The organism is Rhodococcus sp. SJ-3 (assembly GCF_051918125.1).
Taxonomy (GTDB): Bacteria; Actinomycetota; Actinomycetes; order Mycobacteriales; family Mycobacteriaceae; genus Rhodococcus.
This window is the reverse complement of the sequence record NZ_CM123306.1, coordinates 2747441-2804509: the sequence shown is the minus strand read 5'-3', so window position 1 is coordinate 2804509 and position 57069 is coordinate 2747441. Positions and strand designations below refer to the sequence as shown.

General features: G+C 64.9%; 57 protein-coding genes, 1 tRNA gene and 1 other RNA gene (1 of these 59 running past the window's edge). 27 read left to right on the top strand and 32 right to left on the bottom strand.

Translation table 11 applies throughout. The annotated features are described in order from the left end of the window. The 9 genes from ACTDXD_RS12930 to ACTDXD_RS12890 form a co-directional block, all read right to left on the bottom strand. Positions 1-343, bottom strand: partial view of an MCE family protein gene (locus ACTDXD_RS12930; RefSeq protein ID WP_440127386.1) — the 5' portion only. Its footprint begins 773 nt before the window's first position; only the first 343 of its 1116 coding nucleotides appear in the window; the start codon lies at positions 341-343; its stop codon lies beyond the left edge, outside the window. Then, positions 340-1377 carry an MCE family protein gene (locus tag ACTDXD_RS12925; protein WP_440127385.1) on the bottom strand — a complete coding sequence of 346 codons (1038 nt, stop codon included), beginning with the start codon at positions 1375-1377 and terminating at the stop codon, positions 340-342. Before ACTDXD_RS12925 ends, ACTDXD_RS12930 begins: the two co-directional genes overlap by 4 nt. After that, entirely contained in the window at positions 1374-2396 is a 1023-nt protein-coding gene (locus tag ACTDXD_RS12920; RefSeq protein ID WP_440127384.1) for an MlaD family protein, read from the bottom strand. The genes ACTDXD_RS12925 and ACTDXD_RS12920 overlap by 4 nt, the downstream gene beginning before the upstream one ends. Continuing rightward, complete coding sequence (locus tag ACTDXD_RS12915; protein ID WP_440127383.1) at positions 2393-3595, bottom strand: MCE family protein; 1203 nt, start codon at positions 3593-3595, stop codon at positions 2393-2395. The genes ACTDXD_RS12920 and ACTDXD_RS12915 overlap by 4 nt, the downstream gene beginning before the upstream one ends. Positions 3596-3681: 86 nt before the next feature. Further along, positions 3682-4545, bottom strand: a complete 864-nt coding sequence (locus ACTDXD_RS12910) for an MlaE family ABC transporter permease (RefSeq protein WP_440127382.1) — start codon at positions 4543-4545, stop codon at positions 3682-3684. After that, complete coding sequence (locus ACTDXD_RS12905; RefSeq protein ID WP_440127381.1) at positions 4545-5354, bottom strand: MlaE family ABC transporter permease; 810 nt, start codon at positions 5352-5354, stop codon at positions 4545-4547. Before ACTDXD_RS12905 ends, ACTDXD_RS12910 begins: the two co-directional genes overlap by 1 nt. Positions 5355-5465: 111 nt before the next feature. Beyond that, positions 5466-7046 (bottom strand): fatty-acid--CoA ligase FadD5, encoded by a 1581-nt coding sequence (gene fadD5 / locus ACTDXD_RS12900; protein ID WP_440127380.1) that lies wholly within the window; start codon positions 7044-7046, stop codon positions 5466-5468. 280 nt (positions 7047-7326) lie between these two features. Beyond that, positions 7327-8118: an enoyl-CoA hydratase gene (locus tag ACTDXD_RS12895; RefSeq protein WP_440127379.1), complete on the bottom strand. Its 792-nt coding sequence runs from the start codon at positions 8116-8118 to the stop codon at positions 7327-7329. Further along, a complete protein-coding gene (locus ACTDXD_RS12890) occupies positions 8115-9104 on the bottom strand; it encodes an NAD(P)H-dependent flavin oxidoreductase (protein WP_440127378.1) in 990 nt (329 codons plus the stop codon). Before ACTDXD_RS12890 ends, ACTDXD_RS12895 begins: the two co-directional genes overlap by 4 nt. Before the next feature lie 245 nt (positions 9105-9349). Between ACTDXD_RS12890 and ACTDXD_RS12885 the strand changes: the two genes are divergently transcribed. From ACTDXD_RS12885 to ACTDXD_RS12875, 3 genes are read left to right on the top strand one after another with little or no spacing between them, the layout of a single operon-like run. Next, positions 9350-10618 carry a TetR/AcrR family transcriptional regulator gene (locus tag ACTDXD_RS12885; protein ID WP_440127377.1) on the top strand — a complete coding sequence of 423 codons (1269 nt, stop codon included), beginning with the start codon at positions 9350-9352 and terminating at the stop codon, positions 10616-10618. After that, positions 10615-11724 carry an NAD(P)-dependent alcohol dehydrogenase gene (locus tag ACTDXD_RS12880; protein ID WP_440127376.1) on the top strand — a complete coding sequence of 370 codons (1110 nt, stop codon included), beginning with the start codon at positions 10615-10617 and terminating at the stop codon, positions 11722-11724. Before ACTDXD_RS12885 ends, ACTDXD_RS12880 begins: the two co-directional genes overlap by 4 nt. A gap of 11 nt (positions 11725-11735) precedes the next feature. Continuing rightward, positions 11736-12212: a DUF4334 domain-containing protein gene (locus ACTDXD_RS12875; protein ID WP_440127375.1), complete on the top strand. Its 477-nt coding sequence runs from the start codon at positions 11736-11738 to the stop codon at positions 12210-12212. Positions 12213-12287: 75 nt separating this feature from the next. Here ACTDXD_RS12875 and ACTDXD_RS12870 read toward each other — a convergent pair whose 3' ends face one another. Beyond that, a complete protein-coding gene (locus ACTDXD_RS12870) occupies positions 12288-13157 on the bottom strand; it encodes an oxygenase MpaB family protein (protein WP_440127374.1) in 870 nt (289 codons plus the stop codon). A gap of 88 nt (positions 13158-13245) precedes the next feature. Continuing rightward, on the bottom strand, positions 13246-13938 hold the full coding sequence (locus ACTDXD_RS12865) for a GntR family transcriptional regulator (RefSeq protein ID WP_440127636.1): 693 nt from the start codon (positions 13936-13938) through the stop codon (positions 13246-13248). A gap of 202 nt (positions 13939-14140) precedes the next feature. On the opposite strand from ACTDXD_RS12865, the gene ACTDXD_RS12860 reads away from it, so the two are divergent. Together ACTDXD_RS12860 and ACTDXD_RS12855 are read left to right on the top strand one after the other, a co-directional pair. Beyond that, the gene (locus ACTDXD_RS12860; RefSeq protein ID WP_440127373.1) at positions 14141-15652 is read left to right on the top strand and encodes an aldehyde dehydrogenase family protein; all 1512 of its coding nucleotides are present in this window, start codon (positions 14141-14143) and stop codon (positions 15650-15652) included. Between the two features lie 6 nt (positions 15653-15658). After that, positions 15659-16621, top strand: a complete 963-nt coding sequence (locus tag ACTDXD_RS12855; RefSeq protein ID WP_440127372.1) for an oxygenase MpaB family protein — start codon at positions 15659-15661, stop codon at positions 16619-16621. A 43-nt stretch (positions 16622-16664) separates the two neighbouring features. Here ACTDXD_RS12855 and ACTDXD_RS12850 read toward each other — a convergent pair whose 3' ends face one another. The 5 genes from ACTDXD_RS12850 to ACTDXD_RS12830 all read right to left on the bottom strand — a co-directional run bounded on the left by ACTDXD_RS12850 (position 16665) and on the right by ACTDXD_RS12830 (position 20365). After that, positions 16665-18140, bottom strand: a complete 1476-nt coding sequence (locus ACTDXD_RS12850) for an MFS transporter (RefSeq protein ID WP_440127371.1) — start codon at positions 18138-18140, stop codon at positions 16665-16667. A gap of 83 nt (positions 18141-18223) precedes the next feature. Continuing rightward, positions 18224-18820: a TetR/AcrR family transcriptional regulator gene (locus ACTDXD_RS12845; protein WP_440127370.1), complete on the bottom strand. Its 597-nt coding sequence runs from the start codon at positions 18818-18820 to the stop codon at positions 18224-18226. Continuing rightward, complete coding sequence (recR, locus tag ACTDXD_RS12840; protein ID WP_440127369.1) at positions 18817-19425, bottom strand: recombination mediator RecR; 609 nt, start codon at positions 19423-19425, stop codon at positions 18817-18819. Before recR ends, ACTDXD_RS12845 begins: the two co-directional genes overlap by 4 nt. Positions 19426-19433: 8 nt before the next feature. Beyond that, complete coding sequence (locus ACTDXD_RS12835; RefSeq protein ID WP_440127635.1) at positions 19434-19757, bottom strand: YbaB/EbfC family nucleoid-associated protein; 324 nt, start codon at positions 19755-19757, stop codon at positions 19434-19436. Between the two features lie 173 nt (positions 19758-19930). Beyond that, a complete protein-coding gene (locus ACTDXD_RS12830) occupies positions 19931-20365 on the bottom strand; it encodes an SRPBCC family protein (RefSeq protein WP_440127368.1) in 435 nt (144 codons plus the stop codon). A 144-nt stretch (positions 20366-20509) separates the two neighbouring features. Here ACTDXD_RS12830 and ACTDXD_RS12825 point away from each other — a divergent pair, with 144 nt between their 5' ends. Beyond that, positions 20510-21940, top strand: coding sequence for an FAD-binding oxidoreductase (locus ACTDXD_RS12825; protein WP_440127367.1), 1431 nt, complete (start codon positions 20510-20512; stop codon positions 21938-21940). After that, positions 21937-23244, top strand: coding sequence for a class I SAM-dependent methyltransferase (locus ACTDXD_RS12820; protein WP_440127366.1), 1308 nt, complete (start codon positions 21937-21939; stop codon positions 23242-23244). Before ACTDXD_RS12825 ends, ACTDXD_RS12820 begins: the two co-directional genes overlap by 4 nt. A gap of 81 nt (positions 23245-23325) precedes the next feature. Here the strand turns inward: ACTDXD_RS12820 and ACTDXD_RS12815 are convergent, their stop codons facing one another. The 4 genes from ACTDXD_RS12815 to ACTDXD_RS12800 form a co-directional block, all read right to left on the bottom strand. Further along, positions 23326-25461, bottom strand: coding sequence for a 3-hydroxyacyl-CoA dehydrogenase NAD-binding domain-containing protein (locus ACTDXD_RS12815; protein ID WP_206040548.1), 2136 nt, complete (start codon positions 25459-25461; stop codon positions 23326-23328). Between the two features lie 34 nt (positions 25462-25495). Then, a complete protein-coding gene (locus tag ACTDXD_RS12810; protein WP_440127365.1) occupies positions 25496-26710 on the bottom strand; it encodes an acetyl-CoA C-acetyltransferase in 1215 nt (404 codons plus the stop codon). 290 nt (positions 26711-27000) lie between these two features. Beyond that, a complete protein-coding gene (locus ACTDXD_RS12805) occupies positions 27001-27261 on the bottom strand; it encodes a hypothetical protein (RefSeq protein WP_440127364.1) in 261 nt (86 codons plus the stop codon). An 84-nt stretch (positions 27262-27345) separates the two neighbouring features. Further along, positions 27346-27630: a hypothetical protein gene (locus ACTDXD_RS12800; protein ID WP_440127363.1), complete on the bottom strand. Its 285-nt coding sequence runs from the start codon at positions 27628-27630 to the stop codon at positions 27346-27348. Positions 27631-27670: 40 nt separating this feature from the next. Between ACTDXD_RS12800 and ACTDXD_RS12795 the strand changes: the two genes are divergently transcribed. The 4 genes from ACTDXD_RS12795 to ACTDXD_RS12780 are packed head-to-tail and all read left to right on the top strand — an operon-like array spanning position 27671 to position 31531. Beyond that, positions 27671-28066: a hypothetical protein gene (locus ACTDXD_RS12795; RefSeq protein WP_440127362.1), complete on the top strand. Its 396-nt coding sequence runs from the start codon at positions 27671-27673 to the stop codon at positions 28064-28066. Between the two features lie 6 nt (positions 28067-28072). Next, complete coding sequence (locus ACTDXD_RS12790) at positions 28073-28381, top strand: nucleotide exchange factor GrpE (RefSeq protein WP_440127361.1); 309 nt, start codon at positions 28073-28075, stop codon at positions 28379-28381. Between the two features lie 19 nt (positions 28382-28400). Further along, positions 28401-30191, top strand: coding sequence for an Hsp70 family protein (locus ACTDXD_RS12785; protein ID WP_440127360.1), 1791 nt, complete (start codon positions 28401-28403; stop codon positions 30189-30191). A gap of 50 nt (positions 30192-30241) precedes the next feature. Continuing rightward, positions 30242-31531 carry a DUF7373 family lipoprotein gene (locus ACTDXD_RS12780; RefSeq protein ID WP_440127359.1) on the top strand — a complete coding sequence of 430 codons (1290 nt, stop codon included), beginning with the start codon at positions 30242-30244 and terminating at the stop codon, positions 31529-31531. Between the two features lie 26 nt (positions 31532-31557). Here the strand turns inward: ACTDXD_RS12780 and ACTDXD_RS12775 are convergent, their stop codons facing one another. Beyond that, positions 31558-32544, bottom strand: coding sequence for an intradiol ring-cleavage dioxygenase (locus ACTDXD_RS12775; protein ID WP_440127358.1), 987 nt, complete (start codon positions 32542-32544; stop codon positions 31558-31560). A 201-nt stretch (positions 32545-32745) separates the two neighbouring features. Between ACTDXD_RS12775 and ACTDXD_RS12770 the strand changes: the two genes are divergently transcribed. Then, positions 32746-33576, top strand: coding sequence for a mycofactocin-coupled SDR family oxidoreductase (locus tag ACTDXD_RS12770; RefSeq protein WP_440127357.1), 831 nt, complete (start codon positions 32746-32748; stop codon positions 33574-33576). Positions 33577-33594: 18 nt separating this feature from the next. Here the strand turns inward: ACTDXD_RS12770 and ACTDXD_RS12765 are convergent, their stop codons facing one another. Then, the gene (locus ACTDXD_RS12765; protein ID WP_440127356.1) at positions 33595-34026 is read right to left on the bottom strand and encodes a PaaI family thioesterase; all 432 of its coding nucleotides are present in this window, start codon (positions 34024-34026) and stop codon (positions 33595-33597) included. Between the two features lie 91 nt (positions 34027-34117). Here ACTDXD_RS12765 and ACTDXD_RS12760 point away from each other — a divergent pair, with 91 nt between their 5' ends. Then, on the top strand, positions 34118-34582 hold the full coding sequence (locus ACTDXD_RS12760; RefSeq protein WP_440127355.1) for a winged helix-turn-helix transcriptional regulator: 465 nt from the start codon (positions 34118-34120) through the stop codon (positions 34580-34582). A gap of 7 nt (positions 34583-34589) precedes the next feature. Here ACTDXD_RS12760 and ACTDXD_RS12755 read toward each other — a convergent pair whose 3' ends face one another. Continuing rightward, positions 34590-36728 carry a DNA polymerase III subunit gamma and tau gene (locus ACTDXD_RS12755; protein WP_440127354.1) on the bottom strand — a complete coding sequence of 713 codons (2139 nt, stop codon included), beginning with the start codon at positions 36726-36728 and terminating at the stop codon, positions 34590-34592. Between the two features lie 108 nt (positions 36729-36836). Between ACTDXD_RS12755 and ACTDXD_RS12750 the strand changes: the two genes are divergently transcribed. Then, the gene (locus tag ACTDXD_RS12750) at positions 36837-37514 is read left to right on the top strand and encodes a PadR family transcriptional regulator (protein ID WP_440127353.1); all 678 of its coding nucleotides are present in this window, start codon (positions 36837-36839) and stop codon (positions 37512-37514) included. A 97-nt stretch (positions 37515-37611) separates the two neighbouring features. Here ACTDXD_RS12750 and ACTDXD_RS12745 read toward each other — a convergent pair whose 3' ends face one another. The 5 genes from ACTDXD_RS12745 to ffs all read right to left on the bottom strand — a co-directional run bounded on the left by ACTDXD_RS12745 (position 37612) and on the right by ffs (position 42037). Further along, entirely contained in the window at positions 37612-38373 is a 762-nt protein-coding gene (locus tag ACTDXD_RS12745; protein ID WP_440127352.1) for a serine protease, read from the bottom strand. After that, positions 38370-38951, bottom strand: coding sequence for an HhH-GPD-type base excision DNA repair protein (locus tag ACTDXD_RS12740; RefSeq protein ID WP_440127351.1), 582 nt, complete (start codon positions 38949-38951; stop codon positions 38370-38372). Before ACTDXD_RS12740 ends, ACTDXD_RS12745 begins: the two co-directional genes overlap by 4 nt. 21 nt (positions 38952-38972) lie before the next feature. Continuing rightward, positions 38973-40316: a hypothetical protein gene (locus ACTDXD_RS12735; protein WP_440127350.1), complete on the bottom strand. Its 1344-nt coding sequence runs from the start codon at positions 40314-40316 to the stop codon at positions 38973-38975. Positions 40317-40605: 289 nt separating this feature from the next. Then, positions 40606-41895, bottom strand: a complete 1290-nt coding sequence (locus ACTDXD_RS12730; protein WP_440127349.1) for an aminotransferase class I/II-fold pyridoxal phosphate-dependent enzyme — start codon at positions 41893-41895, stop codon at positions 40606-40608. Between the two features lie 47 nt (positions 41896-41942). Further along, an RNA gene (gene ffs / locus ACTDXD_RS12725) (signal recognition particle sRNA small type) lies at positions 41943-42037 on the bottom strand. 116 nt (positions 42038-42153) lie between these two features. Between ffs and ACTDXD_RS12720 the strand changes: the two genes are divergently transcribed. Both ACTDXD_RS12720 and ACTDXD_RS12715 read left to right on the top strand, forming a co-directional pair. Continuing rightward, positions 42154-42241: transfer RNA gene (locus ACTDXD_RS12720), tRNA-Ser, on the top strand. Positions 42242-42440: 199 nt separating this feature from the next. After that, on the top strand, positions 42441-42695 hold the full coding sequence (locus ACTDXD_RS12715) for a hypothetical protein (RefSeq protein WP_440127348.1): 255 nt from the start codon (positions 42441-42443) through the stop codon (positions 42693-42695). A gap of 65 nt (positions 42696-42760) precedes the next feature. On the opposite strand, the gene ACTDXD_RS12710 is transcribed toward ACTDXD_RS12715, so the two are convergent. Then, positions 42761-43855 (bottom strand): GmrSD restriction endonuclease domain-containing protein, encoded by a 1095-nt coding sequence (locus ACTDXD_RS12710; RefSeq protein ID WP_440127347.1) that lies wholly within the window; start codon positions 43853-43855, stop codon positions 42761-42763. Between the two features lie 123 nt (positions 43856-43978). Here ACTDXD_RS12710 and ACTDXD_RS12705 point away from each other — a divergent pair, with 123 nt between their 5' ends. The 6 genes from ACTDXD_RS12705 (at position 43979) to ACTDXD_RS12680 (ending at position 49399) form a co-directional block, all read left to right on the top strand. Beyond that, positions 43979-44629 (top strand): YoaK family protein, encoded by a 651-nt coding sequence (locus tag ACTDXD_RS12705; RefSeq protein WP_440127346.1) that lies wholly within the window; start codon positions 43979-43981, stop codon positions 44627-44629. Positions 44630-45035: 406 nt separating this feature from the next. Beyond that, positions 45036-45599 (top strand): alternate-type signal peptide domain-containing protein, encoded by a 564-nt coding sequence (locus ACTDXD_RS12700; RefSeq protein WP_440127345.1) that lies wholly within the window; start codon positions 45036-45038, stop codon positions 45597-45599. A gap of 4 nt (positions 45600-45603) precedes the next feature. Then, on the top strand, positions 45604-46149 hold the full coding sequence (locus ACTDXD_RS12695; protein ID WP_440127344.1) for a hypothetical protein: 546 nt from the start codon (positions 45604-45606) through the stop codon (positions 46147-46149). Further along, positions 46146-46751: a signal peptidase I gene (locus tag ACTDXD_RS12690; RefSeq protein WP_440127343.1), complete on the top strand. Its 606-nt coding sequence runs from the start codon at positions 46146-46148 to the stop codon at positions 46749-46751. The genes ACTDXD_RS12695 and ACTDXD_RS12690 overlap by 4 nt, the downstream gene beginning before the upstream one ends. Beyond that, the gene (locus tag ACTDXD_RS12685; RefSeq protein ID WP_440127342.1) at positions 46735-47373 is read left to right on the top strand and encodes a SipW-dependent-type signal peptide-containing protein; all 639 of its coding nucleotides are present in this window, start codon (positions 46735-46737) and stop codon (positions 47371-47373) included. Before ACTDXD_RS12690 ends, ACTDXD_RS12685 begins: the two co-directional genes overlap by 17 nt. A gap of 7 nt (positions 47374-47380) precedes the next feature. Then, complete coding sequence (locus tag ACTDXD_RS12680; RefSeq protein ID WP_440127341.1) at positions 47381-49399, top strand: signal peptidase I; 2019 nt, start codon at positions 47381-47383, stop codon at positions 49397-49399. A gap of 83 nt (positions 49400-49482) precedes the next feature. On the opposite strand, the gene ACTDXD_RS12675 is transcribed toward ACTDXD_RS12680, so the two are convergent. After that, a complete protein-coding gene (locus ACTDXD_RS12675) occupies positions 49483-49983 on the bottom strand; it encodes a nuclear transport factor 2 family protein (RefSeq protein ID WP_440127340.1) in 501 nt (166 codons plus the stop codon). 110 nt (positions 49984-50093) lie between these two features. Here ACTDXD_RS12675 and ACTDXD_RS12670 point away from each other — a divergent pair, with 110 nt between their 5' ends. The 5 genes from ACTDXD_RS12670 to ACTDXD_RS12650 all read left to right on the top strand — a co-directional run bounded on the left by ACTDXD_RS12670 (position 50094) and on the right by ACTDXD_RS12650 (position 54420). Then, entirely contained in the window at positions 50094-50672 is a 579-nt protein-coding gene (locus tag ACTDXD_RS12670) for a TetR/AcrR family transcriptional regulator (protein WP_440127339.1), read from the top strand. Between the two features lie 28 nt (positions 50673-50700). Beyond that, positions 50701-51612, top strand: a complete 912-nt coding sequence (gene gluQRS / locus ACTDXD_RS12665) for a tRNA glutamyl-Q(34) synthetase GluQRS (protein WP_440127338.1) — start codon at positions 50701-50703, stop codon at positions 51610-51612. A gap of 95 nt (positions 51613-51707) precedes the next feature. Next, entirely contained in the window at positions 51708-52631 is a 924-nt protein-coding gene (locus ACTDXD_RS12660; RefSeq protein WP_440127337.1) for a hypothetical protein, read from the top strand. A gap of 111 nt (positions 52632-52742) precedes the next feature. Beyond that, positions 52743-53576: an RDD family protein gene (locus tag ACTDXD_RS12655; protein ID WP_440127336.1), complete on the top strand. Its 834-nt coding sequence runs from the start codon at positions 52743-52745 to the stop codon at positions 53574-53576. A gap of 100 nt (positions 53577-53676) precedes the next feature. Continuing rightward, positions 53677-54420, top strand: coding sequence for a queuosine precursor transporter (locus tag ACTDXD_RS12650; RefSeq protein WP_440127335.1), 744 nt, complete (start codon positions 53677-53679; stop codon positions 54418-54420). Here ACTDXD_RS12650 and tgt read toward each other — a convergent pair. Both tgt and ACTDXD_RS12640 read right to left on the bottom strand, forming a co-directional pair. Beyond that, positions 54396-55670: a tRNA guanosine(34) transglycosylase Tgt gene (gene tgt, locus ACTDXD_RS12645; RefSeq protein WP_440127334.1), complete on the bottom strand. Its 1275-nt coding sequence runs from the start codon at positions 55668-55670 to the stop codon at positions 54396-54398. The two genes, ACTDXD_RS12650 and tgt, sit on opposite strands and share 25 nt — an antisense overlap. An 88-nt stretch (positions 55671-55758) precedes the next feature. Continuing rightward, positions 55759-56952 carry an MFS transporter gene (locus tag ACTDXD_RS12640; RefSeq protein ID WP_440127333.1) on the bottom strand — a complete coding sequence of 398 codons (1194 nt, stop codon included), beginning with the start codon at positions 56950-56952 and terminating at the stop codon, positions 55759-55761. Positions 56953-57069 lie beyond the last annotated feature (117 nt).

The window sequence follows — 57069 nt, the reverse complement described above, 5'->3', positions numbered from 1 at the left end:
CTCCGCCGCGGTAGGCAGGCGCGAGCTCGACGAACCGGTCGCTGATGACCGACGGGTTCATCACGAACGCCGTGACATTCTCGGGCAAAGCGATATCCGACGGCACAGACATCGTCACCTCGACGTATGTCCCGGCGGGACGGACTTCTTCGACGGTGCCGACGGGCAGGCCCAGTACCGCGACATTGCTCCCGGGGTAGATTCCACTCACGGTGGCGAACTGCGCGGTGACGGTGCGGGTTCGGTCCGGACCCACCACGTACCAGACACCGGCGGCGCACAACGCCAGCACCGCAACGATCGCGACGCCGCGAATCAGCCATGTCTTCGCAGTCGGATTCACTTGCAGCCCTCCATCACTGCGATGGAGCACAGGAAATTGTCGGGGATGGGACCAGCAGGTGCATGCACGTCGACCCACGTCCCGTTACCCGACGCGTTGGTGGCAGCGCGTAGAGCGGACGGGAATTCGAGGAGGATGCGGTCGATGTTGTCGGCGTTCGCCGCAAGCGTGTCGGTCACCGAACGCATGTTCACGACGAGGGCGTTCAGGTCGTCGGAGTTGTCGGTCAGGAACGTCTCGGCCGACTCCGTGAGCGTTCGAAGATCCTCGACCAACTGGAAGAGCGCGTCCTTCCTCGCGGTGAGAATGTTCACCACCGCAGTAGAGTTCTCGACGAGCGCGGCGACATCTTCGCTCTGATCGGTGACGATCGAAGTGAGAGATTTCGAGGCCTGGAGCAGGGAAGTGATGCGAGCGTCGTTGCGCACCAGCATCTGCGAGGTCGCTTCCACCCCCGCGAGTGCGGAGGAGATCTGCTCCGAATCGGATGGCATGGTGTCGGCGAGGGTCTGCATCATCGCCTCGAGTCCTTCGACGTCGAGGCCGTCGGCCACGTGCTCGGCATCGGTGGCGAGTTCGTCGAGACTGTACGGAACACCGGTGCGGGCCAGGGGAATCAGACCGTCATCGAGCTCACCTGCTCCAGCAGGCTGCACCGAGAGATAGACCTTCCCTAGAACGGTCTGGAGCTTGACCTCGGCGCTCGTCCGGTCGCCGAGCATCTGCGACCGGTCGAGGCGGAAACCGACGATCAAACGATCACCGGACAACTCCATCGACTCCACCCGTCCGGCCGGAACACCCGCCACATACACAGGATCGTTCGGCTCGAGTCCTGCAGCATTCGCGAGTTCGGCCGTGTACGAGTCCGTGCGCAACCAGTACACCACCGTCGGGGCCGCCAATGCCACCAGCATGAGCACCGCTACCAGCGCCATACCTGCGATCCCCAGCACGATCGGGTTCGCATTCCGATCGTGTCTACCGGAGAAGATCGCAGCGAAGGTGTCGCGAAGTGTGCGCCCGAGACTCATCGGCACACCTCCGAGTAGGTCGACCCGAAGATGTTGGTCTCGAAGTCGTTCGATTCGATCGTGAAATTGCACATGTAGAGGTTTAGCCAGCCGCCGTAGTCGCCGATCCTGTTGATCTTGTGCCCGAGCTCGGGCAGCAACGCCATCGAGCGGTTGAACTCGTCTGTCTGCGGAACCCAGGCATCGGTCATGACTCGTAGGTCGGTGACGGTGGTATCGAGCGGTGCCACCGCACCGGCCATCAACACCGCGGTGGACCGCACCGCAGTGGACCCGCGATCGATGAGTGTGGCGAGCTGATCGGTGTCGCCCGCGAGCGCCTGCCCCACCACATCCATACCCGAGATGAGTTGTGATATTTCGTCGCTTCGCCGGTCGACGACGGTGACGAGTTGTTCGAGGTTCACGATGACGTCGCTCAACACCTGTTCCTGCTCGACGATGTCGGTGCTGACGGAAGCCACGTGCAGAAGCAATGATTCGAGGGTCGCGCCCTGCCCTTGGAAGGCGTCGACGACCGAGGCGGCAAGGGAATTCATCTGCGCCTGGTCGATCGCTTCGAAGAGCGGCTTGAATCCGTTGAGCAGCGCGGTGAGGTCGACGGGAGGGGTGGTCTGCTCGATCGGGATCGTCGAGCCGGGTTCGAGCACCTGACCGGTCGTGTCGCCGGGCAGGCTCAGGGCGACGTACTTGACACCGATCATGTCGCCGTAGTTGATGTCGGCGAGCACGTCGGTAGTGAGCTCGTGTCCGGCCTCGATCTCGAAGTCGATTGCAGCACGGGATGTACCGTCGTCCTGCGGTTCGAATCTCACATCGGACACCTGGCCGATGCGTACACCGGCGAGGGTGACGTCGCTGCCCGGGGTGAGACCTTCGACATCGGTGAATTCCGCGGAGTAGTCGGTGGTGGACCCGACGATGGGGCGTTCCAGGGTGTTGCCGACGAGGACCGCTGCGAGGACCCCTGCCAGGCAGAACCCGGCGAGCTGGATCCCCGGTCCGATATTCGCTCTCACGGGATACTCACCGCCGCTCCTCGTACCAACGGGCCGAGCAGGACCGAAGCCGCGGTGGATGGATCACGCAGCAGCGCTGCAGGATCGGCCGGGTCGACGCCGGCAGAGATCTGTTCGAGGAACCCGATCGGCGCGCTCTCTGCAGCGCCCGACACGACCTGTCTGCGGCTCGTTGCGGAAGTCTGCACCGGGTCGCCGCAGTTCGAGCCCTCCATGCCGGGGTATCGCGGGCAATCCGCACTGGTGTACGGCATGGGATCAGCGAAGTCGGCGATCGCGGTGATGTTGAATCGGCCTGTCGAGAATACTCGTGCGCCCGCTTCACCGAAGATGCCCACGTTCTTCAACGTCGCGTCGAGCCCCTCCGTGTTGCCGGCGAAGGCCCCGACGACCGGCGCTCCGTTACGCACGACTGCGATCATGTTGTCGGTGTTCGCGGAGAGCAGGTCGGCTCCCTGCGTTCCGAGCGCGGCGCCGCCGGACAGGAGACGGGCAATTCCGTCCTCGTGTTCGAGCGCGATCCGCGACAGTTCGGAGGCGTTCTGCATCACGGTGATGACGTCGTCGGTGGCGGCAGACATCGACTCTGCCACGTCCGCCATCTGCGGCGCCGCCGCGATACCGGCGTCGACGAGCGGACCGAGGTCCTCCGTGAGCGCGGCCATCCGATCGATCGTGGCGCCCAGCGCTTCTCCACGACCCTCCAGAGCCTGGCTCACAGCATCGAGTGCGGTGGACAACTGCTCGGGACGCAGCTGTTCGAGCATATCGGCGGCACGATAGTAGAGATCGGCGAGCTGCACGGCCTCATCCGACGTGTCGAAGGCGACCTCGGCGCCGTCCGAGAGTCGCGGGCCGATCTCCGGATTCTCCGGCGGGACGAGCTCGATGAACACGTCGCCGAAGAGCGTGCGCGGCACGATCCGCGCTACCACGGACGCGGGAATCTCGGTGATCCCGTCCTCGCCCAGTTGCATGGTGAGGCGAGAGCTTGCGACACCTGCGTCGATACCGATGACGGAACCGACATGCACTCCCTGGTACTGCACCCCCGCGGCACCATGGATCAGGCCGGCTTCGGCCGGGACTGTCGCGTTTACCTGCGGATCACGCGAGAGAGCACCTGAGCCCGACGCCACGAGCAGTCCGCCGATCACGATCAGGACGACGGACGCGATCGCACCGATGACGGCGAGCATGCCCCTGCTCGGCCCTCCCGTCCGGTTCCTGCGTTGCCTTGCAACTTTGCCCCCGGTTCTCGACCGTTCGATGGTGGCATTGCTCGTCACGACAGCCCGACCCCCGGAATCGTCGGGACCAAACCCCACAATGCGAAGGTGAGAACCACATCGGTGACGCCGATTGCGAGGATGCTCGTGCGCAATGCCCGTCCGGCAGCACGGCCGACGCCTTCGGGTCCGCCGGACGCGTAGAATCCGTACGAGCAGTGGACGATCGCGACGATCATCGCGAACACCACGGCCTTGGTGAGTGAGTACCACAGGTCGGACGGGGACAATGCGAGATGGAAGTAGTAATCGTAGGTTCCCGCCGAGTTCCCCTGGAAGTTCACGACGACGAGTCGGGTCGCGACGTACGATCCGAGCAGGCCCACCATGTAGATCGGGATGACACATACCGCAGCCGCGATGAGACGTGTGCTCGCGAGGAAGGGGACCGATCGCACGGCCATCGCGTCGAGTGCGTCGATTTCGTCGGAGATCCGCATCGCCCCGAGCTGCGCGGTGAACCCGGTACCGACCTTGGCGGCCAACGCGATCGACGCGACGACCGGAGCGAGTTCGCGGGTGTTGGCGATCGCGGAGAGCATCCCCGACAGCGACGTCATACCGATGAGTTCGAGCCCTCGCTGGGTTTCGACACCCACCATCATGGCGGCAACCGCGGACATCGCGAGCACGATGCCTATCGTGCCGCCACCGGCGAGCAGCGACGCGTAACCGAAGCTGACTTCCCCGATGTGACGCAGGACGTGTGAGAAATACCGGTGCAGCGCCGTGGGAATACCCGCGACAGCACGGAAAGCGAAGACGACGTGTCGGCCGACTTCTGCACATCCGTCGACCACGGCGGCGAACGGACGCGCTGCCGCCGACCGCGCTCGCGCCGCGGTGGAATACGAGATCATCAGTACGTACCCACTGCCGGTACCATCACCGTGTACATCTGGGACAGAACGGTATTGACGACGAACACCATGATGAAGGCGAGCACCACGCCTTCATTGACCGCATCGGCAACACCACTCGGACCACCTTTGGCATGAAGTCCCTTGAACGACGCGATCAGAGCAGATGTGACACCGAAACAGGCCGATTTGACCATGGCCATGACGAAGTCCGACAGGCGTCCGTACTCGGACAGGGTACGGAGGAACGCTCCACCGGACCCGTCGTTGAGATAGATCTCGTACAGGTAGCAGGCGCCGATACCGACGACGGTGACGAGCGCGCACAGGACAATCGACACGAGCACCGATGCGATGAGGCGGGGGACCACGAGACGGTCGATCACGTTGAGGCCCAGGACCTCCATCGCATCGATCTCCTCGCGAATGGTGCGCGAGCCGAGGTCGGCACAGATTGCCGAACCACCGACCCCTGCGAGCATCAGCGCGCACACCAGCGCCGCTGCCTGCCCCACGACGACGAACGATACGATCGCCCCCGAATAGGCGCCGGCGCCGAGTTGCCCGGCGAGGGATCCCACCGACACGGCGATGAGCACGCCGATCGGCAGCATGAGCAGAAGTGAAGGCCCGCTACATACCCTCGCGATGAACAGTGCCTGCGTAAACGTCTCCCCCAGAGACAGTTTCCGCTGGATGACCACACGGAACGCCGCGACGAGCGTCTCGAGCGAAAAGCCGACCAACGCACCGATCTGGATAGCAAGATCGTGCGCCGGACCTTTCGCCTTCGGAAGCTCGAATGCCACGTTCCCCACCCCCTCGGTGTCTACTGTTCGCGTGCCGGGCATCGACGGCCGGCGCCTGGTACATCCCCGCTACAGTCCGTCCCGCAGCAATACGAAACGGACTTCAGGGGTTCAGCCCTGCGTGACAGCGGAGAGTCCGCCGCGCAGTTCGCCCTTGACGACCTTGCCACTCGCGTTGCGCGGCAGGGCGTCCACGATCACGATGTCCTTCGGATGCTTGTAACGCGCGAGGTGCTCGTCGAAGTACGGCTGCAACTCTTCGAGGGTGAGGTCGTCGTTGCCGAGCTTCGGCGCAATGACCGCGACGGGTACTTCACCCCACTTCGCGTCGGGACGACCGATGACAGCGGCCTCGAGAATTGCGGGATGTCCGAACAGGACGTTCTCGACCTCTGCGCAGTAGATGTTCTCACCACCGGAGATGATCATGTCCTTCTTGCGGTCCACGACGTAGACGAAGCCTTCGTCGTCGATGCGCACGAGGTCTCCGGAGTGGAACCATCCGCCGTGGAATGCCTCCGACGTGGCCGCCGGGTTGTTCCAGTAGTCGCGCATCATGGTGGGCCCGCGGTAGACGATCTCACCGACCTCGCCGGGAGCGACATCGTTCATTTCGGTGTCGACCACTCGTGCCTGGATGGTCGGGATGACGCGTCCGACAGAGCCGAGCTTGCGGATCGCATCCGCGCCGTCGAGCACGCACGTGATCGGCGACATCTCGGTCTGGCCGAACACCGCGACATTGAACGCATCCGGGAAGGTCTCGGCCATGGCGCGCAGGATGGTGTCCGAGCTCGGCGCAGCACCCCAGGAAATGTTGCGCAGGGCGAGCTTACGCGGGTTCGCTTGCTGCGCAGCACACACGGCCTGCCACTGCACCGGTACGAGGAACAAGCTGGTGACCTGCTCGGCCTCGAGAACGTCGAGCAGCGCACCCGGATCGAATGCGCCGACCGGGTGGATCACGGTGGCGGTGCCGAGCATCAGGCTCGGTGCGATCGATCCGAGCGCAGCGATGTGGAACATCGGCGAGGCACAGAATCCGATGCCGGTCTCGTCGAACTGCTGGAAAGCCCTGATACAGGTGAGCGCTTGGGCTTCCATGTTGGAGTGGGTGAGCACTGCCCCCTTCGGGCGACCCGTGGTGCCCGAGGTGTACATGATCAGCGCCGGAGTGTCGTTCGGGATATCGACCTGCGGGTGCGGATCGCCCTCTTCGGCCACGAGGGCGTCGTACGATACTGCGTCGCCCTCGGGCTCCGCACCGATCGTGATCGCCAGGTCGATGCCTTCGGACTGCGCGCGGGCGGCGGCAGCGAGCGGCACGAGCGGGCCCTCGGCAACAATCGCCTTCGCGCCCGAATCGGCCACCAGGAACGCAACCTCGGATGCGGTGAGACGGAAGTTCACCGGCACGGCGATCGCTCCGATTGCGTTGGCCGCGAGCACGATCTCGATGTACTCGGGCCGGTTGAGCATCAGGACGATGATGCGATCGCCGAAGCCGATGCCGCGGCGCGACAGCGCATCCGCAAGCTTCTCGACGCGCTCGTCCAGCTGCGACCAGGTGATCGACTCGCCGAGGAACCGGAACGCGGTGCGATCGGGTGTCATCAGGGCGTGACGCGCGACCTGGTTGTTCCAGTTGTTGCTGCGGTAGCGGTGAGCATCCGAGACAGAAGGGGAAACCATCGACGGTCCTCTCGAGACAGGAAAGCTTCAGGACGAAGGGGCGCGGCAAATGCCGGGATCCGGTGTGATGCACCCTACATGCAAATTCCGATTGTGACTAGATCTTTGTTAACGAAGATTCTCACCGCTCTCGATGGGAAATCTCATCAAGGAACATGTGGCGCACGCTTCGGCGAAATCCCTGCGAAATAGTCTATGAACAGTGCTTTAGAAGAGCCAGAGGGCGGATGGCGGGTCCGTGCCCGCAACCTGCCCCGAGCTCCACATGTGCATGCGGGCTCTAACCGAACTCGGGCCGGCGCTTCTGCAGCACGGCCATCGCACCCTCGGCGAAATCTGCGGATGCGAGCAGTTCGACCTGGCCGGCCTTCTCGAGCGCCAGCGCATCATCGAGAGCCGGAAGAGTCGCATTGTTGAGTGCCTGCTTGGTGAGCGCGAGAGCGCGGCGAGGACCACTCGCAGTGCGGGTCGCCACTGCATCGACATGCGCGGCGAGTTCGACGTCCGGCAGGGTGCGGGCCACAAGACCGAAGCGGGCGGCGTCGGCCGCCGACACACGTTCGCCGAGCAGCGCCATCTCGGCCGCCCGGGCCCGGCCGATGGCCGCGGGGATCAGCATGCTCGATCCGCCATCGGGCATCAGTCCGATGTTGACGAAAGCCAGAAGAAAGTAAGCACTTTCGGCTGCGTAGGTGAGATCGGCCGCCACCGCGATCGACACACCGACACCGGCGGCAGGCCCGTTGACCGCCGCAACGACGGGCACGGGCGATTCGACGATCGCGCGAATCAACGAGTTCGCGGTGTCCATGACGACGTTCGGGTCGGCTGGGTTCGCCCCCGCAGCGGCAAGGTCGGCCCCGGTGCAGAACGCGGTGCCCTCACCCGTGAGAACGATGGTCCGCACGCGCTCGTCCGCTCCGGCCGCTGCCACCGCGTCACGCAGTGCGCCCATCGTCCCGAGATCGAGCGCGTTCATCCGTTTCGGGCGGTTTATCGTGATCCGGAGAATCCCGCCCTCCAGTTGTGAACGGAAACCTTCCACGGCGATGCCCTCTGCTGTCCAGATCATGCTCGCACCCCTGCCTCGGCCGCAACGATGCCGTTCAGACGCCCGGTGATGAGCGCCTCGGCCTCGGAGACCATCCTCTCGACGAGCGCGCCTACCGTCGGAATGTCGTCGATCAGCCCCTGGCTCTGACCCGACGTCCAGATACCGGCATCGACATCACCCTCTTCGAAGACGGTGCGACCACGAGCTCCGGCGACGAGGTGCGCGATGTCGGCGAACTCTGCGCCGCGGGACTCGATCTCGACTACCTCCTTGCTGACCGCGTTCGCCGCGACACGTGCCGTGTTGCGGAGCGTACGGAAGATCAGCTTGGTATCGAGCTCGGTGTTCGCCACGATCTGTTCTTTGACCTGCTGCGCCACCGGGGACTCGACCGTGCACATGAAGCGGGTGCCCATGTTCACGCCGTCGGCGCCGAGGGCGAGCGCGGCGACGAGGCCTCGCGAGTCGGCGATGCCGCCCGACGCGATCACCGGAATCCTGAGTCGCCGGGTTGCGGCGGGGATGAGAACCAGACCGGGGACATCGTCCTCACCGGGGTGCCCGGCGCATTCGAAGCCGTCGATGCTCACAGCATCGACGCCGACACGCTCCGCTTTGAGGGCGTGCCGAACGCTCGTGCACTTGTGGATGACCTTGATCCCCGCATCCTTGAAGAACGGCAGGTGATCGACCGGGTTGGAGCCCGCGGTCTCGACGATCTTGACGCCCGACTCGATGATCGCGGCGCGGTACTCGTCGTACGGCGGCGGTGTGATCGACGGCAGGATGGTGAGGTTGACTCCGAACGGTTTGTCGGTCATCTCCCGACACCGTGCGATCTCGCGAACCAGGTCTTCCGGTGTGGGTTGCGTGAGCGCTGTGATGAATCCCAGCGCACCGGCGTCGGCCACGGCTGCGACCAGCTCGGCACGGCCGACCCACATCATGCCGCCCTGAACGATGGGGTGCTCGACCCCGAACGCCTCGGTGAATCGGGTCCTCAAGAGTCCTCCTCGAATCGGCGCGGGACGCGCCACTACGCCCCCACGTACCCGCTCTTCCAGAGTGAATCGGAAGAATCGGTATTAACTTTGGAGGTCACCATTGTGTTTGTCAATACACTTTGTTCTGGGGTTTTGGTATGAAATCGGTGGTCGAAGTGCATTCCGATTTTCGGGTCTCAGCTGTTACCTTTAGGATGACTCTCCGCGATCGGTCGCGGGTCCGACACAATCGACGAGGAGTTCAGGTGGCCGAACACGCGCAGGTCGGGGCGCGCGCACGATCAATCGCCGATAGCAAGACCACTGGGGTACGCCGACGCCCCAAGAACCGCAAGGCGCAGATTGCCGCCGTCGCGGCCGAGGCCTTCAGCGAGCGCGGCTATCACGGCGTGAGCATCGACGAGATCGCCAAGACAGTCGGTATCTCGGGGCCTGCCCTCTACCGCCATTTCCCGAACAAGTACGCGCTGTTCCGGCACGCGGTCAATGAGCTGGCCGACTCTCTCGGAGCTGCTGTCGACGAGTTCGACTCCGGCGACGACACCGATCCGAGCGACACCCTCGACCGTCTGCTCACTGCGACGATCCGCACCACCATCACCAATCGTCGAACCGGTGGGCTCTACCGCTGGGAACGTCGTTACCTGTCCAAGGACGACCGTCTGCAGGTTCGCAGCAAGATGGTCGCGATCAATCGACGCCTCGCCCATCTCACGGCGCAGATTCGCCCCGACCTCACCGCCTCCGACGACGTCGTGCTCAGCACTGCACTATTGAGCACGATCGGCTCGATCACCACCCACCGCGCACCGCTGTCGAACCGTCGGCTCCAGCAGCTCCTGCTCGACGCGTGCCACTCGATTCTGGCGACACCTCTCGCTCCCGCCGATCCCGATTCCGGAGAGCCGCAAACCAAGTCCGGTCTCGCTACGTCCAACAAGCGCGAAGTGCTGCTGCACGAGGCGATTCTACTGTTCGATGCACGGGGCTATCACGATGTGAGCATCGAGGAGATCGGTGCCGCGGCCGGAATCAACGCTTCCGGTGTGTACCGGCACTTCCCGAGTAAGGCCGATCTGCTCGCCGCAGCTTTCCACCGTGCGGGCGACCGCGTTGCGATGTCCGTCGAATCGGCACTGACCGAATCGTCGACCGCCGACCAGGCACTCGAGCATCTGGTGGACGTATTCGTTCGGCTGGCGTTCGATCACAGTGAGCTGATGTCTGTCTATTTCGCCGAGATCGGCAACCTCCCCAAGGCCTACCGCAGCGACCTCCGCAATATCCAGCGCCTGAACATCGAGGAGTGGGCGCGCATCGTCGCCGAGTTGCGCGCCGATCTCTCGGCCGTCGAATGCCGTTTCCTCGTCCACGCTGCGCTCATCCTGTCCCTCGACGTCGGACAGGTGATGCGCTTCCGGAGTACGGAATCCCACCGGAGACGAGTGCAGCAGCTGATGCTGGCGGTGCTCGTGGGCAACCGCGGCGATTCCGGTGAGGTGCTGCACCCATGAGCCGTATCGCGCGTGCTGCCGTGTTGCGCGAACACAGCGCTTCCATGCAAATCGAATCCGTTGTGGTCCCAGAACTTCGGGCCGACGAGATCCTTGTGAGGATCCGCGGTGTCGGAATCTGTCACACCGACCTCACCGCGGCGTCCGGCGGAGTTCCGATCCCGCTTCCCGCGGTACTTGGCCATGAGGGGTCGGGGGTGGTCGCGGAGGTCGGTGCCAACGTCGTCGGCCTGCGCGTGGGCGATTCAGTGGTCATCGGCTTCGATTCCTGCCGGAGCTGCCGCAACTGCCGTCGTGGCCGTCCCGCCTACTGCGCACGGTTTGCTCCGCTGAACTATTCGGGTACACGACCCGACGGCACGTCCGTATTTCACGACGGCTCGGGCAAACCGGTTCACGGCAACTGGTTCGGTCAGTCGTCGTTCTCGTCGCTCGTGGTCGCGACCGACCGTAACGTCGTTCGTCTCCCTCGAGGTGTGCCCGTCGAACTCGCAGGCCCTCTCGGGTGCGGACTCGCCACAGGAGCCGGCACCGTTCTTCGCGTCCTGCAGCCCGAATCGGGTTCGTCGATAGCCGTATTCGGTCTCGGTGCAGTAGGCATGGCGGCGGTCATGGCCGCAAAGATTGCGCGCTGCGACACCATCATCGGCATCGACCCCAACCCCCGTCGGCATTCGCTGGCACTCGAGCTGGGCGCCACGGCGGTCTTGTCTCCCGACGAGGTCGACGACATCGGCCGCCACATACGCCGCAGCACCGAGGGCGGCGTCGACTACGCGGTGGAATCGGTGGGGTCCGAAGCAGTCATCCGCCAGGCGATGTCGTCACTCGCGAGCCCCGGAGTATGCGCAACCCTCGGCCTACGCGGAGGACGGAACCCGATCACGATCGATCAGACGCACTTACTGAGCGGTCGCACACTGACCGGGGTCATCGAGGGCGACGCCGACCCGCACGTCTTCCTTCCCGAACTCGCAGCATTCTGGCGCGACGGCCGGTTCCCCGTCGAGAAAATCACCAGCACATTCCCTTTCGACAAGCTCGACGACGCCTTCGCCGCAGTGACTGCAGGTGAGGTCGTCAAGGCCGTACTCACCTTCGACTGACAGGAACCGACATGGATGTTGTCTCGGAACTCGCCGCACTGCGTGCCCGCACCGACCGAATCGATCCCCGTGAGCTGGACACCCTCTGGGAGCGTCTCGAGCCCGCACGAATCGATGATCTGGTCGGATACCGGTGGAAAGGATTCAGTTTCGACACCGGTCACCGCACCCACCACATGCTCGGTGGTGCCCGCTGGTACGGGAAGTCCTTCGTCTCGGTCTCCGAGGTCCAGCCGCTCGTATGCCGGGACGACGACGGAGAGTTGTTCTCCGACAAGAAGACCGGTCGTGGCGAAGCGAGTATGTGGGACGTCGTGTTCCGCGGCGAGGTGACCGCGACGATGGTCTACGACGGGATGCCGGTGTTCGACCATTTCAAGAAGGTGGACAACGACACCGTCATCGGCGTGATGAACGGCAAGGGTGGACTCGTCTTCGACAGCGGCGAACACTACTGGTTCGGGCTCGAACGCGACGTCGCGCTCTGACTCTCACCGCTCGGATCCGGATGCCGTCCTCGGTTCGGTGAATCGGCCGAGGACGGCATCCGCCGTGCCGGGACGTCAGACGATGCGGCGACCCGAGGCGAAGCGGCGCCGCATGTCGCGCAGGTAGTACGTGGCGGACAGCTGCCGGATCGGCCGCGGCACCCTCCTGTACACCGGGGGCACGACCTTCCAGAACAGATCGAACCGGCGCTGGTCGCGGGGACTCCACGGCAGGGAGAATTCGTCGCGCATGCGCTGCGGCAGAAGACCGATGGTCATGAAGCGCTGTAGCGGCATGAGCAGCTTCACGGGTAGCGGGGAGTCGCCGCCCCCGAGCAGGCCGCGTGTGAAGGCCCGCACCTTCTCATCGACGTCCATCGTCGCGATCATGTTGTCCCAGTATGCGTCGAACTCCGCGCGTGTGGCCGGCCACATGTCTTCTTTGACCTGCAGTGCCGTGCCGTAGACCGCGGATTGCTGATAGATCCACTCGAGGTCTGCGTCGGAGAGTTTGTGGAACATGCGCTCGTACATCTGGACGCCGTTGCGGTAGAGCGTTGCTGCAACCCACAATTGGAGTTCCGGATCGAACGCGTTGTAGGTCTCGGACCGCACCGGTACGTGAGCTTTGTTGACCATCCGGACGATCTGCTTACGCTCCTCGGGCGTACCGAGGGTGACCGCGTAGACGTATGTCATCGTGGTACGCAACCGGTCGAGCGGACGCTGGAGAGTGGTGCTGTGATCGGCCACGCCGTGTCCGGTACCACGGTCGGCGAGTTGCAGCAGCACCGTCGATCCGGCACCGAGGAGAAGCATCGATTCGCCGACGAAATCCGCGAGATCGACCGAGCCACGCTCGACCGGAGCACGATCGACGGTGGCGCGATCGGCGACGCCCTCAACGACGACATCGGGCTCGTTTACTTCCACTGGTGATGCCATGGGTCGCCTCCTCGGCGAAAGTACGGATGCTGCAGTGTCATCCAAATTGTGCACGCCCGTGCGCAGATAGGCAAGGGGGCCTTGTTCCCTAATTGCCGCCCGCGCTCTCGGTGAGCCGCCTCCGGTGGGCCAGAAGCCGGGCTGCAGCGTCGTCGAACTGGACCAGGGTCTGCGTGATGACCTCGTTGTGCTTCCCCGCACGCATCGCAGCGATGAGCCGCTCGTGCGACCGCACGGCCACCACTCCCCACTGAGGGTCCCGGGCGAACAATCGATACGGCAGCGCACGGGCGGCAGTATCGAGAAACCATGCAAGCTTCGGGCTGTTCGCGATTCGGTTCACCTCGCGGTGAAAACACCATTCGGCATCGGCAATGCGCTCGACGTCGGTCGATATCTCCGAACCCGCCGAGCCCTTCGACGCAGTCACGCAAACACGTAGGCGCTCGTTGAGATCTTCCAATCGTTCGAGGTCGCAGGCAGCGGCGCGCTCCGCGGCCCGCAGGGCGAGTTCGACCGCGAGTTGCCCTTGCAGCCAGAAGATGTCGTCGATGTCGGAGCTACTCATCGGCGACACCCGGTATCCCCGATTCGGGGCGGACTCGACCATGCCCTCGCCGCGCAGTGTGAGCAACGCCTCTCTGACCGGTGTGACGCTGACTCCGAGTTCTGCTGCGGTCTCGTCCAATCGGATGAATTCGCCCGAGCGAAATGAACCCGACATGATCGCGCTGCGCAGGTGGGAAGCCACCTCGTCGGAGAGCTGCGGGCGTCTACGCATACGCGACGGATCCGTACTCGATGTATCTCGAGCGGCAGCAACAGCATCGGTTGCGCGGGTCGGCGAGGTCATATGTTTCTCCTGACGGCCCCGAAGCGAGCGGATCGGGCTTGTCCGTTCGGTACGAGGCGCATAGTGTGAGCTCCACTACAGCTAATCACATCAAATATATGTGATGTGATCCGTCAGAAAGCGTCGAGAGATGACACAGAAGAGCAGCACGACGGGCCCGACCACCAAGCCGACGACCGACACGTTCGCCAGCCTCGACCCCCGCTCGGGGGAAGTGATCGCCGAGTATCCGATCGCCGATGCCGCAGCGGTGGCCGAGGCCGTCGACCGTGCCCGGATCGCCGCACGGTGGTGGGACGCGCAAGGATTCCGCGGACGTCGCGAGTGGCTCCTCGAATTCAAGAAGGCCGTCGCACAGGACGCCGCCTCCCTGGCCAGGCTGGTCTCACACGAGACCGGCAAGCCGTACGGTGACGCCTTCCTCGAGGTGATGCTCGCGATCGAACACCTCGACTGGGCCGCGAAGAACGCGAAGAAGGTTCTCAAAGCCAGGAAGGTGCCCTCAGGGGTCGCAAGCTTCAACCAGGCCGCCACCCTCGAGTACAAGGCACTCGGCGTCGTCGGAGTCATCGGGCCGTGGAACTATCCGGTCTACACCCCGATGGGGTCGATTTCGTACGCTCTCGCCGCAGGCAACGCCATCGTGTTCAAGCCGAGCGAGCTGACACCGGGCGTCGGCAAGTGGCTCGAAGAGAAGTGGAACTCCATCGCACCGACCCAGCCGGTGTTCCAAGTCGTCACCGGACTCGGTGAGGCCGGAGCTGCGCTCACCCGCGCGGGTGTCGACAAGGTCGCGTTCACTGGCTCCGGACCGACGGCGCGCAAGGTGATGGCCGTGTGCGCGGAGTCGCTCACCCCGCTCGTGGCCGAGTGCGGCGGCAAGGACGCGATGATCGTCGCGGCAGATGCCGACATCGACAAGGCGGTGGATTTCGCAGCATTCGGTGCATTCGGCAATGCCGGACAGACATGCGCAGGCGTCGAGCGCATCTACGTTGTCGAGTCTGCTTACCAGGAGTTCCTCGACAAACTGACGGCCGTAGTGAAGCGCGCCGAGCCGGGTGGAAACAACGAGTCGACCTACGGCCCGATGACTCTGCCCCGCCAGATCGATATCGTGCGCAGCCATATCGAAGATGCCCTCGCAAGCGGCGGCACTGCGGTGGTCGGCGGCGCCGAGTCGGTGGGCGAACGCATCATCGAACCCGTGATCCTCACCGACGTGCCCGAGACCTCGCGCGCAGTGTGCGAGGAGACCTTCGGCCCCACCGTCGTCGTCAACAAGGTACGCAACCTCGACGAGGCAGTCGACCGTGCCAACGGCACGTCGTACGGACTCGGCGCATCGATCTTCATCGGCAACAAGGCCAAAGGTCGTGAGCTGGCCGGACGCCTCCACAACGGCATGGTTTCGGTCAATTCGGTACTCGGCTTCGCCGGCATCCCGTCATTGCCTTTCGGCGGGATCGGCGAGTCCGGCTTCGGACGTATCCACGGCGCCGACGGGCTCCGGGAGTTCAGCCGGCCCAAGTCGGTGACGGTCGAGAAGTTCAGTTCGCCGCTGAAGTTGATGAGCCTCGAACGACCCGAACGCGATCTGAACCTGGCCGCGAAGATGCTGAAGTTCATGCACGGAAGGTAAGAGCAGATGACAACCACGGGATCGCGGGCGAAACGATCGCGCAAGCCTGCCGTCGTCGCGTCGCCCGAAGCACGGATCGAGAAGGCCGGTACGTTTCCCGGTCCGGATCGCGACCCGCATCCGAAAGCCGGACGATACGGCTGGTTGAAGGTGATCGAGGGTCTCGACCCGGTCACCCATCATCAGGACATCCTGCGGATCACCGCGGGCTACGAGTTTCCGTGGGATTACCAGCGGTCGCTCGAGTTCGCACTGTTCCGCACGTACTGTGTGCCGACCATCTCCGAGTTACTCGCCCGGACCGGAGAGTTCGAGCATCGGCCACAGAAGCGTTACGACGACACGTCCCTGTTGATGGCCGAACTCATAGAGCACGGGTACGACGCCGAACGCGGACGTGAATCGCTGCGCAACATCAACCGTATGCACGGCAAGTACTCGATCGACAACGACGACATGCTGTACGTGCTGTCGACCTTCGTGTACGACCCGCTCGACTGGATCGACCAGTACGGTTGGCGCCGCCTGCATCCGAAGGAGCGGCTCGCGTCGTTCTACTTCTACCGGCAGGTCGGCATCCGGATGGGGATCAAGGACATCCCGGAGTCGTTCCAGGAGTTCCACCGGTTCAAGCTCGAATACGAACAGACGATGTTCGATTACAGCGACGACAACCACGCCATCGGCACCTACACCCTCGAGCTGTTCAAGTCGTGGTACCCGAAGGCGCTCGGCCCCGGTGTCGAGAAGGTCGTGTATTCGCTGATCGACGACCGCATGGCCCACGCGTTCGGATTCCCCAAGGGGTCACCGCGCATGCGCTCCGTCTCGGAAGGTGCACTGCGGATGCGGTCCGCGCTCGTACGCAGGCTCCCCAAGCGGAGGGTGTCGGTATCGGGAGGCAATGCCACCAATCGCACGTATCCCGGCTACCCGCTGGGCTACCGACCGCGGGATCTCGGGGTCTGACCCCGTCGCCGCAGCACCGAATCGGACGCCCCGTGTCGCAGACTCATACGTCTGCGGGACTGGGCGTCCTCGATTTGAGGGACGGAAGCGCGAACGCCGATACGAATACGACGATGGCGCACGCACCACAGACCAGATACACGGTGACGAACCCGCTCGACGCGATTCCGCCTGCGATCATGTGCGCGGCGAGCACTGACGCGACCACCGCGCTGCACATCGTGCTCCCGACGGTCCTGAGCAGCACATTGACACCGTTCGCAGCAGCATTCTGAGACAGCGGCACAGCGCCGAGAAGCAGGATCGGCAGTGTGCAGTACACGAACGTCGTTCCGATTGCAGCGATGAAGATGGCTCCCACCACCATCCACAGAGGTTTGTCCGGGACCGCGTGGATCGAGTAGCCGATGATGAGGAAGGTTGCGCCCACCATGATCGCCGATTTCGGTCCGAACCGATCCGAGACACGTGCGGCCACGAGCGCGAAGACCATCATCGCGAAGCTGGCAGGCAATTGGCACACTGCCGCCTGCAGAATCGTCAGACCGTACCCTGCACCACGATCGGGCGAAGCCTGGAGCAGCTGGGTCGTGATGAGGGTGTTCCCGTAGAACGCGAAGCCCACGAGCAGCGCAGACAGATGCGGCGCCAGAACCGAACGGCGCGCCGACACTCGCAGGTCGACGAGCGGGTTGCGATTGCGCAACTGCTGAAATCCCCACGCCGCGAACAACAGAATGGCGCACGCGAACATGGTCAGGACCGCGGTGCTCGTCCACCCCCACGTGCTTCCCTGAGTGATGGGCACCAGTAGGCAGATCAATGCGCTCGAGAGCCCCACGGCTCCCACGACGTCGAAGCGACCGCCGGTGCGCGTACTCGACCGAGGGACGACGTACGCGGCCGCGACAGCGACTCCCGCACCGATCGCCGTGGTCACCCAGAACAAGAGGTGCCAATCCGCGAACTGAACGATCGCTGCGGCGAACGGGATTCCCACGGCCGTACCGATGCCGAGTGTGGAACTGAGGACCGCGATAGAACGATCGACGCGGTCCCGCGGCATCACCTCGCGCAGGATCGCCATGCCGATCGGAAGAACAGCGGCACCTGCCCCCTGGAGCCCCCGCGCGAAGATGAGCAGTCCGATGTTCGACGTCACGGCACAGATCAGCGACCCGACCGTCATCAACCCGAACGCGATGAGGAGCATCTGCTTCTTGCCGATCATGTCGGCGAGACGTCCGAAGATGGGTGTCATCACCGCACCGACGAGCAGCGTGCTTGTGACCAGCCACGACACTGCGGTGGGTCCAGCTCCGGTGAAACCGGGAAGACTCGGGAGCAACGGCACGATGACCGTCTGCATGATCGCCTGGAAGATCGCGCCCACCGCGAGGACCGGGAAAACGTACTTCGACAGATTCGGCCGGTCGGAGCGGGTCGCGGTGCGCTTCTGCACCGGCACACTGCGTTGCGAACCCGGAACGTGCAGCCGTAGAGGGAACGACACTGTCACGCGACTCCCTCCGGCGATGGTAAATGGCTGTTCACCACTCTAGGTGAACAGCCATTTACCTCACAACCGGAGTGGGGATTGTCTCAGTGACCTTTGCCGTCGAGCAGCGACTGCACGAGTGGGGCATACATCGCGACCACGTCATCGACCGATCCCGCCGCCTTCTCCTGCATCATCCGGCGGCGCATGAACGCGACCCCGAGGAGCATCGAGAACACGAGCTCCGCACGCATCCGTGCATCCGGCCCCCTCATCAAAGCCACCAACGCGTCGATCATCTGGGACGAGTAGTTCTCCCGGAGCTTGCGGTTGCTCTCCTCGCTGGATCCGCTCATGAACAGCAACGCCATCGACAACGGTTTGTGCCGAGGGGACTGCCGCGCGAAGATCTCGACCATCCGCTCGCCCAACTTCTCGAACGGGCCGTCGTACAGCAGGTGGGCCGCAGCCTTGAAATCCACCAGCTCGTCGTACAACTGCTCCTTGGACCCGAAGTACTTGATGATCAGAGGGGCACTGACCCCGGCGTCGTCCGCGATGTCCTTGAGAGTGATCTCGCGATACGGGCGCGTCGCAAACGCGAGACCTGCGGCATCCAGGATCAGCCCCCGGGTTTCCCCCGACGTCCGTCGCCTCTTCTCGGGTGCACCCGTGACCACTGGCGTCCGGCGATCCGTCACATCGTCCGCCTTCCGGACATTGCACGACCCAGTGTGAGCTCGTCGGCGAACTCGAGGTCGCCGCCCATCGGTAGACCCGACGCCAGCCGAGTGACGACGAGCCCCGGGAAGTCCCGCAGCATCCGAACCAAGTACGTCGCCGTCGCCTCACCCTCGGTGTTCGGGTCGGTCGCAATGATCACCTCGGAGACATCGATCCCGTCTTCCTGGTTGCCGATCCTGGTGAGCAGCGCACGGATGTTGAGTTGATCCGGACCGACACCGTTCAGTGGATCGAGCGCCCCACCGAGAACGTGGTAGCGGCCACGGAATTCACGGGTCCGCTCGATCGCCTGCACATCCTTGGGTTCCTCGACGACACAGATCTGCGTTCGGTCACGCCGCGGATCTGCGCAGATCCGGCACCGCTCCCGGTCCGACACCGTGCCGCACACCTCGCAGAACTGCACGCCGTCACGGACCTTCTGCAACGCAGCCTGCAGCCGGTCGATCTCCGGCGGCTCGACCGACAGCAGGTGGAACGCGATCCGTTGCGCACTCTTGGGTCCGACGCCCGGAAGCTTGCCGAGCTCGTCGATGAGGTCCTGAACCGGCCCTTCGTACACGCGTGCCTCTAGAAACCGGGCAGGCCGGGGATACCGCCACCGAGTCCACCCGCGAGCGGACCGAGCTTCTCGGCAGCGATTTCCTGGGCCTTGGCCGACGCATCGGCAACCGCAGCGACGACGAGATCCTGCAGGGTCTCGACGTCGTCCGGGTCGACAACCTTCGGGTCGATCTGCACAGCGACGACCTCACCGGTGCCCTTCACCGTTGCGGTGACGAGACCGCCACCGGCCTGGCCGGTGACGTGGGCCTGCGCCATCTCGTTCTGCGCAGCCATGAGCTGCTGCTGCATCTGCTGGGCCTGGGCGAGAAGTTGCTGCATGTCAGGCATACCACCGGGTTGCACGGACACGTCCTTCCTGTGTTCGGGTCCTGCGTTGTCGAGCCGGTCTCATCGATCACCTAGCATTCGACTACGGAGGTTTCTGTCTACTGAGATCGTCTACCTGGTGTTTCGTCAGCCAGGCTAGTCGCATGCCCACCTGGCCGGCACTCACACGAAGGTCAGTCGACCGTGTTCTTCAGATTCTCGAGAACCTGCTTCTGAATCTTGCGCAGGCCGATCGGAGCAAACGTCTTCTCGAAAAATCCGCCGATGCCACCCGCGCCGTTCCACTGGGTGAGCGTCACGACCGTCGAGCCGGTGCCGTTGGGAACCACGCTCCACGTCGTGACGAGCGACGAGTTCGCGTCGGTCTCGGTGATCGTGCTGCCGGAGGTCGTCACCTTCGCCTGTACGTCGCGCACCCGCTTCTCGGTGGCCTGGAGCAGCCAGTGCACGATCGTGCCGTCGCCCTGCCCACCGGAGACCACGCGATAGTCCCGGTAGTGATCGGAGAGAATGCGCGGGCGCACGCTCTCGTAATCCGCAAGCGCCGCGAGCACCTTCTCGGGTGCCGCTGCCAATTGGATCGAGCTGCTTGCACTGACCTGTGCCACGGTGAACTCCTCTGTGACTGTGGATTCGTTTCGAGCCCGTGCGGCTCGCCGACGCCCTACATCCTGCCTGTCAGTACCGCGACGTAGGTGCCCGGCAGGTCTATTGTGGGTCCCACCACTGGTGCGCTGCTGCAGGGGAGTCGAATGCTGAGAACGTCACGAAGTGTCGGGCCGTACGGCGACTCGATCCACCGCGAGGGTGTGCAACGTCTGTTGCGCTCGTATCGCACCATCCCCGCCGATGCGCCGGTACGTCTCGCGAAGAAGACCTCGAACCTGTTCCGCGCACGCACGAAGGTCGATTCACCGGGTCTCGACGTAGCGGGGCTCGGCGGTGTCATCTCCGTCGACCCGCAGGCACGCACGGCCGATGTTGCCGGAATGTGCACGTACCAAGACCTCGTCGACGCGACACTTCCGTACGGACTCGCGCCGCTGGTCGTGCCCCAGCTCAAGACGATCACCCTCGGCGGAGCGGTCACCGGGCTCGGCATCGAATCCACCTCGTTCCGCAACGGACTGCCGCACGAGTCGGTCCTCGAGATGGACATCCTCACCGGGGGTGGCGAGATCATCACCGCAACACCCGACGGCGAACACGCCGACCTGTTTCGCGGTTTCCCGAACTCCTACGGATCGCTGGGTTATGCCACGCGACTTCGCATCGAACTCGAACCGGTGAAGCCGTTCGTCGCGTTGCGTCACCTGCGTTTCACCTCACTTGCCGACCTGCAGTCGACGCTCGACCGGATCACGACCGACCGCGTGTACGCCGGAGTTGCCGTGGACTATGTCGACGGTGTGGTCTTCTCCGCCGACGAAAGCTACCTCACGCTCGGCGTGCAGACCTCCGAAGCCGGACCGGTATCCGACTACACCGAGATGAACATCTTCTACCAGTCGATCCGGCACGAGTCCGTCAACCATCCCAAGACCGACCGCCTCACCATCCACGACTACCTGTGGCGGTGGGACACCGACTGGTTCTGGTGCTCGCGCGCCTTCGGAGCCCAGAATCCTCGCATCCGGAAGTTGTGGCCGAAGAAGCTGCTGCGCAGCAGCTTCTACTGGAAGCTCATCGCGCTCGACCACAAGTACTCGATCGCGGACCGCATCGAGGCCCGCAAGGGCAATCCGCCGCGAGAACGCGTCGTCCAGGACATCGAGGTTCCCATCGAACGAACCCAGGAGTTCATGCAGTGGTTCCTCGATGAGATTCCCATCGAACCGATCTGGCTGTGCCCCTTGCGTCTCCGCGATCGGTCCGCGTCGTACGACCCTCGCCGGCCATGGCCGCTGTACCCGCTGGAGCCGAAACGCACCTACGTCAACATCGGTTTCTGGTCGTCGGTGCCCGTGGTCCGCGGCGAGGCCGAAGGCGCCGCGAACCGCCGTATCGAGCGTAAGGTGGCAGCACTCGACGGTCACAAGTCGCTGTATTCCGATTCTTTCTACAGCCGTGACGAATTCGAGAAGCTCTACTACGGCGAGGGGGAATACCCCGCGCTCAAGGATAGATACGATCCAGGGTCCCGCTTGACGGGCCTGTTCGCGAAGGCGGTGAAACGACATTGACCACATTCAAATCGGAGGCCTCCGGGCATAAAACGGACAAGCTCAATCTTGCCCAGATCGTCGAGATCGCAACGGGCGGTGAGATGCCGCTGCGGTTCACCGCATACGACGGTTCCACGACCGGGCCCGCAGACGCTCCGTTCGGCCTCAACCTGACCGCCCCCGAAGGCGCTACCTATATCGTCACCGCCCCGGGCGACCTGGGCATGGCCCGCGCATACGTTTCCGGCACGCTCGAGGCGGAGGGTGTGCACCCCGCCGACCCGTATCCCCTGCTCAAGGCACTCGGCGGTGTGCACTTCGAGCGCCCGCCTGCGCGGACTCTCGCGCAGATCGTTCGGTCGCTCGGACCCGACCTGATCAGGCCGATCGCTCCCCCACCACAGGAACATCTCCCCCGCTGGCGCCGCGTCGCCGAGGGCCTTCGCCATTCGAAGGCACGCGACGCCGAGGTGATTCATCACCATTACGACGTGTCGAACACGTTCTACGAATACGTGCTCGGCCCCTCCATGACGTACACGTGCGCGGTGTTCGAATCGGAGAACCAGAGTCTCGAGGACGCCCAGGAGAACAAATACCGCCTCGTCTTCGAGAAGCTACGACTGAAGCCCGGGGATCGCCTGCTCGACATCGGCTGCGGCTGGGGCGGCATGGTGCGCTACGCAGCCCGCCGAGGTGTGAAGGCCATCGGCGCGACCCTGTCGAAGGAACAGGCGGAATGGGCGCAGAAGGCCATCGCCGAGGAAGGTCTCGGCGACCTCGCCGAGGTGCGACACTCCGACTATCGCGACGTGTCGGAAACCGGGTTCGATGCGATCTCGTCGATCGGCCTGACCGAGCACATCGGTGCCGCGAACTACCCGTCGTACTTCCGGTTCCTGCACGACAAACTCCGTGTCGGCGGTCTGCTGCTCAACCACAGCATCACTCGCCCTCACAACCGCGGACGGATGAAGGCCGGCGGCTTCATCGACCGCTACGTGTTCCCCGACGGGGAGCTCACCGGGTCGGGCCGGCTCATCTCGGAAGCCCAGAACGTCGGCTTCGAGGTGATGCACGAGGAGAACCTGCGCCAGCATTACGCGTTGACCTTGAAAGCATGGTGCGAGAACCTCGAGAAACATTGGGATTCAGCACTTTCCGAGGTCGACGAGGCCACCGCACGTCTGTGGGGTCTGTACATGGCGGGGTCGCGGGTGGGCTTCGAGAGCAACGGCGTCCAGCTGCACCAGATTCTCGGCGTGAAGCTGGGTGAGGATCAGGCACCTCAAGTCCCGCTGCGCCCGTGGTGGGTCGCATGAGCGCGTAGGCGCAGATACACCGAGAACGGCCAGATACATCCTTTCGCAAGGGTGTATCTGCCCGTTCCGGTTGTAACTGGGTCAGCTACGCAGCGACGCCGGCGGAGTGAAACGCTCGCCGTACTTGGCGGCGAGTTCCTCGGCCCGCTTCACGAAGCCTTCCTTACCACCTGGGTATCCGACGATGTACTGCGCGACACCACCGGTCCAGGCCGGGAAGCCGATACCGAGGATCGAGCCGATGTTTGCGTCGGCGGTCGTGGTGAGCACGCCCTCGTCGAAGCACTTCTGGGTCTCGATGGCCTCGGCGAACAGCATGCGGTCGATCAGATCCTGCAGCGGTACATCGAGCGTCGCCACGGTCTTGTAGTGATCGCGCACGCCCTGCCAGATGCCGAGACGCTTGCCGTTCTCGTCGTACTCGTAGAAGCCCGCCTTCTCGAGACGACCCGGACGACCGGCCTCGACCATGAAATCGACGACGTCGATCGCCGGGTGACGAGTGGTGCCGAGCTTGGTGTCGCCCTGCGCCGCGGCCTCCGCGGTCTCCTTCGCGATCTTCTGCATGAGCTTCATGTTCAGCTCGTCGGTCAGCTGCAGCGGCGGAGCCGGGTACCCTGCCTGCGAACCGGCCTGCTCGATCGTCGCGGGCTCGATGCCCTCGCCGAGCATCGCGATGGCCTCGTTCACGAACGTACCGATCACGCGCGAGGTGAAGAAGCCGCGGCTGTCGTTGACCACGATCGGGGTCTTGCGGATCGCGAGCGTGTAATCGAACACGCGGGCGAGCGCCTCGTCGGAGGTCTTCTCACCCTTGATGATCTCGACCAGCGGCATCTTGTCGACCGGCGAGAAGAAGTGGATACCGATGAAGTCCTCGGGACGCTTGACGCCCGTCGCGAGACCCGTGATCGGCAGCGTCGACGTGTTGGAGCCGAGCAGAGCATCGGGATCGACGATGTCCTCGATCTCCTGGAACACCTTGTGCTTGAGCTCGGTGTTCTCGAAGACGGCCTCGATGACGAAGTCGACACCCTTCAGGTCTGCGGCGTCGGCGGTCGGGTGGATCCGGCCGAGAAGAGCCTTCGACTTCTCCTCGGTGGTCTTGCCACGCGAGAGCGCCTTCTCCTCGATCTTGACCGAGTAGTCCTTGCCGCGCTCTGCGGCCTCGACGGTGACGTCCTTGAGTACCACATCGAAACCGGCCTTCGCCGACACGTATGCGATGCCCGCGCCCATCATGCCCGCACCGAGAACTCCGACCTTCTTGATCTCACGCTTCGGCACATCCTTCGGACGCGACGCGCCTGAACCGATGGACTGCATATCGAAGAAGAACGCCTGGATCATGTTCTTCGCGACCTGGCCGGTGGCGAGCTCGGTGAAATACCGGGACTCGATCGTCGACGCGTTGTCGAAATCGACCTGTGCGCCTTCGACAGCTGCAGACATGATCGCGCGCGGAGCAGGCATCGGGGCGCCCTTGAGCTGCTTGCGCAGGTTCGCGGGGAAGGCCGGGAGGTTCGCCGCGAACGCAGGCGACGACGGGGTACCGCCAGGGATCTTGTAGCCCTTGACATCCCACGGCTGCACACCCCCTTCGGGGTTGGCCTTGATCCATGCCTTCGCGGCGGGAACGAGCTCGTCGATGCTGCCGACGACCTCGTGTACGAGACCGAGTTCCTTGGCCTTGACCGCGTTGTACTTGTTGCCCTGCAGCAGAAGCGAGAGCAGCGCGGTCTGCAGGCCGAGCAGGCGGACAGTGCGGGTGATGCCGCCGCCACCGGGCAGCAGGCCGAGACTGGCCTCGGGCAGTCCGATCTGGATGCCCTTGACGTCGGCAGCAATTCGGTGGTGGGTCGCGAGCGCGATCTCGAGTCCACCGCCCAGCGCCGCACCGTTGATGGCGGCGACGACCGGCTTGCCGAGGGTTTCGAGGCGACGCAGGTCGGACTTGATGTCCTGAACCTCGTCGAACGCGGCCTGCGCGTCGTCGGGCCCGATCTCGATGATGTTGCGCAGGTCGCCGCCTGCGAAGAAGGTCTTCTTCGCGGAGGTGATGACAACGCCGCTCAGGGAGTCCTTCTCGGCGACGAGACGATCGACGGTCGCCTTCATCGAGGCCTTGTAGAGCGCGTTCATGGTGTTCGCGCCCTGATTGGGGTCGTCGAGCGTGAGGACGACGATGCCGTCGGCGTCCTGATCCCAGGAAATCATGTTGTCGGTCACTGTATTTCGGATCCTTCCGGTATCAGACGCGCTCGATGATGGTGGCCACGCCCATGCCGCCACCGACGCAGAGGGTGAGCAGGGCACGACGCAGGCCGCGGCGCTCGAGCTCGTCGACCATCGTGCCGAGGATCATGGCACCGGTCGCGCCGAGCGGGTGTCCCATAGCGATGGCACCGCCGTTGACGTTGAGCTTCTCGTCCGGGATGTTCAGGTCCTTCTGGAACTTCAGGACGACGGAGGCGAAAGCCTCGTTGATCTCGAACAGGTCGATGTCGTCGACGGTCAGGCCCGCGGTGGCGAGGACCTTCTTCGTCGCCGGTGTCGGGCCGGTGAGCATGATCGTCGAGTCGGCACCCGACGTGGCGGTCGCGACGACGCGGGCACGCGGGGTCAGGTTCAGATCCTTGCCCGCCTGCTCGGAGCCGACGAGCACCAGCGCTGCGCCGTCCACGATGCCCGAGCTGTTGCCACCGTGGTGGACATGGTTGATCTTCTCGACGAAATGGAACTTCTGCAGAGCGACGGCGTCGAATCCACCGACCTCACCGACCGTGGCGAACGACGGCTTCAGCCCGGCCAGACCCGCGAGGGTCGTGTCGGGACGCATGTGCTCGTCCTGATCGAGAATCGTCAGGCCGTTCTGGTCCTTGACCGGGACGACGGACTTCGCGAAGTAGCCACCCGACCACGCGGCAGCGGCGAGCTGCTGCGAACGCAGAGCATAGGCGTCGACGTCCTCGCGGGAGAAGCCCTCGATCGTCGCGATGAGGTCGGCGCCGACGCCCTGGGGTACGAAGTAGGTGTCGTAGTTGGTGGCCGGGTCCAGGCCCCACGGGCCGCCGTCGGAGCCCATCGGCACTCGCGACATGGACTCGACGCCACCGGCGATGACGAGCTCGTCCCAGCCGGAACGCACCTTCTGTGCCGCGGTGTTCACGGCTTCGAGGCCGGACGCGCAGAAGCGGTTGATCTGGACTCCGCCGACGGTGTCGGGCAGTCCGGCCGCGGTGGCGGCGGCGCGGGCCATGTCCGCGCCCTGGTCGCCCACCGGACCGACGATGCCGAGGACGAGGTCGGAAATGCGATCCTCGTCGAGATCGGGGAAGCGGACACGTAATTCGTCGATCAGGCCGGTAACCAAGGAAATCGGCTTGACGGAGTGCAGCGAGCCGTTCTTCTTACCGCGGCCGCGGGGGGTTCGGATGGCTTCATAGATGAATGCCTCGGTGGTCACAGTGCGCAGGTTCCTTCCCGTGCTGACGGTGTGGTGACGCGACATCACATGAGGACGTCCGCGCCCAACCTTCCGCCTCCACCGTAGGAGTGCATCCCGGACTCGATAAGGACCGAACCGATCGGGCTCCGTGACCGAACCGAACCCGGCAACAGCGCCACACAACACATTCGTCTGCGCTTCATTCTGCGTTGACCTGCGGTAACAGACGAATCTGCGAAAATCTCGAACTCTGCGGGAACTTTTCGTCCTGCCCGCGCCTCATATCACCGACACACACGAACGCCCCGTCACCGGCACCCGAACGTACCGATGGAAAGTGAGCACACCATGACCAGCGGATTCTTCTCCAACACTTCGGCCAACTCCGCCACCGAGTCCACCGACAGCACCCGCTCCGACGCCAACTTCGGCGCCGCAGCGTCCGGGGAGGCCGCAGAGTCGACCGACAGCACCCGCTCGGACTCGTCGTACGGCTCGACCGCGTCCTCCGCAGACTCCGCATCCGCCGCGAGCGACCGCGCCGATTCGTCGTACGGTTCCGGTTCCACGTACGACAGCGACTCGTCCTTCGGATCGTCGTCGGCCAGCGACCAGGGCTCCGTGAGCTACGAATCGTACGAGCGTTACGAGCGTTACGACTCGTCGGGCTCGAGCAGCTCCGACTCGTCGTACGGATCGGCGAGCGACAGCGGCTCGTCGGCCTCGGTCGGTGCGTCCTCTTCTGCGTCAGACTCGAGCAACAGGGCCTCGTCGTCCGATTCCGCCAACGCAGGCGTCTCCTCCTCGGCTACTGATTCCGCCGACCGCTCCTCCGCGTTCGACACCGGTGTCTCGGGTTCGAATTCGTCGGCCTCCAACTCGAGCGACCGCGCCGCGTCTTCCGGCTCCAGCGAGACAGGTGCGGCGGCGTCGGGCAACCCGGGTTCCGCACCGGCCGGCGCCTCCGGCTCGGGGCCGGTGGTCCTCGACGAGTACTCGGGCTCGGACGGAGCCCAGTACGTCGACTACGACACCGACGGCGACGGCATGGTGGATCTGACCACCGTCGACCTCGAAGGTGACGGCCGCATCGACGCCAACATCAGCGACAGCGACGGCGACGGCGTGCTCGACCAGATCTCGATGGACACCAACGGTGACGGGCTGATCGACATATCCGCCATCGACTCCGATGCCGACGGCAGCCTCGATGTCGCCGCGATCGATGCCGATGGCGACGGCGAGGTCGACGCCGTGATCGACCTGCACACCGGCGCAGTGGACTACGACGGTGACGGCACTGCCGACGACTACGTCGACGTCAGCGAGTTCGGTACCGGCAGCAGCTCCGAGTACAACACCGACCTCGCCTGATCTGTCATGACAACCGATGATGCAGGTACGACTCCGATCGCCGATCGGATCGACGACCTGATCACCGCGGCCGACGTGGCAGCAGAGGGCGAAGAGCGCACCGGCATCATCGACCGGCTCGCCGGGATGGGAGTCGAACGCGTGACCGCGCCGGTGGGCACGCCGTTCGACCCCACCTTCCACCGTGCCGTCGCGATGGTGCCCGCACCGCGCGAGGCGGACGTGAACACGATCGAGCAGACCGTCCGAGCAGGTTGGCGACATCGCGGTCATATGATCCGCTACGTCGAAGTGAAGGTGCGAGTGCACCGATGATCATGAGGGAGAACTACCGATGAGCTGGGTCCTAGCGGTCGACTTCGGCACGTCCAATACCGCCGCGGCGCACCGAATCGGACCCGACCGAGTCGAGACGCTCCCACTGACGCACACGGGCAATGCTCTGCCGTCATCGGTTTTCGTCGGCCCGAATGCGATGTCCACCGGAGACGTGGCGCTCAACCAGGCCTCACTCGACCCCGCCGGGTTCGTGGTCGCACCGAAGTCACTGGTCGTTGCCGGTGGAATCGTCGTTCGGGACCGGGAAGTTGCCGTCTCATCGATCATCGCGGCAGTGCTGCGCACCGTGTACGGGCAAGCACTTCAACGCCACAACAACGAACCGCCGGCCGAGGTCGTGCTCACCCATCCGGAGGCGTGGTCGTCACGAGAATTGTCGGTGCTGCGCGAGGCCGCATCGATCGCAGGGCTCGGTGGGAGTGTCTCGCTGATCTCCGAACCTCGCGCGGCGGCCTTCTACTACTCACGCCAGCACGACGCGAAAATCGTGAAGGGCTCGACGATCGCCGTGTTCGACTTCGGTGGCGGAACCCTCGATGTAGCCGTCCTCACCGCAACGAACGAGTGGACCTTCGAGGTTCTGCGTGCCGGAGGCGACAACGCCCTCGGAGGCAAGAGTCTCGACGGTGCGATAGCCCGATGGGTAGACCAGCATCTGGCCGAGGACGATCCGCAGCTCGCAGCGTGGCTGCGCACGCCGGAAGGTCTCGAGACCCGTCGCACTCTCGACGATCAGATCCGAAAGGCGAAAGAACTCCTCTCGGAAGCTCCGTCGGCGACGATCCGGGTCAGGGGCAATGGGTCGGACAAGACCCTGACTCTCACGCGGGACGAATTCGAGCAGCTGATCGAACCGCAGATCACCCGCGCCGTCCAGCTCGCCCGCGGAGTGTTGCGCGACGCAGGCATCGGAAGCGGCGGCCTGCAGGCGCTGTACCTGACCGGTGGCTCCTCCCGGATCCCCTACGTGCACCGCAGATTGGCCGAGCTCGGGCCGATCGCCACACTGGACGACCCGAAAACCGTCGTCGCGAAGGGCGCCGCCGGGTTCGTCGCAGGTGGTCGCGCCACCGACCCTCCCGCGATGGTCGACACCGAGGTGCTCGAACGGAGGCCGACCGGGAACACCGCGTCGGCTCCCCCGTCGCCTGCCTCGTTCGTCAAACCGAATACCGGCGCGTCGGCGCCGACGCGCACCAACCGGAAGACCCTGGCACTCGCCGGAGGAGCTGTGGTGGCCGTCGCCATCGCAGCGGCGGGCTTCTACTACGGCACGCAGGACGACGCCCTGGCCGCAGAAGTCACCGCGACAACCACCGAAGCCGCACCGGACAACGGTGGGAAGCCGCCCGCCACTTCCGACTCGAGCTATACCAGCGAGACCTACGACGATGTCACCGCGCTACTTCCGCGAAGGCTCATCGACGCGAGCTCCGAATGCAACAAGTCAGGATTCAGCACCCAGGGGGCCTTGCAGGTCCGCTGCCTGGTCAATCCTGATTCCTCGCTCGGCCGAGCGATCGGCATGGAGAAGAACGACTACGAGTCGGTCACCGCGTGGCGTGACGACCAATACGCGCGCTCGAATTTCATACGCCTGCGCGACAGCAACGACGGAAACACCAAGATCGTCTCACCGGACAACAACCGCATCATCGATCAGGGCCAGGACGGCACCTACTTCACGGCTATAGACCGATCGACGGGACTACTCATCCAGTTCTCCACCGACTCGGCCGGCCAGGGAATGACCCTGCTCACCGAAATCGGTTTCGCACCTGCCTGATCCACCCCACGCCACCTGCACCGATTGCAGGACAAGGAGTATCGACTACCATGCGTACCTCACGCATTCTTCTCGCCGCCACCGCTGTCACCCTGGCACTCGCCGGCTGCAGCACTACTTCCGAGGGCACCGCACTCGCCGAAGGCGAGGCAATCGAAAGCGGCAGCACCACCGGAACGTTCGATATCGCAGCACTCGACACGGGGGAATACAACGTCGAACCGCGCGACTTCATCGCCGAAGGCCAGTCGGCCGGGGATTTCGGTCCCGCAGTCGAAGGTCAGCGCATGGCCGAGTTCGTGATTCACCCCTACACCATCGACCCCACGCTCACAGACGGTGGCGGCATGGCGACAGGCGTCGGCGTCGGCGGAATCGGCAAGGTCCTCAGCGGCGGCGGCGCCGCCGAGGTGGCCGAATCGTTCGGCATCATCACGGGCTTCGGCAGTTTCAGCAGTACACCCGATGCCTCCCGTCAGCTCGGTGTCGCGGTGTGGCGGTTCCCCGACGCGGACAGCGCCGCCCAGGCTGCTGCCGCTCTGCACGCCAACGCGCTCGCCCCGGAGGATGTCGGATTCACTTCGGGACCGCAGACACCGGTATCGATCCCGCAGCTGCCCGACACATTCGCAACGACCTACTACTGGGACAGCCTCGACACCGCAAGCATGTCGACTTTCACCGCGCGGGGACCACACGTGGTCTACACCTATACTTCCGCGGAAGACAATGATGCCGAGTGGAACTCGGATACCACGGCTCGTGCTGTCGAAGAGCAGCTTTCGCTGGTCGAGCAGTTTCCGTTCTCACCGACCGACGAAATCGAGTCGCTTCCGGTCGACCTCGACAAGGTCCTCGCGCGCGCGGTCGGATTCACCGAGAACGAGTACGCAAGGAACTCCGACACAGCAGTCTACGGACCGCTCGGATGGCTGCACTTCGATTCGCATCCCGCAGAGACGGCCGACATCTTCGAAGCCACCGGTACCGACCGTGTCGCTTTGGCCAATTCGACCGTCTACCGCACCAGCGGACCCGAAGCCGCCCGCGAATTGCGCGAGGCGTTCCTCGAGCAGAGCCGCGATACCTACCCTGACCTGGTCGACGAGCCTGCGCCACAGGGTGTTCCCGACACCGTCTGCCGTGCCGGCGACATCGCTCAGGGCAGGTTGATGGACTGCATGATGACCTACGGTCCGTACGTCGCTCAGCTCGTCGGACATCGCGCGGTCGGGAACACCGACCCCGACGACGACACCCTGCGGACGATGCCGCAACGAGTGGCCGCCCAGTACACGAAGTTCGTCCGCGCAGAAGAGCTGGGTCTCGGCGAGAACTGAGCGGGAACCCCGCCCGGCATCTCCCGTCAGTTCGTGGGAGGGCTGGGTATACCGCTCGGCGGGGTTCCTCCCGGCGGCATTCCACCGGGCGGCATTCCACCGGGCGGCATTCCACCGGACATGTTGCCACCCGTGGGTTCCGTGGTCGTGTCGACACCGACAGCGAGAACGACGTGGTATCCGCTGGTGACGTCGCCGGTGACCGTGCCGAGTTGGCTCACGCCGCCGTCGTCGCCGAAGACGTTGTCGGTCTCGAGGGTCATCGCCGCGAGATTGGCGACCGAAGCCTCGTAACCAGGCGTGGCGTACACCGTCTCGCTCACATCCTGCGGTAGCGCGACCTGGGAAGTGGCGACGGCCTTGGTGGAGTCGGTGATGGATTCCTCGTCCGGATAGACCTCGAAGTGGATGTGCGGCCACCGGCCAGGATATGCCGCGGGGAAGATGCTGGTGAATCTCACCTTTCCGTCGGCGTCCGCGATCTGCACGCCGCGCAGGTAGTTCTCGTCGGTGATCCCCTCCGAATACAGGGAGTAGCCGCCTTCGCGGTTGCAGTGCCACACGTATACCGCTGCCCCGGCAAAGGGAACTCCTCCCGCTGCCAGGTCGGCGATGGACAGCTCGAGCGTCATCGGGACTCCCTCAGCGGTCGCAGAGGCTTCCCCGAAGCTCGATCGGATGTCGTTCCGCACGATCCCGCTCTGTTCGAGCACGTCCGGACCGTTGGATCCGTCGCCCGGGTAGGGCCCGGCTGTCTCGTCGGGGATTTCCGCAAGGCCCGAGGCAGCGGCCGTCGTCGACGTCGCGGATGCGGTGGTGCCGCTGTTTGCGCCTCCGCATGCAGCCAGGCCGACCGTCGCGGCACCCAATCCGAAGAGCGTGAGCATCTTGCGTCGGCTCAACAGAGTGCCGACGTCGAAGGCCAGACCCTGGTCGACGATCTCGTCGTGCGGCCTGGGCAGGCCGCGTCCTTCATATGTGTCCTGGTGGGTTTTCGAGAGCTGTTTCCTCACCGAGTCTCCTTCCGGTGCACCTGGCCGGGGGCTGTTGCAATCACCGCCTCAGTCTGGGGCGGCGCGCAGTGACTCGGCTGCGGTATCGCTGGGAGTTCGCTGTGAATCGCACGGTCTCTCGCTCAGCGGGAATGCCCAGGCCCGAGCGCGACGACTGCCCACAGAATCGCCGGACAGGTACTCAGATCCGAAGGAGCCCGCATGACCTCGACCGGCCATTCTGCACCCCCCCGATTCGAGAACAAGGTCGTGTTCATCACCGGAGCAGCGCGCGGGCAGGGTCGCGCCGAAGCCGTCAGGTTCGCGCAGGAAGGTGCCGACATCATCGCCGTCGACGCGTGCAGTGAGTTCTCCTCGACCGCGTACGCCGGGGCAACGCGCGACGATCTCGACGAGACCGTGCGCCTGGTGGAGGCGACCGGGCGACGCATTGTCGCGACTGTGGCCGATGTACGCGACTTCGACTCGTTGTCGCAGGCGCTCGCAGCGGGAGTCGAGACCTTCGGGCGACTGGACGTCGTGATCGCCAACGCAGGCATCTGCTCGGGCGGGCTGTCGTGGGAGATCAGCCTCGAACAGTGGAAAGAGACCGTCGACGTGAATCTGACCGGTGTGTTCCACACTGCGAAGGCCGCCGTACCGCACCTGCTCGCAACGGGTGACGGCGGCTCGATCGTGTTCACCAGCTCGGTGTCCGGTATCAAGGGCACCCCGTTCACCGGCCATTACGCCGCGACGAAGCACGGCATCGTGGGTCTCGCGAAAACCATGGCGAACGAGCTGGGCGAGCATCGGATCCGGGTCAACACCGTCCATCCGGCCGGCGTCGAGACGGGTATGACCGTCTCGGATCTGCACCCGCTGATCGCGAAGTACGCCTCGACGCTCGGACCCATCTACATGAATTCGCTTCCCTACCAGATTCTTCAGGCCGACGACGTCGCCTCGGTGGTCGCGTGGGTGTGCTCGGACGAAGCCAAGTACATCACCGGGGCACAGGTTCCGATCGATCTCGGCAATCTCATCCGCTGACACGACCGAACAGAGGCCTCACTCAGGAAGCGGAATGTTCTGTAGTCGCAGTTGACCGCGAGCGAGTACCTTCTCGCTCGCGGTATCACTGATGATCACCTGCCACAGCTGCTGCGTGCGGCCCTGCTGTATCGGCTCGGCGACCACGACCGCGCGGCACCCCCTGCTGGACCGCAGGAAATCGGTAGCGTTGTGCACGCCGACGGCGAATTGACCGCGATCGACGACCGCGGCGCTGGCTCCGATGCTGCCTGCGCTCTCCACGATGGTGGCGTAGACGCCGCCGTGCACGACGCCCCACGGGGTGAGGTGGTCTTCGCCGAGGTCGACATGTCCGGACACTCGAGTCGGTGTTGCCTCCTCGACGACGAATCCGCTCGCAGCGACGAATCGACTCGCGGCTGCGAGGGACGCGTCCGGCACCGCCGCAGTTCCCTTGGTCTCCGACATGGTTACTCCTCACTCCACAGCTGACTTCTGAAATCACAGTTAGCCAGGTAAGGGCCTGCCTGTCAAGACCACAGTCAGCTACGCTCGCATCATGCAGTGGCTCGACTACAACACCGACAACTGCTCGGTCCAGCGAACGATGAACATCATCGGCGAGAAGTGGACGATGATCGTCCTACGCGAGGTCTTCAACGGTGTGCGCAGATTCGAGCAGATGCGACAGCACACCGGAATTTCCGAACCGATCCTTTCTGCGCGACTGCGCACCCTCGTCGACGCGGGCGTACTCGACACCGTGCCCTACCGGGAAGCGGGTCGTCGCGCCCGTCACGAATACCGGCTCACCGACAAGGGCCGCGAACTGTATCCGATCCTGATCGCCCTACTGCAATGGGGCGACCGCCACTACGCCGATCCGGAAGGACCGGCCCTCACGGTGCACCACCACGACTGTGGCGAACCCGTCGCGGCCGTCGTGCAATGCGAGGCCGGCCATCGCGTCGAGCCGCGCGACGCGGATGTGCGCCCCGGCCCGGGCGCACATCGAGCGAACTGATCCCCCGCTACTTCTCGTCGATCGGCCGAGCGCCAAGCACGTCCTTGAGCAACTCCATCGCCACATCTTCGGGATCACGACGGGTCGACGGATCGCCCGGCGTCGCGGCCTCGGCGAACATCTCGTCGACGTCCTCCTTGGAGATCTCCGACGGATCCGGCGGCGGAGCGTCGTAATTCGCATCCGGGCCGGGATCGTCGGGCAGATCGGGTGCGTCCGGCGGGGGAATGTCGTCGTACTCGGAACGCTGTGACGGCGCTGCACTCGCCCCGCCGACGGGCGGAGGTGCTGCGTCCGGAGTCGGCGACCGCTTGGCCTGGCTGGGCCGCGAGAACCGTGGTTGCCCGGTGGGGCGCGACTGCTTAGGTGCCGCAGCAGCTTTCTCAGGTGCCGGCGCGGCAGACCCGTGGACACATGTGACCTCGGTGTCGACACCGAACAATTCGCGGAGTGCCTCGGCAATCACGGTTGCGTTGCGCGGTTCGGCGAGTCGCTTGACCAGCGGCGCCGAATCGTGGACCAGGACGACCCGCGTGCCATCGACCTCGCGGACGGTAGCACCGGACAACATGACCTCCACGGTCTTGCTGCGGGCACGCACCTTGGCGCGTACCTCGGACCACACCGCACGGATGGCTGCCGCGTCGAGACTCGATGCCGCAGCAGGCTCCGGCGCGGGCTCAGGCGCCGGTTCGGGTTCCGGTACAGGCTCCGGCGCAGGTGCCGGTTCGGGTATCACAGCAGGAGGCGGCTGCGTCTCAGTACGCGGCTCGGGAGCCGAAGCGGGCTCCGGCGCCTGTGGTTCGGGCTGCGCGGGCAGTGCGGAAGCAGCCTCGATCTGCACCGGGTCGGGTGCACGACGTTGAGACGGACGCTGGAAACGCGCGGCCGGTTCGTCGGGCGCGATCGGAACGGCGGCAGGTTCGGGTGCTGTCGGAGGCGGAGCCGCAACGGAACCCGCTGCCGTAACCGCTGCACCGGCGGCGCGCCCCGGGACGAATCCTTGTTCGAGCCGCTCCAGCCGCTGTAGTACCGCGGACTCCGCATCGGATGCCGCAGGAAGCAGCATGCGAGCGCACATCACTTCGAGCAACAGGCGGGGCGCCGTCGCACCGCGCATCTCGCCGAGTCCGGCATGGACGATCTCCGCGTAGCGCGTGAGCGTGGCCGGACCGAGCCGCGAGGCCTCGTCACGCATGCGTTCGAGCACGTCGCCGGGGGCATCGACGAGGCCACGTTCCGCGGCGTCGGGGACATTTCGCATGAGGATGAGGTCGCGGAGGCGTTCAAGGAGGTCGATCGCGAAGCGACGCGGATCGTGTCCGGCATCCATGACCTTCTCGACGGTGCCGAACAACGCCGCGCCGTCCCCGGCCGCCAGCGCGTCGACGGCTTCGTCGATCAACCCCACATCGGTGACCCCGAGCAGCGACAGAGCGCGCGGATACGTGACACCTTCGACCCCTGCTCCCGCGAGGAGCTGATCCATGACGGACAGCGAATCTCGGGGCGAACCACCACCGGCGCGAATGACCAGCGGATACACCGCATCCTCGACCGGCACGTTCTCCTGGACGCAGATTTTCTCGAGAAGGCCGCGCATCGTGGTGGGAGGGAGCAGGCGGAATGGGTAATGGTGCGTTCGCGACCGGATGGTGGGGAGCACCTTCTCCGGTTCGGTGGTCGCGAACACGAAGATCAGGTGTTCCGGTGGCTCCTCGACGATCTTGAGCAGGGCGTTGAATCCCTGCGTGGTGACCATGTGAGCTTCGTCGATGATGAAGATCCGGTACCGCGACTCGGCCGGTGCGTAGAACGCGCGATCGCGAAGCTCGCGGGTGTCGTCGACGCCGCCGTGGCTGGCCGCGTCGAGTTCGGTGACATCGAGGTTGCCTCCGCCGCCCGGGCCGAGCGACACGCACGACCGGCACTGTCCACAGGGTGTCGAGGTTGGGCCCTGTTCACAGTTGAGTGACCGGGCGAGGATGCGCGCCGAAGATGTCTTACCGCAGCCACGCGGACCCGAGAACAGGTACGCATGGTTGATGCGCCCGGTGTCGAGAGCCGTGCTGAGGGGCGCGGTGACATGCTCCTGCCCCACCACCTCGGCGAAGGTCGCGGGTCGATACTTCCGGTACAGGGCCACGCGCCGAGAGTACCGGCGCGTGCCGACAACAGATCGAACGGCGCCGTCGTTGACAAACGATATATCGTGAAATATCGTGACTGCATCAACAGAGAAGGAGTTCGCACAATGCGCAACGAACGACATATGCGCGGCGCCCGCCGCGCACACGACATGAATCAGTTCTTTTCCGAAGGCCCGTTCCTGGGCGAGGATCCCCGCCGCGGGGGTCCGTTCCCCGGCGGCGACCCCCGACGCGGAAGCCCCTTCGGCGAAGGTCCACACGGCAGAGGCCATCGCGGGGGCGGCCCCATGCACCGCGGCGGGCGCCGAGGACGCGCTCAACGAGGCGACGTCCGCGCGGCAGTACTGCAGCTACTGGCCGACGAGCCCATGCACGGCTACCAGCTGATGCAGGCGATCGCCGACCGCACGGGAGGCGTCTGGAAGCCCAGCCCTGGAGCCATCTACCCGACCATCTCGCAACTCGAGGACGAAGGGCTGGTCCGCGTCGAGAAGGATGCCGGTCGCAAACTCGTGTCGCTGACCGACGAGGGGCGCGCCTGGCTCGCCGATCCCGCCAACGAGCAGGCCGATCCGTTCGCCGGCCACTCCGCCGACGAGAACGGTCCCGACCTGCGTGGCGCCCTCCGGGACCTGCAGACGGCCGCACGCGTCGTCGCGGTCAGCGGCAGCGACACCCAGATCGCTGCAGCCCACAAAGCACTCGTCGACGCACGGAAATCGCTCTACCTGCTGCTCGCCGAAGGCACTGCCCGGACGACCGACACCACCGATCCGAGCTGACGGCCGATCACCGTTCGCGAGGGTGGGCGAACGCCTCGCGTGATCATGGGCCTCGTCCCGAGCGGCAGACGTCCGCGAGCACCTCGAAAACCTGCCCTCAGGGAGCGTCGACGAGCGTGAAACCTGCGCCGATCCCTCCGTGCGCGTCGATCTCCTCGATGATCCGGTCCGCTCGCTGATAGGCCGCGAGACCCCGCCTGGTGGGGCGGTAGCCGACGGACAGCCCGATCCATTCACCGGTGTCGGCCCGGACCAGCGGGCCACCGGAATCTCCGGGTTTCATCAACAGTGCTGACGACATCAGATTCTCGTCGACCAGCATGCCGCCGGACGCACACGCGACCCCGTTGGTGCGCCCTGTCGCGCATTGCACACCGACGGCACTGTCACCGGGCGCGAGCGACCCGACGGATTCGAGTACGACTCGTTGACCGCGGTCGTTGGGCTCCGAGGTGTTCGAGCCACGCACCTTCGTGTCGTCGAGGAGCAGCACTGCGTAGTCGGGCGCCTCGTCGGTGGGGAAACCGATGGGATCCACCGAGCCGGTGCTTGCGACGTCGGTCTCGATACCGACCGGCCCGCGGTGCTGCTCACCGACCTTCCAGATCAGGGCCGAACCGCTCTGGCGGCAATGACCAGCGGTGACAGCGACAAGCCGATTCGCGTGGTCACGTCCCACGGCTGCGACGGAACACCAGCCGGGCGCCGGGTCGGGCGAGAACGTGATCCCGTCGCCCGGCCGGAGGACGACGCGGTCGTCTCCCCCTCCTGCCACGGCGACCCCCGGAATTGTCAGCGCGAGAGCGGCTACCACCGACGATGCGACGAAGCCGCGCTTCACCGCACAGCCACGCGTCACTTCTTTCCGGTCTTGGCCGCCGCCTTGGACGCCTTCTTGAATTCACGCACCTCGTGCAACGACTGCGAATCGACGACATCGGCGATCGAGCGACGGGAACCCTCGTCGCCGTAGGCCCCCGCCGCTTCACGCCATCCCGCGGGCTGCACCCCCCGCTGCTTACCGAGCAGTGCCAGGAAGATCCTGGCTTTCTGGTCACCGTAGCCGGGCAGCGCCTTCAGACGCTTCAGTACTTCTCTGCCATCGGGATCGCCCGACGTCCAGATCGCGGAGGCGTCGCCGTCGTACTCCTGCACGATCGCACCGCACATCGCCTGGATTCGCTGACCCATCGATTTCGGGAAACGGTGCACGGCCGGCGGCTCGGCACACACCGCGATGAACTCGTCGGGGTCGGCCTCCGCGATGCGGTGCACGTCGAGACCACCGAGCCGATCGGCAAGCTTCTTCGGGCCCGCGAAGGCTGCCTCCATAGGAACCTGCTGGTCGAGCAACATTCCGATCAACAGCGCCAGCGGGTTTTCGGAAAGCAATGCGTCGGCGTCCGGATCTCCGACCAGGTTCAACGTCGTTGCCATGGGTCGATCATGCACCCCGGGTCACTGTCGCCGCCACACGACGACCCCCACGATCACCGTCGCTGTGAGGGCGATCGACGCAATCAGCGCATACACCCAGTGCGGAAAGAGCGTCGGTTCCGATGTGCCCGGCACCGCAGCGAGGGCTGCGAACAATGCGACGACGGCGATTGCGCCACCTGCGGCCGACCATCCGCGGGCAAGCCTGGAGTGGTGCGCTCCGCGCAGTTCGGCACTGCGTAGCACCGCGTGCTCGATCACGTCGACCGCGTTCGCGAGTTCTGCGTCGAGGCCGGCGATCTCGTCTGCGACCCTGTCGACGAGCACGGACCGCAATTGCGTCGGCTGCGTCCACGAATGGAACCGGTTGTTGTGGAGCGAGGATTTGCGGAGCAACGCTCGTTCCATCTTCCGGGCCTGCATGGCAGCAATATCGTCCAGCGCCTCCACCAGTCGGTCGCCGGTGAGATCGTCGTGGTTGCGCAGGTGTCCGAGAACCCGCCAGAAATCGGTCGAGGCGTGGGCACGCACGGCTACCCACGGCAGCAAGCCGTAGATCATCTCGCTGGTGTCGTTGCCCACGTAGTCGCTGCCGGCCGGGGTTGCCTCGAGATCCAGAAGTATCGCGCCCGAATCCTCTCGCACCGCAATGGCCGCCCCCGGCTGCACGGGGTGGTCCACAAGCGAGACCCGGTCCCAGTCCCACAGCACCCCCCACATCTGCGCTGCGGCGCGGGCCTGGGAGTCGGTGCGCCTGCCGTCGACGAGTTCACGCACGCGGTCGCCGCCGCTCGATACGACTTCTACCACCAAGGCCTCGATGACTTCCCGGTCACCGACACCGCGATGGCGGTGCACCGCCAACTCGCTCAGAGCGCGGTACGTGGTGGGGTCAGGCATCCGGCAGTTCAAACCGGGGAACAGATCGTTGAGACACGCACTGCTGTTCAGCGAGAACGGTGCCAGGAATTCGTCCAGGGCAGGGCGGAAGCCTGCACCGTCGCGGTCCTGCAGAGCATCTGTGCGCCAGTCGATCAGCGGGGACGCGTCGTCGGTCAGCATTTCCAGGGCGAGTACCAATCCGTGGCCCGGGATCTCCCACAACGACAGGCAGGTCGCGGGCGACCCGACGAACGGATGCGCCGCGCCGGTGCGGAGCGACCCGGTCGAGGCTCCGAACGACAGAGGTGCTCGCTCGCGATCGGTGACCTTCCGATACGCGAGCAGGCTGGCCGGCCGCACGCCGTGGTCGGTGCCCGGCAGTGAACCGATTCGAGACGGAAGGAACGGCTCCAGTTCACCCACCGCTGCGATCGGCGGTGGCGACACCGCCGCGGCCTCGATGTCGAGAGCCAGGAGAAACACCTTCAAAACACCGTGACAGCCCGTGACGGAACCGACGGCAGCTGCGCCGGCTCCGGATCGTACGAGAGCGCGGTCTTCCATCACACTCACCACTTCCGAACCCGCCGCGGGAATGCGGCGACCCTGACATCGGAGTATGGCACTTATTCACAGGAAAGCGAATCTACGGATTTCGTGAGGTCAGAGCGATGCGCCAGGAGTTGTCCACCGTCGGTCCACCTGTTCTCCACAGGTTTGTCCACAGCTTGGGAGAACGTGTGGCACCCGGAGCCGATGCGCTCGGGGGATTTCAGTGACCGAGCGTCTTCTCCGTCGCGGCGAGTAACACACAGGTCGCGACGCCGTCCATCGCCTTGGCGAGCTCGTCGAGCGACGGGAAGCTCGGAGCGAGGCGAATGTTCTTGTCGTCGGGGTCGTTCTTGTACGGGAAGGCGGATCCCGCGCCGGTCAGGGCGATGCCTGCGTCCTTGGCAAGCGCGATCACCCGCTTGGCTGTGCCGTCCACGACGTCGAGGCTGATGAAGTAGCCGCCCTTCGGCTCCGTCCACGATGCGACCTTCGACGCGCCCAGCCGGTCTTCGAGGATCTTGCGGACCAGCGCGAACTTCGGAGCGAGGATCTCGCGATGCTTCGCCATGTGTGCGCGCACGCCGTCGGCATCGCCGAAGAAGCGCAGGTGGCGCAACTGGTTGATCTTGTCGGGGCCGATCGTCTTGATCCCGAGCAGCTTCTGGTACCAGTCGAGGTTCACGGTGGAGCTACCGAAGAAGCTCACACCCGATCCCGCAAAAGTGATCTTGGACGTCGAGGCGAGAGCGAAGACGCGATTCGGGTTCCCGGCCTCGGTGGCGAGCCGCAGGATGTCGATCGCCGGGGCGACCTCTTCGAGAACGGGGTGCACCGCGTACGCGTTGTCCCAGAAGATCCGGAAGTCGGGAGCCGCGGTGGGCATCGAGACCAGCGCTCGAGCGACGTCTTCGCTGTAGACCGCACCTGTCGGGTTCGAGTACGTCGGAACCGTCCACATGCCCTTGATCTGCGGGTCGTTCGCGACGAGCTCGGCGATTGCGTGGACATCGGGGCCGTCGTCGTTCAGCCGGACCGGAATCATCTCGATGCCGTACGACTCGGTGATCGCGAAGTGACGGTCGTAGCCCGGTGCCGGGCACAGGAACTTCACGACCGGTTCCTGCGACCACGGGCGCGGCGAATCGACGGTGCCGTGCAGCAGCGACCACGCGATGAGATCGTGCATGGTCTCGAGGCTGGCGTTGTTGCCCGCAAGCAGATTGTCGACGGGGATGGAGAGCAGTTCCGCAAAGATGGCACGCAGCTCGGGCAAACCCTCGAGCCCGCCGTAGTTGCGGCAGTCGGTGCCGGTGGCATCCCGGTAATCGTCCGCGCCCGGCAGCGACAGCAGCTCCGAAGAGAGATCCAGCTGCTCGGGGGACGGCTTGCCTCGGGTCAGATCCAGCGTCAGCTTCTCGGTCTTCAACCGCTCGTAATTCGCGGATTGGCGCTCGTGCTCTGCAACGAGTTCCTCATGGCTCATCAACCCGATCTGGGTCTGCGTAGGCATGCGGAGAGACCTTTCACCGTGCACGGTGACACGGGCATCGGCGGAAAATAAGGGGACCCCGCGCACCCGGCAGAGCCCGTTGACCCTTGCTGCCTTCCGGCCCTGGGGGAGTTCACAGGATGCGCGCCGCGCGGGATCCATCGGCAAGTCTAGAGGACTCTCCGCACGGGTGCGCACCACCCCCTCCCACACCTCTCGATCCGCGTTTTCACCTGCCCGTTTGGGAAGTCGGCAGGTTGATTCGGTATGCTTCCCCACGGAGGATTCGCCTAGTGGCCTATGGCGCTCGCCTGGAACGCGGGTTGGGTTAACGCCCTCAGGGGTTCAAATCCCCTATCCTCCGCCAACGGGAAGCCCGTGACCAGCAGAAATGCCGGTCACGGGCTTTTCTCGCACTGGGTCACTTCACAAGAGCACGTGCCGAATCCGTGTCATCGTTTGTCCCAGATCAGCGACATTGGACACTTGTTCCGCCCGGGGAGGCCCCGGAGACATCGGTGAGTCGGCGGCGGCGCCGTCGAGTTCGAAGGAGTTCGTCGGAGATCGTGGTCAGCGACAACAACCAAGCGATCCATCACGAGGCCGATTCCCTGCAGGCGACCACATGGCGCGCGATGCTGGATCGGGAGATCGACGAGATCTCGGCCGCGATCGAGAACACCGAGAAGCGCGCTCTCGCCGAGCACCGCGCCGGCGCCGTCGAACGAGCGCGCAAGTTCGATTCCGACAGCGAGAAACTCCGGGCCGAGCTGAAGGAACTTCACCGGATGCGGCGCAACCTCACAGACCGATTCGCCTGACCCGACGTCACGACGCCTTGCAAGTCCGGCCGATACCGACGGCGCAGGTCGCCACGACCTGACTCCTACTCGCAGGCCACACCGTCGCCGTCGCCATCCATCTTCGGCCGGTAGCCAGGTTCCCCCGCGTACAACGGTGCGGCTCCGGCCGCGCGGGCGGCCGCGCAGTTCTTGTAGTACACCGTGCCCGGGTCGGTCTCGACGACGGTGGGCTGGGGCTGGACACGCTGGGGTGCCGCGGTGGTCGCGATCGGTGCAGGCTGCGGCGCCGGGGCGGACGTGGTCGTCGTCGGAGCCGCTACGGACGCCGACGGCTGCGCAGCATGCACCGACCCACCGCAGGAAGTGAGAACCCGCACCATCGCGTCGTGCTCGGCCTGCGTCACCCACAGTCCGTACGCGGCCTTCACCTGCACCTGGCGAGCCACATACGTACAGCGGTAGGCACGATTGGGGGGCAGCCAGGTCGCGGCGTCACCGTCGCTCTTCTGCTGATTGATCGGCCCGTCGACCGCCTGGAGATTTCTCGGATCGTTCGCGAAATCGGCGCGGGCCCCAGCATCGAGTTGTTGCGCGCCCTTCTGCCACGCATCCGACAGGGCGACGACATGATCTATCTGTACTGCCGCCGAGGTGTCCTGCCCTTGGGTGAACGCGATGGTCGTGCCGGTGTACGTATCGTTCAAGGTGCCGGACAGGACGACGCAGTCACGCGTCCCCTGCTTGTAGACGATGTCGGCGAGGTCCCGGGCCAGGATGTCGTTGCGGGTATCGCAGCCGTTGTGCCCGCCCGCAACCGAGACGTCATCACTCCAGGCCTGACCGAACAGATCGCGGTCGTAGCCGGTCTTCGGCGCACGCCCCTTGATCGGCAACGTCGCGAGTTGCGAGAGGGCGGCGCCCGCCTCGCCTGTGATTCCCGCTGCAGCGGGAATCTCGGCGATCGGCACCGCCGTCGAAGGAGACGTAGCGGGCGTCGTCGACACAGCCTGGGACGTCGGAGCACTCGACGACGCGGAAGTCGTCACCGCGTCGGTGTATGCACTCGGCTCGAGTTCGGTGACCGTCTCGGCACAGCCGGCGAGCAGCACGACCGTCGCAGCGGCTCCCGCGACCCAGCGGAAGCGCGAATGTATCGAGAAATTGCGAGATGGGGACACCGGAAGCACTCCTGGGGAACTGAAACGATACCGAGCGTGTCATCGCCGCTGCTCTGCAGATTTGTTACATCTGCTACGTAACGATCAGCGTCCCGGCAGGATCTGCAGCCCTATCATTTCTGCGTGGTCGGATACGGCAGGCATCTCCAAGCACTCGCGGTCGCGCTCTCGTGTCTCGCCGGGTTTGTCGATGCGATCGGTTTCATCACGCTCGGCGGCATCTTCGTCTCGTTCATGAGCGGCAACTCGACACGCTTCAGCGTCGGGATCGCCGATGGTGCCTGGGCCCACACGGGCATCATCGCGGGCATCCTCGTGCTGTTCGTCGTCGGCGTGACGATCAGCGGAATCCTCGCCGAACTGACCGATCACGATCGGCGAACCCGCAAGAGCGCAGTGCTGGCCCTGGTCACCGCGCTACTGTTGCTCGCCTCCGTCGGCGCGCTTCTCGACTGGACTCCCCTCGCTGTCATCGCCATGACACTGGCGATGGGCGCCGAGAACTCGGTGTTCCGCCGTGACGGTGAGGTCAGCATCGCCCTGACCTACATGACGGGCGCGCTCGTCAAGATCGGCCACCGCATCGCGGCCGCCCTCCTCGGCGGCCCCCGCTGGCGTTGGCTTCCCTACTTCGGCCTGTGGGCCGGGCTGGTCGGCGGAGCCGTCCTCGGCGCACTGGCCCACCGCGCATTCGGGTTGCACGCGCTGTGGATCGCCACCGCCGTATCCGCCGCGCTCGCCGTCAGCGTGCGGTTCCTCCCCTACCCGCCGTGACGGTCGCCCTCGTCGGAGCCCCTTTTCGCTATCGCGCCGAGCCACACACGCGTATCACCAAAGTGAAATGACGGGTGGAGCCCGGTGGCGGACCTCGAGAACCCACAGAGGGCCGACAGAATTCAGTCCGGATCAGCTGCCGGGCTGACGGTTTCATGGTCGATAGGCGTGCCGCGGCCTCTTTGGACCATTGAATCGGAAACTCCTCGGGTGGTCTGCCTTTCCCGGAACCGCCGTGACTCAAACCTATTTCACGACAACGTTGAGACAACATTGCCGCAACAGTACGGAAGATTTCGTTCGCGACTCAGTGGAAACCGAAGGAATCAGCAAAAAGCGGGTACCCGGCACCTCGCGGAGATGAACGAACTCCCAAGTACCACAACCCAGCTGGAAAGAGTGCAGAATGAACAAGAAAACAAAAGCAGCAGTAGCGGCCGGCGCAGGCGCCATCCTTCTCCTGGGAGGCGTGGGCACCCTGGCATTCTGGAGTGACGAGGCAGACCTCGGTGGAGGTGGAACGATCACATCCGGTCAACTGACGCTCGGGGAGTGCGCCGGAGGCGGGACGTGGACGAACGTCAACGCGGGAACGACCATCGCGGACATCAGTTCCTTCCGCATCGTGCCAGGCGACACCGTCGAATACACCTGCGACACCACGCTCACAGCCGAGGGCGACAACCTGACAGCAACCCTGACCGCTGATCTCGGCGCAGTAACCGGCGACGCCGAGCTACTTGCAGCGCTGCAACGCGACGTCACTGCGACCCTGAACGGAACCACTCTGCCTGCAAGTGGCGAGGGTGTGCAGGTCGTCGCGAACGATGGCTCAGATCAACCGATCTCGGTCGGCGTGACGATCGCCTTCGACCCGGGCACCACCGGTACGACGGGTCAGGGTCAAACTGTCGACCTCGCAGAGATGTCGCTCAATCTCGAGCAGAATCCCAACCCTGCCCCCGCGTGACGACATGGGGCGCAAGTTTCTGTGGACCGCCGCTGCCGCCTCGGTTCTGCTGCTCGGCGCACTGTCCGCGCAGCAGACCGGCGCGCTGTGGCGCGATCAGGCGCAATTGAGCGGCGGCACCATCACCTCGGGACGGCTGACGGTCCTGGCAGACGGGTCGGAGAACTACCCGTGGTCGGCGTTCGGCGGCACCAACCTCGCTACCGGATCGATGGTGCAACAACCACTGACCATATCGATCGCAGGAGAAGTGGGCGTGTCGTACCAACTGCAGTCTGTGACACAGACCTCCGCAGAACTGCCCGTGGTGGTCACCGCCTGGATCGTCGGTTCCACTGCCTCCTGCCCGACATCCACCGGCGCTGTAGTCCCGGAGCCCGATGGACCCGTCGCCGGACCGTGGACCGCGTTTCCCGCACCGTCGACAGGACGCATCGTCCCTGCAGGGACCTCCGAAACATGGTGCCTGCGGGCGACGGTCGGGCAGACCGCACAACCGGGCAAGTCGACGTCGGTCACCCTCCACTTCCGAGCGGAACAACAGCCATGACCGAAACCGCAACCGCCGGTTCAACCGAAGAGCGCACAGGAGTGCTCTGGTGGATTCGCAACGTCCTGAGTTGGACACTGATGCTGGCGATGCTCGCGCTGCTGGTCATCACCATCTTGATCCCGGCCGTCGCAGGAGCCGAACGGTTCACAGTACTGACGGGGTCGATGGATCCGACATACCCGCCGGGCACGCTTATCGTGGTCGACCCAGTCGAGCAGGATGAACTCGGTGTAGGGGCGGCCATCACCTACCAGCTACGTCCAGGAGAGCCGGAAGTGGTGACCCACCGGATCATCTCCGCCGCGCAGTCCGCCCGGGGAATACGGACCTATATCACGCAGGGCGACGCCAACGACATACCCGACGAGAAACCGGTGGTGTACGAGCAGATCCGCGGGCGCGTCTGGTACAGCATCCCTTATCTCGGATACGTGAACAATTGGCTCACCGGCCAACAGCGAGCGTGGACGATCGGCCTCGTATCCACAGCCTTGTTCGGCTACGCGGCGCTTCTGTTGATCAGCGGCGCACGCGAGAGCGCAAATCGACGCCGAAATGCCACAGAACGCTCTGGAGCCTCCGATGGTCGACAATCCTAGTGCGGCAACGCGTGTGCGTCACACATACCGGAACCTGTCGGCGGCATTCACCGTGCGGGTGCGAGCAATCCTGTCGCTGGGAATGATCCTCGGCTTGGGATCGGTGGGAACCTTTGCACTGTGGGCTAATTCGGCTGTAGCTACCTCCGGCACGTTCAGCACGGGAATCGTCGACCTTCGAGTCGGCGACGCAAAGACCTACACCGTCAACGACCTCGCACTGTCCGCCATGGTGCCGGGTGAGAGCAGAGCTGCGATGATGCAGGTTCAGAACACCCGATCGACGATGGACGTGACCTACACGATGGCCGCGAGTACACCGGCCGGCAGCTCCGCTCTGTCCGATCACCTCGAAATCCGAGTGTTCAGCGGCGGGACCGCATCGAATTCCACCGCGAACGGAATGCGAGCCGGCACCTGCACCGGGACTCGGATCGGGTCGGCGACACTGCGTGCAGGCAGTCCCATCGCGTTGATCACCACAGCGCGTCCGCTGGCTGCACAGTCCGGTATCGAGACACTCTGTGTCACAGCAGGTCTACCTCCAAACGCTTCCATGACCGCACAGAACCGGACGGTTCCCACCATCGTCTTCACCTTCAACGCACAAACCACCATGTGAGGTCCGAGTGAGCACACAACACCGGAAACCGAGGTCCGCGACTCGCATCCGCGATGCTCTGCTCTCCGTCGGCGCGGTGATCGGAGCACTGTGCATTCTCACGGCTCTCGCATCGGTGCTGTTCAACCTGACGCCGTTGGTGTTTCGCTCCGGATCGATGGAGCCGACCATCGCGTCCGGCTCGTTCGCGATGGCCCGCTCCGTGCCGGCCACCGAACTCCGCGCCGGTGATGTGGTCAGTGTCCTCACCGACCAAGATGTCCGAGTCACGCACCGAATCGTCGCAGTGGACTCGGCGGCCGGAAACACCGCGCTGCTCACCCTTCAAGGTGACGCGAATCCTGAGCCCGACGCACGCCCCTACGGTGTCACCTCGGCAGAGCGCATCCTTTTCCACATCGACCATCTCGGATACGTGGCGGTATGGCTCGGGACTCCACTCGGGCTCCTGGTCCTCTGCGTGGGCGCCGCCGCACTCGCCTGGATTGCCGTCCGGCCGCACGGCCGTCGCACCACCGACCGTGAACCCAAGCCCAGGACTTGGCCCGTGTCCGGCACCCCCGCGCCGGTGGTACTCACTTTGTCGGTGATCACCACCGTGGGACTGGGATTCGGGCACATTCCCGGCACCGCCGCGGTGTTCACCGATGCCGCCACCGCCCAGACCGGCGCGTTCTCCTCGAAATCCGAGTTCGTGCCGAAAGTGCCGGGCACCGTGGGATGCACAGGGCGTCTGATTGTCGGTCAGCCCGACCCGGTGGCGTTGAGCTGGCAGCATGTGGGCGCCCCCTATCAGTACCGGATCATCCTGCGGGACCTCGAGGGGCGGGTGTGGCGCACATGGGACGTCACGAACATCACGGTTGCGCAGGGAGGAACGATTTCCTACGAGATCTACGGGACCGGCCTGCCACAACGAAGCCTGATCTGGCAATACCATGCCGAGGTCCACACCATGCTTCCCGGCGGCACGGTCTCCGCCGCATGGACAGGACGGCTGGTGTCCCAGCCACTCGGCCTGCTCGGACGTGAGGATCTGAACTGCAGTCCCTTCGGCGAACGTGAAGGCACCCCCGCCTATGTGCAACCCCCCGCCACCCTGACGTGTGTCACCAACACCGCAGAGAAGCCGACGAAGGCCACGCTGACCTGGCCCCATCTCGGATCCGGCTACACCTATCAGCTTTCCGTCCGTAATCCGGCCACGAGCAATCCGGCGTCCACGACCGCCGTGTCGGCTGTCCCGACTACCGCCGGGGCACCCGTGACTCAGTCTGTGGCACTCAGCGACCTGGACCTGGGGATGATCACCACCGGAACCGGTATCGCGGAGGTGCGCGCGCTTCAGGCCGGAGCCAGTTCGACCGGGTTCGTCGCCTACCGGCTCGACATCTCATCGACCACGGGCGTCGCGTGCGCAGCGCCTGCACCAGGCGCGCGGTCCGCGCAGGCAGCCGCGCCAGCGACGAGCTCGACGACATCACCGCCGCCGCCGTCGTCCTCCGTCTCGGCTTCCGTTTCGTCACCGCAGCAATCCCCGGACGCGCAGGCGAACTCGGAAGCACCGGAGCAGGCGCCTCGATCACCCACCCACGGACCGGAAGCAGAGGATTCCGATCAGATACCTCTGAGCGCTCCGGTGGATTCGGCCACGGGAAACTACAGTGCCCAGCTCGTCCGGTCACAAGACCGCCCGGTGGCGGTGATCAACTCAGCGGCGGGCACGGAGGAATACCGTACGACCGCATCCGCCGAGGACACGCTGACCTGGCTTCCCGGCACCGATGAGCTGCGTATCACCGGGCCTTCGGGAACGTGGTCGGTGAGCAAGTCGGCCGGGGTATGGACGAAGGCTGCGGTCACGGAACCCGCGCCTGCGCCGCCCGCCGCTTCCGAACCTACGGCCACACCTGAGCCGGCCCCAGCACCACCTGTGGTCGACGAACCGCCTCCCGCTGCCACGCAGGAATCCGCACCCGAGAGTGAGCCGATCGAAAAGACACCACCGGATACCCCGGAGGGCTGAGCCGATCCGACCGTCAGCTCGACCTCGAATACCCCGCGCGCACATCGCCGCCTTCACAACCGCAGCGACTGTGGTACACCTCGTCAGGCGCCCCTCTTCGCCATCTTGTCGAGCCACGCCCGCGCATCGTCGGGGAGGTTTCCGCATTTCTCGGCGTGCGCACACCACCGCTTGGTGGCGGCGAGGAAGTTCATCGGGTTGTAGGCATCCTCCTGGTACGACCACAACCCGTCGCCGGCGTAGTGCAGGATCGTGATGTTCGGGGCGTTGTGCTCGGTGCCGTCGCCCGGGTCCTCCATCGGGTTCTGCACTTCGCAGATCACCCAGCCGCGTTCCTCATCGAGGACGTACCAGGACGGCGGAAACGACGTCATCCGACTGCCGGGAAATGCCGACATCGTCCGCGTCACCCACTTGCGGATCGCTTCGCGGCCGTTCATCGTCCCGTACGCGTGCTCGACGTATTCTGCGTCCTCGGTGAACTGGTCGGCGTAGCAGTTCCAGTCGCGGGTCTGTGTTGCCCGCACGACCGTTTCCCGGTAGTCCGTGTACGCCTTCTCGAGTTCGTCCCGACTCCACCCCATCACAGTCCCTTCCCCGTAGTTGCGCGCCTGTCGGACTCCACAGAGCACGATCGTGTGGAGGCCCGCCCCCATGACATCAGGAACCTCACGCGCTCCGCTACGGTTCTCCCATGCGCGCCCGCCCCTACGCAACCACCAGCCCCACCCGGCTCGCTGCGGCACTGCTCGAGGTCGCCGCACGCAGCGGTCTCGAAGCGGCGAGTGTACGAGAGGTCGCAAGTCAGGCGGGTGTGTCGATCGGCGCTGTCCAACACCACTTTCCGACGAAAGACGCGATGCTTGCGTATTCGTTTCGGGCCCTCGCCGACAGGGTTCTCACGCGCCTGTCCGCCGTCGATCCCGACATCGACCCCACGCGGACGCTGTTCGCTGCGCTGAGCCAGTTGCTCCCCCTCGACGACCAACGCGGCAGCGAGGCGCACGTGATGGCCGCATTCGCGGTGCGCGCCGCGACGTCGCCGTCGTTGAGTTCGATCCGTAGTTCCGTACTCTTCACGATCCGGACGGGACTCGCGACCGTCCTGATCCGCATGGGCACCCCTGATCCGGAGACGCGCGCAGCCCTGCTCGTCGCGGCGGTGAACGGTCTGGCCCTCGACGCGACGTCGAGCCCGGACCTGTACCCGCGCGAATACCTCACACACGCTCTGTACACCCAGATCCATCTGATGCTCGACGCCGCGAACTGACGTACGTCCGGCCCGATAAGGTGCACGGGTGTCACATTCGGCCGACTACGGCGCGGGACGGTTCGCGCCCAGCCCGTCGGGCGACCTGCATCTCGGCAACCTCCGTACCGCCGTCCTCGCCTGGCTGTTCGCACGATCCACGCAGCGTCGATTTCTCATGCGAATCGAGGACCTCGATCGGGTACGCCCCGGAGCCGAACAGTCCCAGCTCACCGATCTCGCTGCGCTCGGTCTCGACTGGGACGGCGAGGTCGTTCACCAATCCCGCCGCCTGCGGCTGTACGACGAGGCGATCACACGCCTCGAACGCGCCGGCCTGACGTACGAGTGCTATTGCACGCGGCGTGAGATCCAGCAGGCCACATCGGCGCCGCACGCACCCGCGGGCGCGTACCCGGGCACCTGCCGCGACCTCACCGCAGCCGAACGCGCCGCGAAACGCGACAGCGGCCGTCCACCGGCGATCCGGCTGCGAGCAGAGGCTGCGTACTACACGGTTCACGACGTACTACACGGTGAATTCACAGGAATAGTCGACGACCTGGTGTTGCGCCGCGGTGATGGCACCCCGGCCTACAACCTGGCCGTGGTCGTCGACGACGCGGACCAAGGCATCGATCAAGTGGTGCGCGGCGATGATCTGCTGAGCTCCGCACCCCGCCAGGGGTATCTGGCGTCCTTGCTCGGACTTCCGATACCGCACTATGCGCATGTCCCCCTCGCGTTGAACGCCGAGGGGAAGCGCCTGGCCAAGAGGGACGGCGCCGTCACTCTCGCAGACCGGGTCGCGCTCGGGGAGGCGCCTGCCGACGTGCTCGCCACGATCGCGGTGTCCCTGAAGCTGGCGGATTCCGGCGAACCGGTATCGCTCCCCGTGCTGCTCGACCGGTGGGATCCGACGCAGATTCCGAGGGAACCCTGGGTGTATCTCCCCGTGTGAACACAGCGCCGGAAGTGATGCACCGAGGTTGTATCGCACGTAACCTCACGTGAGAACGGACAGCACGTGCACCATCCCATCCTCGAGAGGATCCGATGACGACCGGCGGCTACGACCCGAACAAGGACCCCCAGCAACCGGGGGACGACCCCAACCAGTCCTGGCCCGGGTATCCGCCCGGCGGCACCAATCCCCCTCCCGGCGGATATCCCCCACCGGGCAACTACCCCCCGCCACCCCAGAGTGGCAGTGGGTACCCACCTCCTCCTTCCGGCAACTATCCGCCCCCGCCCGGCGGTAACTATCCACCGCCTCCGGGAAGTTTCCCGCCGCCCCCGAGCGGGGATTTCGGTGGCGGCTACGCACCCGGCGGGCAGCAACTCAGCGTCGGAGATGCGATCTCGTACGGCTGGCGCAAGTTCAGCCAGAACCCCGGCGTGTGGATCGTCGCCATGGTGGTGGCCTTCATCATTCAGGCGCTCCTCAACGGGATCTTCAACGGGTTCGACTTCTCGGTCTCGCTCGATGATGGTGCGTCCGGCTTCGGCGTCTGGTCGATCATCGGCAGCTTCGTCACCGCCGTCGTCGGTTATCTGATCCAGGCGGCATTCGTCCGCGGCGCGCTGAGCGAGACCGACGGGCAGAAACCCGCTTTCGGGACCTTCCTCCAGGTTGGCGCCGTCGGCGCGGTGATCCTCGCAGGTCTGCTCGTGGGTATCGCAACCACCGTTGGGTTGTTCCTGTGCATCATCCCCGGAATCGCCGTCGCGTTCTTGACGTGGTGGACGATGCAGTTCGTGGTCGACCGCAACCAGGACGCGATCACCGCCATCAAGTCGAGTTTCAACGCGATCAAGTCCAACGCCGGCACCCTGCTCCTGCTCGCACTCGCGCTCATCGGCATCAACATCGTCGGCGCCCTGCTGTGCGGTTTGGGACTGCTCGTCAGCGTTCCGGTCTCGATCATCGCCTCGACGTACGCCTACCGGGTCACCACCGGGGGCCCTGTCGCTCCCTGATAGGCCTCCCGGAACGACCGAGCCACCGCATCGTTGCGCCACCGTATAGCTGTCCGTCACCGGGACGTTGTACGGTGGCGCAACTGCATCTTGCTCACAAAAGGGAGATATATGACATCCGGTGGATACCCACCCCCGCAGCCCAATCCGCAGAATCCGGGCTCGTACCCGGGCGGCGCTCCCCAGTACGGCAATCAGTCGGGCTATGGAGCGCAACCGGCGGACTACACTCAGCAGTTCTCCGGGCCGATCGATGGCTACGGGCCTGACAACAGCGGCGGGTACGGCGCCCCCCAGTACGGGGCGCCCCAGAACGGGGGTGGCCAGTACGGTGGGCCGCAGCACGGCGCGCCGCAGGGCAACCAATTCGGTACGCAGCAGGGCGCACCTCAGTACGGCGCTCCGCAGTACGGTCAGGCGCCCGGCGGGCAGCAGTTCGGTGGCCAGCAGTTCGGCGGGGCCCCCGGTTTCCCTTCGCCGACACCGGGGTTCGGACCGTCGCAGCCGGGTGAACTGCTGCCGCGTCTCGGCGCACGCATCATCGACGGGTTGATCGTCGGAATCCCGATGGGCATCCTCACTGCGCTCGTTTCCTTCGGGTCCGGGAGCGGGTTCATGGCCTTCGTCATGTCGGTTCTCACGGGAGCTGTCGCCTTCGGGTACTGGACCTATCTCGAATCGACCCAGGGCGCGACCTTCGGGAAGAAGCTGCTCGGCCTGTCCGTGGTCGGCCCGAGTGGTGGTCATCCCACACTGGAGGAGGCGGCCAAGCGCAACGCTTTCGTCGCACTCCAGGCACTGACCGGCATCCCGTTCCTGGGCTGGCTGGCAAGCCTCGCGTCGTTGGCTGCCTACATCGGCATCGCAGTAACGATCGAGCAGGACGGCACCAAGCAGGGTTTCCACGACAAGTTCGCGGGTGGCACCCGAGTGGTCAAGAACTGACACTCGTCATCAGCGCAGCGGGCTCCGTCCATCGAGGACGGGGCCCGCTGCCGTTGTCACCACTTTCGCATTCCCCCAGCCCGGGTGTTTGGATGGCCAGGTGACAAACGCAGCAGACTCCCCGACATCCGCATCCGAGCAAGTGGCGTTCGCCCGGGTGGGGCACAGCTTCTATCCCGGGATTCTGGTGTTGTTCAGTACGGTGCTGATCATCTCCAACATCACCGCGACGAAAGGTGTCGCGTTCTTCGGCGATACCGAATTCGGGGTCGGACCGCTGCAGATCCTGCCGATCATCACCGACGGCGGGTTCTTCCTGTTCCCGCTCGCATACATCCTCGGCGACGTCCTCAGCGAGGTGTACGGATTCGCCGCGACCCGCCGCGCCGTGCTCTTCGGTTTCGGAGCAGTCGCGCTGTCGGCACTGTGCTTCTGGATCACGTGGTCACTTCCTGCCGCGGACTTCTACGAGCACCAGGACTCGTTCGAGGCGGTCCTCGGGGTGGTACCCCGCATGCTTCTCGCAGGTCTGGCCGGATACCTGGTCGGGCAGCTGCTCAACTCATACGTTCTCGTGTGGATCAAGAAACGTACGAAGGAGAAGCACCTGTGGGCCCGCCTGATCGGATCGACGGTGGTCGGTGAATTCGCCGATACCCTGATCTTCTGCGCTATCGCTGCAGGTGCAATCGGCATCTCGACATGGGCGGACTTCGTGAACTACGTGGTCGTCGGATTCCTGTGGAAGACACTCGTCGAGATCGTGATCATGCCCGTCACGTACCAGGTGATCGCGTACGTGAAGAAACACGAGCCGAGTTACGGTGCGCGTTTGGAGGGGTAGAACCGGCCCAGCGTCTCGGCCTTGTGCTCGGCGAACCGGTCGTCGTCGATGCTGCGGCGGATGTCGTCGACGAGACGCACCGTGTACCGCTCGTTGTGGATGGTGCACAACGTGGACGCGAGCATCTCCTTCGCCTTGAACAGGTGGTGGATGTACGCGCGCGTGTAATTCGCGCACGTGTAGCAGTCGCAGTTCTCGTCGATGGGCGTGAAGTCACGGCGGAAACGGCTCGTGTTGATGTTGAAACGTCCGTCGGGGGTGTAGATCGCGGCATTACGTGCCACCCGGGACGGATTGACGCAGTCGAATGTGTCGGCACCGTGTTCGACAGCGACGAACATGTCGTCGGGTTCGCTGATCCCGAGCATGTGCCGCGGCTTGTGTTCCGGAAGTTCTTCGCTGCACCAGCGCACGATCGTGCCAAGATTCTGCTTCTCCAGGGCCCCGCCGATGCCGTAGCCGTCGAACCCGCGGCCCGTCTCACCGCGGATCGATTCGAGACCGCGGCATGCCTCGCGGCGCAGATCCTCGTACTGTGCGCCCTGCACCACACCGAACAACGCCTGGTAAGGGCGGTGGGCGCGCTGCGCGGTGAGCTTCTCGTGTTCGGCGATGCAGCGCACGGCCCACGCCTGTGTGCGCCGCAATGACTCCTCCTGATAACCGCGGGTGTTCATCAGGGTGGTCAGCTCGTCGAACGCGAACATGATGTCGGCACCCAGCTGATGCTGGATGCGCATCGACACTTCCGGGGTGAAGCGGTGCTTCGACCCGTCGAGATGCGACTTGAAGGTCACGCCGTCGTCGTCGACCTTGGCGAGCCGTTCCTTACCCTTGGCGATGACGTCGTCGTTCTGGACACCCACCGACTCCATGGCGAGGACCTTCTTGAATCCCACACCGAGCGACATGACCTGGAATCCACCGCTGTCGGTGAAGGTCGGACCGGGCCAGTTCATGAATTTTCCGAGGCCTCCGGCCTCGTCGACGATGTCCGGCCCCGGCTGCAGATACAGGTGGTAGGCGTTCGCAAGGACCGCCTGCGCCCCGAGATCGGCCATCGCCTCGGGCAGCACCGCCTTGACCGTCGCTTTCGTGCCGACCGCGATGAACGCCGGTGTGCGGATATCGCCGTGCGGTGTGTGGATGGTGCCGGTACGCCCCAATCCGTTGTCGAGGCGGGTCCCGATGGTGAAGAACGGATCGTTCGGGGTGGGCACGGGTGTGTCGGTAACGCTGGGGTCGGTCACATCGTCATCCAATCATGACGCCTGCAGGTTCTCTGTTCGCGTACTGCTGATGTGTGGTGTGCACCCGCAACCGTGGCCGGAGTCGCCGTCACACGTATGGTCGCCGCGTGGCGACGGCAAAGATCGCCACACCCGCCAGCGCCAGCACCACGCCGACGGCTGCGGGAGCCGTGTATCCGAATCCCGCCGCGATGACGACACCGCCGATCCACGCACCGAACGCATTCGCGAGGTTGAACGCCGCATGGTGAAGCGACGCCGCGAGGGTCTGCGCGTCGTCCGCGACATCCATCAACCGGACCTGCAGACCCGGCCCAACGGCGGCGCAGCCTGCACCGAGCAGGAAGACCAGCAGTAGCGCCGTGTAGGGGTTGTGCGCTGCCGCGATGAACACCGCAAGCAGTACAGCGAGCGACGTCACCGTCATGAAGATTCCCGGCACCAGAGCGCGGTCGGCAAGACGCCCGCCGACGAAATTTCCGACCACCATCCCGATTCCGAACAGCATCAGAGCGACGGGGACGAGCGACTTCGACAACCCTGCGACATCGGTCAGGGTCGTGCTGATGTAGGTGTAGACCGCGAACACGCCACCGAATCCGATGACCGCTACCGCGAGCGTCAGCCACACCTGCTTGCGTCGCAGAGCGCCGAGTTCGATCCGCACACTCGTCGTGGGAATCGACAGGGACGGCACCCACATCGCAATAGCTGCTACCGTCACCGCACCGATCACCGCGACGAGGACGAACGCGGAACGCCACCCCAGCGCCATTCCCAGCCACGATGCCGCAGGCACCCCGACGACGTTGGCAACCGACAGGCCCATCATCACCAGCGACACCGCCCGAGCACGCTGACCCTGCTCCGCGAGATGCGCCGCTACCAGCGCCGCGACACCGAAGTACGCGCCATGGGGCAGGCCGGCCAAGAACCGGGACGCGACGAGCAGCTCGTAGTTCGGTGCCAGCACGGTCGCCGCGTTGCCGAGCGTGAACGCGATCATGAGTGCGATCAGCAACGTCTTACGCGGCAGCTTTGCGCCGATCACCGCGATCAGAGGCGCCCCGACGACGACCCCGGCCGCATACGCCGACACGACATGACCTGCGGTGGGTTCGGAGATACCGAGCCCGGACGCGATGTCGGGCAACAGACCCATCGCAACGAACTCGGTGGTGCCGATTCCGAACGACCCCAGGGCAAGCGCCCACATCACCCAGGCCCGTCGCGGGTGGGTGGCAGTCGTGCGGGCCGGACGGTCGGAAGCCGTGGTGGTCATGCAGGAGGAACCTTCGATTGTGCGAGTTGCAGGAGCCGGTCCATCGGCGCTGATGGTGTCGGCCATGCGACACCGCGGACCGGGCAAGCTTCCATTGTCCTGCGACTGCGCTCCGAC

Bases quoted from the DNA above. Each gene is read 5' to 3' on its own strand.
- ACTDXD_RS12670 (WP_440127339.1), top strand. From the start codon at position 50,094: ATGCGCGCCCGCCCCTACGCAACCACCAGCCCCACCCGGCTCGCTGCG.
- ACTDXD_RS12750 (WP_440127353.1), top strand. From the start codon at position 36,837: ATGCGCAACGAACGACATATGCGCGGCGCCCGCCGCGCACACGACATG.
- ACTDXD_RS12865 (WP_440127636.1), bottom strand. From the start codon at position 13,938: ATGCGTAGACGCCCGCAGCTCTCCGACGAGGTGGCTTCCCACCTGCGC.
- ACTDXD_RS12770 (WP_440127357.1), top strand. From the start codon at position 32,746: ATGACCTCGACCGGCCATTCTGCACCCCCCCGATTCGAGAACAAGGTC.
- ACTDXD_RS12790 (WP_440127361.1), top strand. From the start codon at position 28,073: ATGACAACCGATGATGCAGGTACGACTCCGATCGCCGATCGGATCGAC.
- ACTDXD_RS12915 (WP_440127383.1), bottom strand. From the start codon at position 3,595: ATGCTCGCCGTCATCGGTGCGATCGCGTCCGTCGTCCTGATCGTGATC.
- ACTDXD_RS12695 (WP_440127344.1), top strand. From the start codon at position 45,604: ATGGGGCGCAAGTTTCTGTGGACCGCCGCTGCCGCCTCGGTTCTGCTG.
- ACTDXD_RS12685 (WP_440127342.1), top strand. From the start codon at position 46,735: ATGGTCGACAATCCTAGTGCGGCAACGCGTGTGCGTCACACATACCGG.
- ACTDXD_RS12700 (WP_440127345.1), top strand. From the start codon at position 45,036: ATGAACAAGAAAACAAAAGCAGCAGTAGCGGCCGGCGCAGGCGCCATC.
- ACTDXD_RS12785 (WP_440127360.1), top strand. From the start codon at position 28,401: ATGAGCTGGGTCCTAGCGGTCGACTTCGGCACGTCCAATACCGCCGCG.
- ACTDXD_RS12655 (WP_440127336.1), top strand. From the start codon at position 52,743: ATGACATCCGGTGGATACCCACCCCCGCAGCCCAATCCGCAGAATCCG.
- ACTDXD_RS12660 (WP_440127337.1), top strand. From the start codon at position 51,708: ATGACGACCGGCGGCTACGACCCGAACAAGGACCCCCAGCAACCGGGG.
- ACTDXD_RS12860 (WP_440127373.1), top strand. From the start codon at position 14,141: ATGACACAGAAGAGCAGCACGACGGGCCCGACCACCAAGCCGACGACC.
- ACTDXD_RS12730 (WP_440127349.1), bottom strand. From the start codon at position 41,895: ATGCCTACGCAGACCCAGATCGGGTTGATGAGCCATGAGGAACTCGTT.
- ACTDXD_RS12765 (WP_440127356.1), bottom strand. From the start codon at position 34,026: ATGTCGGAGACCAAGGGAACTGCGGCGGTGCCGGACGCGTCCCTCGCA.
- ACTDXD_RS12690 (WP_440127343.1), top strand. From the start codon at position 46,146: ATGACCGAAACCGCAACCGCCGGTTCAACCGAAGAGCGCACAGGAGTG.
- ACTDXD_RS12925 (WP_440127385.1), bottom strand. From the start codon at position 1,377: ATGAGTCTCGGGCGCACACTTCGCGACACCTTCGCTGCGATCTTCTCC.
- ACTDXD_RS12675 (WP_440127340.1), bottom strand. From the start codon at position 49,983: ATGGGGTGGAGTCGGGACGAACTCGAGAAGGCGTACACGGACTACCGG.
- ACTDXD_RS12780 (WP_440127359.1), top strand. From the start codon at position 30,242: ATGCGTACCTCACGCATTCTTCTCGCCGCCACCGCTGTCACCCTGGCA.
- ACTDXD_RS12895 (WP_440127379.1), bottom strand. From the start codon at position 8,118: ATGATCTGGACAGCAGAGGGCATCGCCGTGGAAGGTTTCCGTTCACAA.
- ACTDXD_RS12825 (WP_440127367.1), top strand. From the start codon at position 20,510: ATGCTGAGAACGTCACGAAGTGTCGGGCCGTACGGCGACTCGATCCAC.
- ACTDXD_RS12855 (WP_440127372.1), top strand. From the start codon at position 15,659: ATGACAACCACGGGATCGCGGGCGAAACGATCGCGCAAGCCTGCCGTC.
- ACTDXD_RS12740 (WP_440127351.1), bottom strand. From the start codon at position 38,951: ATGGCAACGACGTTGAACCTGGTCGGAGATCCGGACGCCGACGCATTG.
- ACTDXD_RS12910 (WP_440127382.1), bottom strand. From the start codon at position 4,545: ATGATCTCGTATTCCACCGCGGCGCGAGCGCGGTCGGCGGCAGCGCGT.
- ACTDXD_RS12880 (WP_440127376.1), top strand. From the start codon at position 10,615: ATGAGCCGTATCGCGCGTGCTGCCGTGTTGCGCGAACACAGCGCTTCC.
- ACTDXD_RS12870 (WP_440127374.1), bottom strand. From the start codon at position 13,157: ATGGCATCACCAGTGGAAGTAAACGAGCCCGATGTCGTCGTTGAGGGC.
- ACTDXD_RS12835 (WP_440127635.1), bottom strand. From the start codon at position 19,757: ATGCCTGACATGCAGCAACTTCTCGCCCAGGCCCAGCAGATGCAGCAG.
- ACTDXD_RS12640 (WP_440127333.1), bottom strand. From the start codon at position 56,952: ATGACCACCACGGCTTCCGACCGTCCGGCCCGCACGACTGCCACCCAC.
- ACTDXD_RS12815 (WP_206040548.1), bottom strand. From the start codon at position 25,461: ATGATTTCCTGGGATCAGGACGCCGACGGCATCGTCGTCCTCACGCTC.
- ACTDXD_RS12760 (WP_440127355.1), top strand. From the start codon at position 34,118: ATGCAGTGGCTCGACTACAACACCGACAACTGCTCGGTCCAGCGAACG.
- ACTDXD_RS12875 (WP_440127375.1), top strand. From the start codon at position 11,736: ATGGATGTTGTCTCGGAACTCGCCGCACTGCGTGCCCGCACCGACCGA.
- fadD5 (WP_440127380.1), bottom strand. From the start codon at position 7,046: ATGGTTTCCCCTTCTGTCTCGGATGCTCACCGCTACCGCAGCAACAAC.